This is a genomic window from Curtobacterium sp. LFS084 (genome assembly GCF_047977705.1).
GTDB lineage: Bacteria > Actinomycetota > Actinomycetes > Actinomycetales > Microbacteriaceae > Curtobacterium.
The window spans coordinates 1-55,394 of sequence record NZ_JBFPFM010000009.1 but is presented as its reverse complement, the minus strand read 5'-3'; the positions used below and the strand labels follow the sequence as shown (position 1 = coordinate 55,394).

Here is a 55,394-nt window from a genome sequence, read left to right as displayed (position 1 = left end):
CGCCGAGGGCCTCGCACTCGTCCGCCGTCACGAGCTCGCGCCGGTGCTCGGTGCCGCCGTCTGCGTGACGCTGCCGCCGTACGAACCCCCGACCGGGCGGTTCCTCGGGCTCGTGCACTTCCAGCGGATGCTCCGGTACCCGCCGAACGAGCGGCTCGGCACCCTGATCGACCAGCAGACCGACCCGGTCCGCGTGGACGCGAGTGCGGCCGAGGTCACCCGCATCATGGCGACCTACAACCTGCTGTCCGTGCCCGTGGTCGACGACGCCCACCGACTCGTCGGGGTGGTGACGATCGACGATGTCCTCGACCACGTCCTGCCGGACGACTGGCGAAGTCAGGGCGAGGGGGAACCCTCACCGCTTCCACGCCAACGCCCACGCAGGACGCCCGTGACGACGGGAAGGAGGACCACCCGTGGCCCGAACGGATGACAACCGCCGCGATCGCGAGCGGACCGATGCTCGACTCGACTCACCCAAGGGCATGCGCACCCGCGTCCTGCCGACCCGACGCCGCGGCCGTGGTGACACCTTCGGTCGCGCGACCGAGGGCATCGCGCGTGCGATGGGCACGCCGTGGTTCCTCGTCGGCCTCACCCTGTTCTGTGTCGTGTGGATGGGCTACAACACGCTCGCACCACGGGCGTGGCAGTTCGACTCCGCGGCGATCGGCTTCACGGCCCTGACCCTCGTGCTGTCCCTGCAGGCGTCCTACGCGGCGCCGCTCATCCTGCTCGCCCAGAACCGGCAGGACGACCGCGACCGGGTGCAGTTCGAGCAGGACCGGCAGCGCGCCGAGCGGAACCTCGCCGACACCGAGTACCTCGCCCGCGAGGTCGTGGCACTCCGCCTGGCGATGCGGGACATGGCGTCGAAGGACTTCATCCGCGCCGAGATCCGCTCCCTGCTCGAGGAACTCGACCGGCGCGACGCCGAGGACGCCGGTTTCGCCGACGAACCCGGCACGACGGCTCGTGGCTGACGCCGCCAGGACCGACGAGCAGCTGGGCACCGCGGTCCTCGCCGCGCTCGGCCGCGTCGTCGACCCGGAGATCCGCCGGCCCGTCACGGAGCTCGACATGATCCGTGGTGTCGACGTGCAGCCAGGAGGCGCGGTGCGCGTCGACCTGCAGCTCACGATCGTCGGGTGCCCGGCCGCCGACACCATCGAGCGCGACGTGCGTGCGGCCGCCGGTTCCGTGGACGGTGTCTCCAGCGTGGCGGTCGACGTGTCCGTGATGGCCTCGGCGACCCGCGCCGCGCTCACCGAACGCCTCCGCGCGGGGAGACCCCGGGGCGTGCAGTTCACCCCGGACTCGCTCACCCGGGTGATCGCGGTCACGAGCGGCAAGGGCGGCGTCGGCAAGTCGACGGTCACCGTGAACCTCGCGGCGGCCCTCGCGGCCCGCGGGCAGCGCGTGGGGATCGTCGACGTCGACGTGCACGGGTTCAGCGTGCCCGGGCTGATGGGCCTCACCGACGAGCACGGCGTCGCACCCCGGCCGACACGGGTGGACAGCATGATCCTCCCGCCGGTCGCCCACGACGTGAAGGTCGTCTCGATCGGCATGTTCGTCGACGACGTCTCGACCGCGGTGTCGTGGCGCGGCCCGATGCTGCACCGGACCGTCTCGCAGTTCCTCACCGACGTGTACTTCGGCGACCTCGACGTACTCCTGCTCGACCTGCCGCCCGGCACCGGGGACGTGGCGATCTCGGTCGGCCAGCTCCTCCCCCACGCCGAGGTCCTCGTCGTCACCACGCCCCAGGCGGCCGCGGCGGACGTCGCCGAGCGGAGCGGTACGGTCGCCCGGCAGACCGGGCAGCGGGTGATCGGCGTGGTCGAGAACATGGCGGGTCTCGTGCAGCCGGACGGCCAGGTGCTGCACCTCTTCGGCGAGGGTGGTGGCGAGGAGACCGCGCGACGGCTCTCCCGCGGCCAGGACGCCCCGGTGCCGGTCCTCGGCAGCGTGCCGCTGTCGGTGCCGCTCCGCGAGGGCGGGGACGCCGGGGTGCCCGTCGTGCTCGGCGTCCCAGAAGACCCGGCGGCGCTGGCGCTGGCGGAGATCGCGGACCGCATCGGCACCATGGGGCGCGGGCTGTCGGGTCGGAAGCTCGGTCTGACGCTGTCGTAGGGTCGAGTGCATGAGCACTGATCACGTCAGCGTCGACTGGGAGCAGGCCCGCGACACCAACCGCGCGAACTGGGACGACCGGGTGCCCATCCACGAGGGCGCCTACGAGATCGACGCCCTGACCGACCCGGACCACCGCTCGACCGTCGTCCGCGACGATCTGCCCGCACTGCGACCGTGGCTGCCGGACGGCTCCCTCGCCGGCCTCGACCTCTGCCACCTGCAGTGCCACATCGGCACGGACACGGTCTCGCTCGCACGCGAGGGTGCGCGGGTCACCGGCGTCGACTTCTCCCCCGCGGCGCTCGCCTCGGCCGCCGGGCTGTCGACACGGCTCGGACTCGACGTCACCTGGGTCGAGACGGACGTCCTCGACGCCCGAGCTGCGGTGGTCGGCGACTTCGACGTCGTCTACACGAGCATCGGCACGATCTGCTGGCTCGACGACCTGGACCGCTGGGCCGCCCAGGTGGCGGCGCTCCTGCGGCCGGGCGGCGTGTTCTTCATCCGCGACGGCCACCCCGCCCTGTACGCGCTCGACGAGGACGCCGACGGGCTCGTCACCCGCTACCGGTACTTCGCGGACGGCTCGGCACAGCAGTGGGACGACGCCGGCACCTACGCCGGCGAGGGCACGGTGGCGAACACCCGGACGTACGAGTGGCCGCACCCGCTGTCCGAGATCGTGAACGCCATGCTCGGTGCCGGGCTCCGACTCCGACGACTCGACGAAGGCCGCACCCTGCCGTGGCGGTTCAGCCCGCGCATGGTCGACACCGGCGACGGCTCGTGGGCGTGGCCCGGCGAGGACCGGGACCGGCTCCCCACGACGTTCACGATCGTCGCCACCAGGGACTGAGCGGGTGGACCACAGCCGAACAGTCCGGAGACCGCTCGGCTGTACGTCCTTTCATGGACAGGTCGTTCCACCGCGGAGCATTATGCAGGGGTATTCCACAATGCTCCTGCGGAATCTCGGTCTGCAGGAGCTCCACCCGTGTCCGGCAACGACGCCGGCCGAGGACAGGAGAACCGTGTGAACAGCAAGACCAGGCTCAGGATCGGACTCGTCGCGGCGATCGCGGCGGCACTCGCGGGCGGCTCCGTCGCCGCGGGTCCCGCCATGGCCGCCACCGCGGCGTGCGCGACCGCGTGGAACGCCGGCACCGCCTACACCGGCGGGGTGACGGCGAGCGAGAACGGCACGAACTACACCGCGAACTGGTGGACGCAGGGCGACGACCCGGCGACCCACTCCGGGGCGACGGGGAGCGGCCAGCCGTGGACCTCGACCGGCGCGTGCAGCGGCACGGGCACCGGCGGGGGCACGGGTGGCGGCGGGACCGGCACGGGCGGGGGTACCGGCGGGGGCACGGGCGGATCGGGCGGGACGGCGAAGGGCCTGGTCTTCAGCCCCTACAAGGACGTCACCGTGAACCTCGACTGGAACACCAACGTGATGAACACCGCGGTCACCGGATCACGGATCCCCGTCGTCGGGTCGTCGAACAGTCTCGTGTCCACCCGTGAGCCCGGGCTCGGGGCGATCACCCTCGCCTTCGCGACCGGCACCTGCGGCAGCGAGAACTGGGGCGGGGTCGCCGCGGACGCCTTCGCGAGCGCCAACATCCCGAAGCTCGACGCCGCCGGGGTGAACTACATCGTGAGCACCGGCGGCGCGGCGGGGTCGTTCAAGTGCTCCGGTACGGCGCTGCAGAGCTTCATCGCGCGGTACGCGACCCCGCACATGATCGGCGTCGACTTCGACATCGAGAGCGGGCAGTCCGCCGCCGACGTGCAGAACCTCGTGAACGCCGCGGCGCTCGCGCAGTCGAAGTACCCGGGGATGCGGTTCTCGTTCACCCTCGCGACCCTGGCTGCCAGCGACGGCAGCTTCGGCGGCCTGAACAGCACCGGTGACGCGACGGTCAAGGCCATCAAGGCGTCGAGCCTGACGAACTACACCGTCAACCTCATGACGATGGACTTCGGCCGCGCGACGACCGCGAACTGCGTCCTCTCCGGGTCGACCTGCGAGATGGGCAAGTCCTCGATCCAGGCCGTCACGAACCTCGAGCACACCTACGGCATCGCGCCGTCGAAGATCGAGGTCACCCCGATGATCGGTGTGAACGACGCCTCGGACGAGGTGTTCACCCTCGCCGACGTCGACACGCTGACCGCCTACGCGAAGGCGAACGGTCTCGCAGGCATCCACTTCTGGTCGCTCGACCGGGACACCCCGTGCTCCTCCACGACGGCGATGTCGACCTGCAGCTCGGTGCCGAGCGCACCGGCGCTCGCCTGGACGGACCGGTTCCTGGCCGACCTGCGGTAGCCGCGGCCATCTGACGGACAGGAGGCGCGGTGCCGGCTGGCCCCGCGCCTCCTGGCCGTCACACGGTCACGTGATCCGGCGTCAGGTCGCCTCGGCGTCGAACGGTGCTGCCTCGCCGACGGCGAGCGGCACCACGGGTGCCGTCGCACGAACCTTGGAGGCGGTCACCTGCGCCGTCTGCACGGCGGCCACGCTGCTGCCGGAGTCGAGCAGCGCGTCACGGATGATGCGTCGCGGGTCGTACTGCCGGGGGTCCAGCTTCTGCCAGTCGACCTCGTCGAACTCCGGGCCCATCTCCTCGCGCATCCGGTCCTTCGCGGTGTCGGCGAAGCGGCGGACGGCCTTGACGAACTCGGCGAGCTTCTGTGCGTACTGCGGCAGCCGCTGCGGACCGAGCAGGAGGACGCCGATGATCCCGATCACCAGGAACTTCTCGAAGCCGTCGAACACGGTACGAGCGTAACCCGTCCGCACCGCGCAGCACCCGTAGAGTTGTCACCCGAACGGAGTGTGCGTGTCAGAGAAAGAGTCGAACTGGAAGTTCGCCGAGGACATCGTCTCGGAGTCCGAGGTGATCGCCCGAGCGCGGGAGCACTCCCTCGAACTCGGGGTCGAGGCGATCTCCCCCGCCATCGGCGCACAGATCGGGGTCGTCGCGGCCGCCTCGCGCGCCACGAGCATGATCGAGATCGGGACCGGACTCGGGGTGTCCGGGCTGTACCTGCTCGGGGGCGCACCGTCCGCCACGCTCACCACGATCGACGTCGAGGTCGACCACCAGCAGTACGCCCGTGACGCGTTCATCGCCGCCGGCACCGCACCCGCACGCATCCGGCTCATCCCGGGTCGCGCGAACCAGGTGCTGCCGCGCATGAACGAGGCGTCCTACGACGTCGTCCTCGTCGACGCCGACCCGGAGCACGTCATCGAGTACGTCGAGCACGGCCTGCGGCTGGCGCGACTCGGCGGGACCGTCCTCGTGCCGCACGCCCTGTGGCGCGGCCGCGTCGCCGATCCCGTGAAGCGGGACCGGGCGACCACCGACTTCCGCCTGCTGCTCACCGAGGTCTCGACGTCGGGTGCGGTCATCAGCGCACTGTCGCCGGCCGGCGACGGGCTGCTGCAGATGACGAAGGTCTCCGCCTAGTCGGTGTCGTCTCGGCCGGGGTCGTCGTTCCCGAGGTGGCGCAGGTAGCGCTCCGGGGACTCGAGGAACGACCGTTGGTGCCGGACCAGGTCGAGGTCGGCCCACTCGGTCCGTCGGAGCCCCCACTCGCCGACCTCGTGGATCGTCGCACCGGGGAAGGCCGCGAGCACCGGTGAGTGCGTCGACATGAGCACCTGTCCGACACCGCTCTCGACGATGGACTGCAGCAGGCCGATCAGCGCCAGGCAGCCGGAGAACGACAGCGCGGACTCGGGCTCGTCGAGGATCCACAGGCCGGGCCACCGCGCGCGGTCGATCACGAAGTCGAGGAACGACTCGCCGTGGCTGCGCTCGTGGAAGACCGGTTCGGGTCGGGCGTGGTTCGGGTGCTCCTCGAGGTAGGTGAAGAAGCCGTGCATGGTCTCCGCCCGCAGGAAGAACCCGCCGCGCGGGGCCCCGAAGTCGCGTCGGATGGCGATGTGCTCGCACAGGTCGGACTCGGACGGACGGGTCGAGTGCCGTGCCCCCGTGCCGCCGCCCTCGGGTCCCATGCCGAACTGCAGCGCGATGGCCTCGACGATGGTGGACTTGCCGACACCGTTCTCGCCGACGAAGACCGTGACCGGGTCGAGGTCGAGCCCCTCGTCGAGGAGCTGCCGGACCGGGGCGAGCGTGGCGGGCCAGACGTCGCGTGGCATCGGGTGCGGGTCGCGGAACTCCTCGACGCGACGGATCGGCAGGTGGGTCCTCGGCACGCCGCCATCTTGCCCTGCCGCGCCGACATCCGCCCTGTGCGGGGTAGACGCGCGCGGTGCGGGGACGGACGGAGGGCCCGGAGCGTACGCGCTCCGGGCCCTCCGTTCTGGTGCGTCGACGTACTAGGCCGAGACGACCTCGGCGAGTGCGTCGTGGAGTTCCTTGGCCTCGGCATCGTTGACCGAGACGACCAGGCGGCCTCCACCTTCGAGCGGAACCCGCACGATGATGAGTCGACCCTCCTTAACAGCCTCCATCGGCCCGTCACCGGTCCTCGGCTTCATGGCTGCCATCAGATGTCCCCTTTCGTGCAGTACATGCACCCCCATTATCTCGTATCGATGGGGGAACTGCGAAACCGCCCAGGTTGGGGGCCGCGGATCGCGACGTTCTCGCGGTTCCGAGTGATCACCTTGGCGTGTGCCGTACATCCGCTCCAAGCGCCGTCAACCGCTCGACCCCGCCGTCGAGGCCGTCCCAGCGGGCATGCGCGTCGCCGGGGCCTTCTCGTGGCGACTGATCGTCGTCGTCGGGGCCCTCGCCGTCGTCGTGGCCCTGGTCATCCTGCTGCAGGACATCGTGGTGCCGTTCCTCATCGGTCTCATCGTGTGCGCCCTGCTCGCGCCGTTCTCGCGGTTCCTGCAGCGACACCGGTGGCCGAAGTGGCTGGCGGTGCTGTCCTGCTTCCTCGCGGTGGTGATCGTCATCGGCGTGCTCGCCCTCGTCGTCACCGCGCAGATCCGGTACGACCTGCCGATGCTCGAGCACCGCCTCGACCACAACGTCCAGTCGCTGCAGTCCCTGCTCGCCACCGAGCCGTTCGGGATCACCGCCTCGCAGGTGACGAAGTGGCTGTCCGACGGGACGAAGTTCCTGCAGTCGCACGCGTCGTCGATCGCCTCGGGCGCGGCGGAGGCGGGGAGCGGGCTCGTGCACGTGCTCGAGGGCCTCTTCATCGTGGTGTTCACGACGATCTTCGTGCTCGTCGACGGGCCGCGGATCTGGTCGTGGGTGGTGCGGCTCTTCCCCCGCCGGGCCCGCGGTCGGATCGACGTCGCCGGACAGGCCGGGTGGAAGACCCTGACGAGCTTCATCCGGGTCCAGCTCGTCGTCGCGGTCACGGACGCGCTCGGCATCGTGATCGGCGCCCTCGCGCTGCAGGTGCCGCTCGCGATCCCGATCGGCGTCATCGTGTTCTTCGGCGCGTTCGTCCCGGTCGTCGGCGCCATCGTCGCCGGGGTCGTGGCGGTCGTCATCGCCCTCGTGTTCAACGGCTGGGTCCCGGCGTTGATCATGCTCGGCATCGTGATCGCCGTCCAGCAGCTCGAGAGCCACGTCCTGCACCCGTTCCTCACCGGGTCGGCGGTCCGCGTGCACCCGCTCGGCGTCGTGCTCGGCGTCACCGCGGGCACGACCATCGCCGGCGTCGTCGGGGCGTTCTTCGCGGTGCCGTTCATCGCCACCGCGAACGCGATGATCCACGCTGCGGCGTCAGCGGACCCCGAGGCGGTGGAACGCGGCGCCGAGGAGCGCGAGGTCGACGTCGATCACGGCGGGGTCCAGTCGTAGCCGTCGATCCACCAGCAGAAGTACATCCACACCCACTGCAGCGCGATGCACACGACCACGACCGCCACCCGGTAGACCCGCGACCGGGGCAGCGCCACGATCCCGAGCAGCGGAGCGATCGGCAGCAGGATGCGCCAGGTGCTCGACTGCGGGAAGAACACCGCCAGCAGGTACACGAGGTAGGCCACGCCCCACAGGCGCAGCTCCAGCCCGATCCGCCTGGCAGCCGGCAGGGCGACGAACACCGCGAACCCGGCGACCACCACGGCGAGCAGGACCCCGCCGGCCGGCTGCCCGAACCACCACCCGAAGCCCTGCACCCAGGGTGCGAACGGGACGAGTTCCTTCCACCCGATGTAGGACGACCGCCAGGCCAGCTCGGTGTCGGTGTACGCCCGCGGCACCCCGGTGACCGCCCAGGCGATCGCCGGCCACGCCAGGCCGACGAGCCCGGACACCATGGCGACCACGGCGGGCGGTACGAGCTGGCGCACCGTGAGCGGTGCGGACGCCCGGACCCACGCCGGCCGGACCGCCCAGGCCACGAGGAACAGCGCGATCAGCAGCGCGAACGCGAGCCCGGTCGGCCGGGTCATGCCGAGCAGCAGCACGACCGGCAGCATCGACCACCAGCGGCGGTCCACCATGAGCAGCAGGGCGACGAGGAGCAGGAACAGGCCCATCGACTCGGCGTAGGCCACCTGGAACATCGCGGAGACGGGGGCGACGGCGAACAGCACCGTCGCGAAGGTCGCCCGCGCCGGGTCGAGGAACCGCCCCATCAGCCGTCGGAACACCAGTGCCGCGCCCCAGCCGAACAGCAGCGACACCGACACCGCGACGAACTCGAAGGACGCGCCCGTGAGGGCCATCAGACCACGGACGAGGAACGGGTAGGCGGGCATGAACGCCCACGCGTTCTCGGTCACGTGCCCGGCGGTGTCCACCGGCAGCGTCGACGGGTACCCGGACGCAGCGATCACCCGGTACCAGGCACCGTCCCAGATCGACGAGAACGACAGCAGGCCCGGGTGCTGCACGGTGAACGAGTTCGCGGCCTGCACACTCGCGAACGCAGAGAGCATCACGCCCGTCACGATCCGCGCGAGCACGTAGACGACCGTGATCCGCACCCACCACGGCACCACCCGGTAGCGGGCGTTCCACCGGGCGCGGGCAGGGCTCAGCCGGGTCGACCCGGCCGTCGTCAGGCCGTCAGCCACCGACGCAGACCGTGCTCGACCGAGGTGATCTGGTCGACGGGGACCTGCTCGTCGTCGTGGTGGGCCCAGACCGGCTCGCCGGGGCCGTAGTTGACCGCGGGGACGCCGAGCGCCGAGAACCGGGCGACGTCGGTCCAGCCGTACTTCGGCCGGGGTGCCGGACCCCCGACGGCCGCGACGAAGTCCTGCGCCAGCGGAGCGTCGAGCCCCGGCCGGGCCCCGGCCGCGAGGTCGACGATCTGCACGTCGTAGCCGTCGAACAGCTCACGGACATGGGCGACGGCCTCGTCGGCGGTGCGCGACGGAGCGAAGCGGTAGTTGACGTGCACCATGACCTCGTCCGGGATGACGTTGCCGGCGATGCCGCCCGTGATGCCGACGGCGTTGAGCCCCTCGCGGTAGTCGAGCCCGTCGACCGTGACCGTGCGCGGCTCGTACGCGGCGAGGGTGGCGAGGATCGGTGCGGCCTTGTGGATCGCGTTGTCGCCGATCCAGCTCCGGGCACTGTGCGACCGCTTGCCGAAGGCACGGACCTCGGCGCGGAGGTTGCCGTTGCAGCCGCCCTCGATCTGCGCGCCGGAGGGCTCGCCGAGGATCGCGAAGTCCCCCGCGAGGAGCTCGGGTCGGGTCCGGGCCAGGCGACCGAGCCCGTTCAGGGCGTCGCTGACCTCTTCGTGGTCGTAGAACACCCACGTGACGTCGACGTTCGGTTCGGCGAGGTCGTACGCGAGCTTGAGCTGCACCGCGCACCCGGCCTTCATGTCGACCGTGCCGCGGCCCCACAGGATCTCGGTCCCGTCGTCGGCGGTGCGGAACTCGGTCGGCAGGTTCGCGTTGAGCGGGACGGTGTCGATGTGCCCCGCGATGACGACCCGGCGATCGCGGCCGAGGTTCGTGCGCGCCACGATCGCGTCGCCGTCTCGGATCACCTCGAGGTGGGGCAGTGGCGCCAGGGCGGCCTCGATCGCGTCGGCGAGCGGTCCCTCGTTGCCGGACACCGACTCGATGTCGCAGATGGCACGGGTGATGTCGATGGACGAGGCGGTGAGGTCGAGCGGCTCCGGCATGCGGGAAGCCTACCGGCCGACCCTTGCAGGGGCCGTCGAGGTGACCACCTGTGGACGGTTCGTGCTCTGTCCACAGGTGCCGCGCCTCCAGGCCGGGAGGCGCGGTGCGCGTCCGTCGGACCCGTCCGGACGGACGGGTGGTCGCCACCGACCGCTGGGTACCCTGGTGCGGTGACCGACACGACCGCTGCCACCGACCGCCCGACCCACGCCTGGGGCCACGGCCTCGCGACGATCGCCGCCGACGGCACGACGCTCGACACCTGGTACCCCGAGACCCACCTCGGCGCACTCCCCGCCGACGCCACGTTCCCCGCCGAGCTGCGGGCGCACGTCGGCGACGACCCGCGCCGTGCCGTCACGATCGAGGCGGTCACGACCGAGGTCACGATCGACGCGGCCCCCGCCAGCACGCCCGACGCCTACCTGCGCCTGCACCTGCTCAGCCACCTGCACGTCCGTCCGAACGAGGTCAACCTCGACGGCGTCTTCGCGCACCTGCCGATCGTCGCCTGGACGAACGCCGGCCCCGTGCACCCCGACGACCTGACGCGGCTGCGCCCCGGCCTGCAGCGCGCCGGGATCGCCGTGCACGCCATCGACAAGTTCCCCCGGCTGGTCGACTACGTCGTGCCCGACCGCGTGCGCATCGGCGACGCCAACCGGGTCCGTCTGGGCGCGCACCTCGCCCCCGGCACCACGGTCATGCACGAGGGCTTCGTGAACTTCAACGCCGGCACGCTCGGCGACGCCATGATCGAGGGGCGCGTCTCCCAGGGCGTCGTCGTCGGCCACGGCACGGACATCGGCGGCGGCGCGTCCATCATGGGCACGCTGTCCGGCGGCGGCACCCACCGTGTGTCCCTCGGCGAGCGGGCGCTGCTCGGGGCGAACGCCGGGCTCGGCATCTCGCTCGGCGACGACTCCGTGATCGAGGCGGGCCTGTACGTGACGGCCGGCACGAAGGTCGTGCTCGTCGGCGCGGCACCGAACCCCGACGGGACGCCCCGGACGGTCAAGGCCGCCGAGCTCTCGGGCACGCCGAACATCCTGTTCCGCCGCAACTCGCTGACCGGCGCGGTCGAGGCCCTGCAGCGGCAGGGGCAGGGCATCCAGCTCAACACCGCGCTGCACGCCTAGCCGGTCGTCGGCCGTGGGGGTGGTCGAGGGGCCGCACGGCCCGGTGCCGGTCCGCCGGTACGCGGCTCGTACGGAGGCCGCTCGGGGCACGACGCTCGTGTGGCTGCACGGCGGCGGGTTCTTCCGCGGTGACCTCGACCTGCCGGAGGCGCACGCGGTCGCCGGTGCCCTCGCCGACCGCGGACTCGACGTCGTCACGGTCGACTACCGTCTCGCTCCCCTGCCCGGGTTCCCGTTCGTCGGACGACGCGGCGCCCGCGGTCGACGACACCACCCGGTACCGAACGACGACGTCCGCGCCGTCCTCGCCGAGGTGCGTGCGGCGGCCGACGGCCCGGTGTTCCTCGGTGGCGCGAGCGCCGGCGCGTGCCTCGCCGCGGCGGTCACCCTGGCGCTGCCGGAGGATCGGCGTCCGGACGGCCTCGTCCTCGCGTACGGGTTCTTCCACGCCAGGACGCCCCGTGACCCGGCGGTGCTGCGGTCGGTGCGCGGGCACCGCCGCATGACCCACCACCCGGTGCTGCTCGACCTGGCGAACCGGAACCACGTCGGACGCGCGGGCGACGGCGACACCGCGTTCCCCGGCGGGACGGACCCGTCGGGCATGCCGCGCACGCTCATGGTGGACGCCGAGCACGACACGATGCGGGCGTCGGGCGACCGGTTCGCCGCCGAGCTCCGGGCCGCCGGCGTCGACGTCGAATGGCGCGTGCTCGGTGCAGCACGGCACGCGTTCCTCAACCGACCGGGGTCGCCGGACTCGGACCGGGCGCTCGACCTCGTCTCGGCGTGGGCAGCGCGTCGCCGGCGCCTGAGCGGCGTGGGCGGGCACGCGGTGGAGCCAGCCGTCCCGGTGACCGTCTCGCAGAACCACGAAAGCGACATCGAACCAGCCGACGAGACTGGTTCGACGTCGCTTCCGTGGTTCGAAGCGCGCGCGGCGTCAGCGCGCCGGGAGGTCCCGCTCGGCGTGCCCCACGTAGAGCTGCTGCGGGCGCCCGATCTTGTTCAGCGGGTCGTTGTTCAGCTCGCGCCACTGCGCGATCCACCCCGGCAGACGCCCGATGGCGAACAGCACCGTGAACATCCGCGGCGGGAAGCCCATCGCCTTGTAGATGATGCCGGTGTAGAAGTCGACGTTCGGGTAGAGCTTGCGGCTGACGAAGTACTCGTCCTCGAGCGCGATGCCCTCGAGCTCCATGGCGATGTCGAGCAGGTCGTCCTGCACGCCGAGTGCCTCGAGCACCTCGTGCGCGGACTCCTTCACGAGCTTCGCGCGTGGGTCGTAGTTCTTGTAGACGCGGTGCCCGAAGCCCATGAGCTTCACACCCCGCTCCTTGTTCTTCACCCGCTCGACGAAGCGGGTCACGGGCTCGCCCGAGTCCTTGATCTGCTGGAGCATCTCGAGGACGGCCTCGTTCGCGCCGCCGTGCAGGGGGCCGTACAGGGCGTTGATGCCGGCGGAGATCGAGGCGAACATGTTCGCCTTCGTCGAGCCGACCAGCCGGACCGTGGCCGTCGAGGCGTTCTGCTCGTGGTCCTCGTGCAGGATGAGGAGCCGCTCGAGGGCCTTCGACAGGACCGGGTTCGGCTGGTAGGTCTCGGCCATGGTGCCGAAGTTGAGGCGCAGGAAGTTGTCGACGAACGACAGCGAGTTGTCCGGGTACAGGAACGCCTGCCCGATGGACTTCTTGTGCGCGTACGCGGCGATCACCGGCAGCTTCGCGAGGAGCCGGACGGTCTGGAGCTCGACCTTCTCGGGGTCGTCGACGTCCATGTCGTCCTCGTAGTACGTCGACAGGGCGCTGACGGCGCTCGAGAGGACCGACATCGGGTGCGCCGAGTGCGGCAGGGCGTCGAACAGGCGACGGAGGTCCTCGTGCAGCAGCGTGTGCCGACGGATGCGGGCGTCGAAGGACGCGAGCTCGGACTCGGTCGGGAGCTCGCCGTAGATGAGGAGCCAGGCCACCTCGAGGAAGGTCAGGTTCGACGCGACCTGGTCGATCGGGTAGCCGCGGTACCGCAGGATTCCCTGGTCGCCGTCGATGTAGGTGATGGCGCTCTTCGTCGACCCGGTGTTCACGAACCCGTAGTCGAGCGTGTTCATCCCGGTCTGCTTCTTGAACGTCGAGATGTCGATGGCGGACGCACCGTCGACGCTCGGCAGGATCGGGAACTCCGCCGTGCCACCCGGGTACGTCAGCGTCGCGGTCGCCGTGGCCTGCTCGGCGGCGGGACTCACGGGGACGGGCGTGGTGGGCGGTGTGGCCGTCTTCTGAGCGTCATTGGCAGTGTCAGTCACGATGACAGCCTAATCGCGCCCACTGTCGGTCGTGCACACATCGAGCCTCAGGACTTGGTGGGAACCACGGATTGCGCGGAGCGCGAAAGGCTCAGACGGATGCCAGACGCCGCGAGCTCGCCAGTCGCTGCGCGGCTGCGGCGATGCGTTCGTCGGTGGCGGTGAGGGCCACGCGGACGTGCTCCGCGCCCGCCGATCCGTAGAACGTGCCCGGTGCGACGAGGATCCCGCGCTCGGCCAGCCAGGCGACGGTGTCGAGTGCGGGTTCGCCCCGGGTCGCCCAGAGGTAGAGACCCGCATCGCTGTGGTCGATCCGGAAGCCGGCGCCTTCGAGTGCCCGTCGGAGCATGTTCCGTCGGGCGCGGTACAGCGCCTTCTGCGCCTGCACGTGGGTCTCGTCGGCGAGGGCGACGATCATCGCTTCCTGCACCGGGAGCGGCGGCATCATGCCGGTGTGCTTGCGGACCGCGAGCACCTCGGCGAGGACCCGCGCGTCGCCCGCGACGAAGGCCGCCCGGTACCCGGCGAGGTTCGACTGCTTCGACAGCGAGTAGACGCTGAGCACGCCGTCGACGGAGTCCCCCACCACCCGGGGGTCGAGGATCGTCGGCGTGGGGGCGGCGTCGTACGGCGGCTCCCACCCGAGTTCGGCGTAGCACTCGTCGCCGACGATGACCGCGCCGAGTTCCCGCGCCCGCTCGACCGCGGCACGCAGCTCGTCGATCGACAGGACGCGGCCGTCCGGGTTGCCCGGCGAGTTCAGCCAGACGAGCTTCGTGGTGGACGGCCACGCCGCCGGGTCGTCCGAGGCGAGGGCGTCCGCGCCGACCAGGGCCGCACCGAGCTCGTACGTCGGGTACGCCGCGGCCGGGAACACGACCGTGTCACCGCGGCCGATGCCGAGCCAGAGCGCGAGCCCGGCGATGAACTCCTTCGAGCCGATCGTCGGCAGCACCTGGTCGGGCGTCAGCGTGACGCCCTGCCGACGGCCGTACCAGTCGGCGATCGCCTCGCGCAGGGCCGGCGTGCCGGCGACCTGCGGGTAGGCGTGCGCGTCGGTCGCCTCCGCGAGCGCCGTGCGGACGACGGCGGGGGTCGGGTCGACGGGCGAGCCGACGCTGAGGTCGACGATGCCGCCCTCGACCGCCGCTGCCTGCTGCTTGAACGGGACGAGCTGGTCCCAGGGGAAGTCGGGGAGGTCGAGCGCCACGGTCCGGCTCCGGGTCAGCCGCGGGGCGGCTCGGCCATGACGACCGGGTGGTCCTTGTGGATCACGCCGACCTTCGCGGCACCGCCGGGGGAACCGACCTCTTCGAAGAACTCGACGTTGGCCTTGTAGTAGTCGGCCCACTCCTCGGGGAGGTCGTCCTCGTAGTAGATCGCCTCGACCGGGCAGACCGGCTCGCACGCACCGCAGTCGACGCACTCGTCGGGGTGGATGTACAGGGACCGGTCACCCTCGTAGATGCAGTCGACCGGGCATTCGTCGATGCAGGCGCGGTCCTTGACGTCGACACAGGGCTGGGCGATCACGTACGTCACGGTTGGGGTGCTCCCTTCGGACTGAGCAGATCGAGTCTACCCGCGCGGCCCGGCCGCACCTGACCGCCGGACCGCGAGGTCCGCACTCCGCCGGACGGCGAGGTCCGCACTCCGCCGGACGGCGAGGTCCGCACTCCGCCGGACCGCAGGACCGGTCCACACCGCGCCGGACCGTCAGGACCGCATCACCGCGCCGGGCCGTCAGGACCGGTCCGCACCGCCGGACCGTGCGGCGGCCGCCCGGATCCCGGACAGGTCCGGCCAGGCGAGCACGAGCGCGGTGACGGCCGCCGGACCGAACGTCCACACGTAGCCGGCGACGTTCGCGAGCACGAGCGGGGAGCTCTGCCCGGCCACCGACGTCAGGACCTGCGTCGCGGCGATGATCCCGATGCCGACCGCGGCGACCATCGCCCGCGACCGGTACAGCAGCCGGATGCCGACCGTCAGCCCGACCACGATGAGCGAGGTGAGCACGGTCCCGACCGGGAACCCCCCGAGGGCCTGCTGGTGCGTGACGGTGCCGAGTCCCCCGGCGACGAGTCCGAGGACGAGGGCGACCACGACCGCGGTGACCTTGCCCTGCCGCGAGAACTCGGCGAAGGTCTGCGGCGCCTCGGGGACCTGGTCGACGTCGTGCCGGAACGCCTCGGTCGCCCGGGCGTGCTGCCGTTCGCCGTGCGGCATCACCCACGACAGCGCGGTGGGGTCACGGGGATCGACGGGGTCGACGGTCACCTGGGAGCGGTACTGCTCGACGGCCGCCCGGACCTTCGCCCGCACGGGGAGGACGTCCACGGTCAGGTCGGCCTGCCCGGAGTCGGGTTCGACGATCATCGAGAACGGGAGTTCCTCGGCGCGTGCGGCGTACCGCGCCGCGTGGTGGACGCGGACGTGGTCCGGGTGGCCGTAGCCACCGTCGTCGGCGTAGCTCACCACCGCGTCGGCGCCGGTGGAGCGGATCGCGGCGCGGATGTCGTCGACGACCTCACCGAGGTCGGCCGCGGTGAGCGAGTCGGCCGGGGCGTCCCCCGCGGCGACCGCGCGACCGTCGGGGCCCCACTGCATGCCGGAGTCGGTGTAGCGGCGCTCGGGCAGGTCCGTCGGCCGTGCACCGGGGCCGCCGAGCCAGAGGTGCGCGGGACCGCCGAGTGCGGCGAGGGCACCGGCGATCTCGGTCTCGCGGTGTGCGGCGACCCGGGGGCCGTCGCCGAAGAGCGGCCCGAGCTCGGGGGTCAGCATCTCCCCGCGCTCGCCCCGGGTCGCGGTGAGCACCGTCACCTCGGCGCCGAGCTCGAGCAGGGTGGCGATCGTCCCACCGGACGAGAGCGTCTCGTCGTCCGGGTGGGCGTGCACGAACAGGACGCGCTCGGGGCGGGTTGCAGGGGCCTTCGACATCGGGTCCAAGCGTACCCAGCGGCGACTAGCGGGGCGTCACGATGTAGGTCGCGGTCACACCGTCGTTGCCGTCCGAGAACGTCAGGACCACGCGGTAGGCGTCGCTCCGGAACATCCCGAAGGCGCTCGAGGAGTCCGCGCGCTTCGCCGACTCGGTGAACCCGGCGTCGGTGAGCTGCTGCGCCGCCGCCTGGAAGTCGTCGACGGAGCCCGCGCGGACCTGCGCGACCCAGCCGGAGCCGTTCGGGCCGGAGCCGCCGCCGAGCACGGTGCCGTCGACGAGCGGGACGTCCTCGGTCGGGAAGCCGTCCGGGACCTTGCCGTCCGAGGTCACGTTCGCGCCCTTCAGCGCGGTGTCCAGGGCGCCGTCGATGCCCCCGGCGACCGAGGCCATGCCGTCCTGGACGGCCTTGCCGTCGATGCCCTGCACGCCCTCGGCGACGCTCGACGCGACCGAGGAGCCGAGGTCGGTGGCCTGCTTGACGGCGTCGGACGAGCAGCCGGCCGGTCCGGCGAGGGCGATGCCGGCTGCGACGGCGGCGATCAGGGTGCGGGTCGGGGTGCGCATGCCCAGCACCCTAGGGGGCGAGCCGGGAGGCGCGGCGTGAGTCCCCTGGGAACGTCACGTGCGTGACGCGGGTCGCGCCGCGCCTCCTGGCCGGCCCGAGCGGGCCGCTCGCGTCAGGCGACGTACGCGCGCGTCGCCGCGACGAGGGCGTCGACACCCACCGGGATCGCCGTCTCGGCCTGCGGCGCGTAGAACGGCGAGTGGTTGCTCGGGATGTCCTCGCCGCGACGGAAGAGCTCCGGGTCGGTGATGCCGGTGAACCAGTACACGAGCGGGGCCCCCGCGGCCGTGGCGAGCTGCCCGACGTCCTCGGACGCCATCGCCAACCCGATCTCGAGGTCACGCGCGCCGGGGACCTCGGCGCGGATCGCGTCGAGCACGACCTGTGCGGCCTCGACGTCGTTCACGGTGACCTCGGCGCCGGGTGCGCGCACGATGGTCGGCTCCGGCAGTCCGCCGGCCTCGCTCTCGGCGCGGACGATGCGCTCGATCGAGGCGATGATCCGCTCACGGGTCTCCTCGTTGCGGGCACGCGTGGAGATCTCGATGACGGCCTGGTCGGGGATGATGTTCGCGCGGGTGCCGGCGTGGAAGCTGCCGACGGTGACGACGCCGGCGTCGCTCGGCGAGACCTCACGCGAGACCACGGTCTGCAGGCGCACGACGGCCGACGCCGCCGTGACGACCGGGTCGAGCGAGGCCTGCGGGGCGGAACCGTGCGCACCACGGCCGTTGAACGTGACGGTCAGCCGGTCGCTCGACGCCATCACGGGGCCGCTGCCGACGGCGACGATGCCGACCGGTGCCGGCGCCGAGTGCTGCCCGAGCACGACGTCCGGCTTCGGGAAGCGGTCGACGAGCCCGTCCTCGACCATCGCCCGGGCGCCGGAGATGACCTCTTCCGCGGGCTGGAAGACGCCGACGACCGTGCCGTGCCAGTCGCCGGTGGTCGCGGCGAGGCGTTCGAGGGTGCCGAGCAGCCACGTCACGTGGATGTCGTGGCCGCACGCGTGCATCGTCGGGACGTCGTTGCCGTCCTCGTCGGTGCCGTGGTGCTCACTGGCGTACGGCAGGCCGGTGCGCTCCTGGACCGGCAGTCCGTCCATGTCGGCGCGGAGCCAGACGACCGGCCCGTCGCCGTTCGACAGGACGCCGACGACACCGGTGGCGCCGATGCCCGTGGTGACCTCGATCCCGCCGATCGCCTCGAGCCGGTCGGCGACGATGCCCGCGGTGCGGTGCTCCTGGAAGCCGAGCTCGGGGTGTGCGTGGAGGTCCTGGTACAGCGAGAGGAGGTCGAGAGTCACGCGCACCACGCTACATCCGACGACGGCCCGGCCACCTCGGACGAGGTGACCGGGCCGTCGGACGCGAGTCGCGCCTCCTGGATGGACCGCTTACGCGTCCTGACGCTTCAGGCGGGCGTGGGCGCCCGCTCTGTTGCGACGGGCCTACGCGTCCTGACGCTTCAACCGGGCGTAGGCGCGCTGGCGAGCCTGCGCGTCGAGCTCGACCTTGCGGATGCGCACGGCGTCGGGGGTGACCTCGACGCACTCGTCCTCGCGCGCGAACTCCAGGCACTCCTCGAGGGAGAGCTGGCGCGACGGCGTCATCGACTCGAAGGAGTCGGCGTTCGCCGAACGCATGTTCGTGAGCTTCTTCTCCTTCGTGATGTTGACGTCCATGTCGTCGGCGCGCGAGTTCTCGCCGATGACCATGCCCTCGTAGACCTCTTCGGTGGGGTTGACGAAGAACGTCATCCGCTCCTGCAGGTTCGTGATCGCGAACGGCGTGACCACACCGGAGCGGTCGGACACGATCGAGCCGTTGACACGGGTCTGGATCGGGCCGGCCCACTCGGCGTAGCCGTGCGAGATCGCGTTGGCGATGCCGGTGCCGCGGGTCTCGGTGAGGAACGCGGTGCGGAAGCCGATCAGGCCACGCGACGGCACGATGAACTCCATGCGGATCCAGCCGGTGCCGTGGTTCGTCATGTTCTCCATGCGACCCTTGCGCGCGGCCATGAGCTGCGTGATCGCGCCGAGGTGCTCCTCCGGCGTGTCGATCGTCATGTGCTCGTACGGCTCCTGCAGCTTGCCGTCCTCGTCACGCTTGGTGACGACCTGCGGCTTGCCGACGGTGAGCTCGAAGCCCTCGCGACGCATCTGCTCGACGAGGATGGCCAGCGCGAGCTCGCCGCGACCCTGGACCTCCCACGCGTCGGGACGACCGATGTCGAGGACCTTGAGCGAGACGTTGCCGATGAGCTCGCGGTCGAGGCGGTCCTTCACCATGCGGGCGGTGAGCTTGTGGCCCTTGACCTTGCCGACCAGCGGCGACGTGTTCGTGCCGATCGTCATCGAGATCGCCGGGTCGTCGACCGTGATGGTCGGCAGCGGACGGACGTCCTCGGGGTCGGTCAGGGTCTCACCGATGGTGATGGTGTCGAAGCCGGCGACGGCGACGATGTCACCGGGGCCCGCGGACTCGGCCGGGTAGCGCTCGAGTGCCTTGGTGACGAGCAGCTCGGTGATGCGGGCGTTCACGACGCTGCCGTCGTGCTTGACCCACGCGACCGTCTGGCCCTTCTTCATGGTGCCGTGGAAGATGCGCAGGAGCGCGAGGCGGCCGAGGAACGGCGAGGCGTCGAGGTTCGTGACGTGCGCCTGCAGGGGGTGCTCGTCGTCGTACTTCGGGGCCGGGACGTGCTGCAGGATCGCCTCGAACAGGGGCTCGAGGTCGTCGTTGTCGGGCAGCGAGCCGTCCTCCGGCTTGTTGCGCGACGCGGCACCGGCGCGACCCGAGGCGTAGACCACCGGGACGTCGAGGATCGCGTCGAGGTCGAGGTCGTCGACCTCGTCCGACAGGTCGGAGGCGAGCCCGAGCAGGAGGTCCTGCGACTCGGACACGACCTCGTCGATGCGGGAGTCCGGGCGGTCCGTCTTGTTGACGAGCAGGATCACCGGGAGCTTCGCGGCGAGCGCCTTGCGGAGCACGAAGCGGGTCTGGGGCAGCGGGCCCTCTGATGCGTCGACGAGGAGCACGACGCCGTCGACCATGGAGAGGCCGCGCTCGACCTCGCCACCGAAGTCGGCGTGACCCGGGGTGTCGATGACGTTGATGGTGATGGGGCCGTCCGCGCCGAACTCGGTCGCGTGCTTGCCGTTGTAGAGCACCGACGTGTTCTTCGCGAGGATCGTGATGCCCTTCTCGCGCTCGAGGTCGTTCGAGTCCATCATGCGGTCTTCGCCCTCGAAGTGGGCGTCGAACGAGTTGGTCTGCGTGAGCATCGCGTCGACGAGGGTGGTCTTGCCGTGGTCGACGTGTGCCACGATGGCGACGTTGCGCAGGTCGGACCGGGTGGCGAGCGCCATACAGGACATCCTTTGGTGTTCGGAAGAAGATCGGGCGGCCGACGGTGGCACGCGCGCCGCGGTGGCACTGCCCGGAGGTGGGCAGAACGCCCGACACGCCAGTCTACCGGTAGTTCGCAACCGAGAGGAGTACCACCGATGAGCCGTCGGCGAACGTGGACCGAGATCACGATCGTGCTGCTGCTCTCGCTCGGCGGCAGCGCGCTCTACTCGGTGCTGCAGATCATCGACGACCTGTCGCAGACGACGCCGCTCGGCGAGCAGTCCACGGCGCTGAACACGTCGACCACGACCGTGCAGTACGTCGACCTCGCCCGGCAGCTCGTGGGCATCGCGGTCGACCTCGCCCCGGTCGCGCTCGTCTGCTACCTGCTCTGGAGCACGACCCGTCCGCACCTCGGCCGGCTCGGCATCGACCGGTTCCGGGTGCGCCCCGACCTCGGCGGCGCGGCGCTCATCGCCCTCGGGATCGGGATCCCCGGCCTGGCGCTCTACTTCACCGGGCGGGCGCTCGGCGTCACGGTGAACGTGGACCCGGCGGCGCTCGACTCGTACTGGTGGACGATCCCGGTCCTGCTGCTCTCGGCGATCCGCTCCGGGCTGCAGGAGGAGGTCATCGTCATCGGCTACCTCTACGAGCGGCTCGGCTCCGTCGGGTGGGGGCGCTGGCAGATCATCCTGTCCACGGCCGTCCTGCGCGGCAGCTACCACCTGTACCAGGGGTTCGGCGCGTTCGTCGGCAACGCCGTGATGGGCATCGTGTTCGGGTGGATCTACACCCGGTGGGGCCGGCTCCTCCCCCTCGTCATCACGCACTGCCTGCTCGACGCGGCCGTCTTCGTCGGCTACCCGTGGGTCGCGCACGCGTTCCCGCAGCTGTTCCGCTGACGCCACCGCGCGCGTCCCCGCCCGTTCCCACAGTGAACCCACAGCGCGGCGCGGCACCGGACGGAGGTCGCGCACCTACCGTTGCGGCATGAGCATCCCCGAGGTCGGCGATCCCGCACCCGGATTCACCCTTCCCGGCATGATCGTGCGGGACGGCACCCGCACCGACGACGAGTACGCGCTGTCCGCCGAGATCGGCCGGACCCTCGTGCTCGCCTTCTACCCCGGCGATGCCACCCCCGTCTGCACGGCGCAGCTCTGCAGCTACCAGGAGGAGCTCGACGACTTCGGTGACCTCGGCGCCGTCGTGTGGGGCGTCAGTCCGCAGGCGCTCGACTCGCACGAGGCGTTCGCCCGCGGGTCCTCGCTCACCTTCCCCCTGCTGAGCGACACCGCCGGCGACGTCATCCGCGCGTACGGCGTGCAGGCGCCGGGCATCGGCCTCCGACGGTCGGTGTTCGTGATCGGACCCGACGGCGTGGTCCGCTGGCGGCACGTCGGGCTGGTCGGGCTCCGGTTCCCGAAGGCCGAGGCGATCCGGGCGCAGGTCGAGCTCCTCGTGGCCTGAGACGGCTGACACGGCGTGTCGGTCCCCAGAAGATGCGACACCCTGGGGTATTGACACCCGAACGGGGGCCGAGGACCATTGACGCCACGAGAGGTCCACACAGGGCCTGCCTCCCCGGGGAATCGGGTCGTCCGGAGATACGCGCAGGTGTGTCACACCCGCTCCCCGGACGTCTCCGGGGAGGCATCTCGTCACCTCGTCTCGTACGCTCGTCCGGGTGACCACGATCCTCGCCCCCGGCATGCGCCTGCTCGCCGTCGTCCTGTGGGTCGCGGCCGTCGCGCTCGTCCCCCTCGCACTCCTGACCGGCGGCGCCGTCTGGCTCGCCCCCGTCCCGAGCATCTGCATCGCGTTCATCGCCTGGGCCGTCCTCTGGCGTCCGCGCTTCGAGCTCACCGACGACCACCTGCGGATCGTCGACGTCCGGCGCACCAGCACCTACTCCTGGCGGCGCATCACCGAGGTCCGCACGAAGTACGGCCTCGAGGTGGTCACCAGCGAGGGCGTCCGACGCACCTGGCTCGCGACCCGCAGGTCGGCTCGGCTCGCCGCGGTGATCGACGGTCGTCCAGGAGGCGCGACCCGCCTCGACGTCGACGCTGCGGCCGAGCGGATCCGCGGCTTCGTCCCGGCGCCGCCCGAGGCGGACGGCCCGCCTCCGGCGACCGTGACGGCTGCGCCGATCACGCACCGCGTGCACGGGTGGACGATCCTCGCGATCGTGGTCCTCGCCTTCGTCGCGACCCTGGCGGCCGCGCAGCTCTGAGCGCCGCGATCCGTCGTCCGCTCCCGCAACGAAGAACGACATCCCCGACGTCGTGCGACGTCGGGGATGTCGTTTCCGGGTGGAGTGCGGCGGACTACTTCTTGTAGCCCACGTCCTGCCACTTCACGGAGGACTGCTGGAACTGCGCGGGACCGTAGTTCACGAGGTCCTTGCGCACGCCCCAGGCGTAGGGCTCCGGGAACAGCGGGATGGTGCCGGCGACCTTGACGATCTTCTTGTCGATCGCGTCCGCGTCCTCGATGCGCTTGTCGGCGTCGAGCTCCGCGTTGGCCTTGTCCCAGGCGGCACCGAGCGAGTCGTCCGTCACGCCGGTGTAGTTCTGACCGGCGTCGGCCGGGTAGTAGATCGACTTCAGCGACGACACCGGGAACGGCGTGCCCTGCCAGGCGAAGTACGTGGCGTCGAAGTCACGGCCGTCGGTGGTGACGTACTTCGTGAAGAAGTCGTCGGTCGGGACGGTGTCGATGGTCACCTTGAAGCCGGCGAGCTTGGTCTGCTGCTGCACGAGCTGCGCGACGTTCGCCGAGTTCTGGTTGTCCGACGGGATGACGAAGCGGACGTCGAGCGTCTTGCCGCCCTTGGTCGCGTAGCCGTCCGAGCCGATCGTGTAGCCGGCGTCCTCGAGCTTCTTCTTCGCCTTGTCCGTGCTGTAGCCGTAGACCGACGAGACGTTGTCCTGGTAGCCCTTCTGGCCGGGCAGGTACACGAGGTTGTTGAGCACCTGGACCGGGCTCTTCACCGGCGAGAGGATCGCCTGCGCGACGACCTGGCGGTTGATCGCCTGGGCGAAGGCCTGACGGACCTCCTGGTCCTTGAACACGTCGGACGTGCCGTTCAGGGTGATCTGACGCTGGGTCGTGCCGAGCGAACGCTCGATCTTCGAGTCCGAGCGGCTGTTCGCGGTCTTGAAGTTGTCCGCGGAACCGTTCAGGTTGAACGCGTCGAACTCCTTGTTCGCGTACGCCTGGGCGACACCGTCGCGGGACACGGTCTTGAAGACGATCGTGTCGAGCTTCGGCGCGTCACCCCACCACTTGGAGTTCTTCTCGAAGGTCACGACGCCGCCGTTGGCGTCGAAGGACTTGAGGATGTACGGGCCGGCGGAGACGTACGTCTTGCCGTCGGCGGCGTAGGGACCCTTCGCCCACGAGTTGTTGAAGTGGTCGGGGGTGTCGACGGCCCAGTAGGGGTAGATCGCGCTGAAGACGCTCGGCCAGTCGGCGTTGGTCTTCGAGAACGTGACGATGACGTCGCGCTCGTCCGACCCCTGCTTGACGGAGTCGACGTCCTCCCAGACGTTGGTGGCGAGCGGGGCGAAGGCCTTGTTCGTGCCGTTCAGCGCCTTCCAGTTCGCCTCGACGTCCTTCTCGGTGATCGGGGTGCCGTCGGACCAGACCGCCTTGGGGTTGATCTTGATCTCGACGGTCTGGGGCGAGTCCTTCGTCAGCTCGATCGAGTCGACGTAGTCCTTGTTCGCCTCCCACTCACCGTTGGCCTTGAACTGGATGAACCCCGGCAGGTAGGTGCCCGCGATCGTGTTGTCGTCGACCGTCCCGGAGTCGAGGTTCGACAGCTGCCAGTTCGCCGGAGCCGAGTCGATCGGCAGGGTGAGCGAGCCGCCGTCCTTGATCGTGTCGCGGTCGGCGACCGTCCAGCCCGTCGACTTCAGCGACGACGTGGCGACGGCCGAGCTGCTCTGTCCGGCGGATCCGCCGCCGGAGCAGCCCGCGAGCACGAGTGCCGCGGCGGCTGCTGTGGCGAGCACGGCCGTCGTCTTGATCCTCATTCGCATGGCGAGGATTCCCTTTCGTTGTGGTTCGCGCCGGAGCGCCGGGACGCGACAGCCCCCGCCGCCACGCCTGTTGGTTGAGAACCCTAGTCACATCCGAAGGTCGCACAAGGCCTGCTGTACCGAATCGAAACATGGTCGTAACGAATGTTGCATAGCGTCAACAGTGATCACCCACCCCGGCTCGGAAGCGGCTAACCTGTCGCCACCGAACAACGCCGTCCGGACGGACGGCCGCACCCCCCTGAGGTCCCAGTACATGCTTGCTTTCCTCGCGAAGCGGATCGTCAACTACGTGATCCTGACGATCGTCGCGACGACGCTCGGCTACCTGCTCGCCAGCGCGACGCTCAACCCGACGGCCAGGTACCTCGGCAAGAACCCGCCGGTGCCGCAGAGCTCGATCGACGCCGCGCTCCAGAAACTCGGCGCCGATCCGAACACCCCGCTGCTGGTCCGGACGTGGAACTGGTGGGTGAACCTCGTCACGCACGGCTCGCTCGGCATCAGCGCCCGCGGCACCGAGGTCACCGCCGACATCGTCGCCCGGTCCGGCACGAGCCTCCGGCTGCTCGTGATCGGCACGCTGCTCGGCGCGATCCTCGGCGTCCTGCTCGGCGTCTGGAACGCGGTGCGGCAGTACAAGACGTCCGACCAGGTCTCGACCTACGCGTCCTTCGCGGTGCTCGCGACCCCGCCGTTCGTCATCGCGGTGGTCCTGATGATCCTGGCGACCAACCTCAACAACGTGGTCGGCACGCAGGTGATCAGCTTCACCGGTGAGTACACCCCTGGCGTCAGCGGGTTCTTCCCGGTGCTCGGTGACCGGCTGGTCCACCTCTTGTTACCGACGATCTCGCTGACGGTGGGTGCCGTCGCGTCGTACTCCCGGTACCAGCGCTCGGCGATGCTCGACGTCCTGTCGAACGACTTCATCCGGACGGCACGCTCGAAGGGCCGGACGCGTGGATCGGCCATCATGCGGCACGGCGTCCGCGTCGCGCTCATCCCGATGTCGACGTTCTTCGCCTACTCCTTCGGCCTCATCCTGACGGGTGCGAGCATCACCGAACTCGTCTTCAGCTGGCACGGCATGGGCGAGTACTTCGTCCAGAGCATCAGCAACAACGACATCAACGCGGCAGCGGGCACGATCCTCTTCACGGCGATCCTCGTGCTCATCGCAGGCACCCTCGCGGACCTGCTCTACGCCGCGCTCGACCCGCGAGTGAGGGTGTGACCCGTGTCTGTTCTCGACCCCACGACCACGAACACCGCCGGCGACCCCGGTGACGGCGGCGCCGGCACCCCGGCGCACGTCGTCGAGGTGAAGGGTGGCCGCACCCCGCTCTGGCGCAAGGTGCTCGGCACCTGGCGCGCCCGCATCGGCGGCGGCGCGCTGCTGCTCATCCTGCTCTGGGCCTTCGTCGGTCCGTACCTGTACCACTGGAACGCCGTCGACTCCGACGGCCTGGCGTTCGGCATGCCGCCGAGCGCGTCCCACTGGTTCGGCACGAACGACATCGGGCAGGACATCTACGCGCAGACGCTCGTCGGCCTGCAGAAGTCGCTGCTCATCGGCCTCATCGCCGGTCCCGCCGCCACCCTCATCGCCGGCATCGTCGGTGCCGTGGCCGGGTACTTCGGCGGGTTCGTGGACCGGGCGCTCGTCTGGGGCATCGACCTGCTGCTGGTCATTCCGTCCTTCTACGCGCTGGTCCTCCTCAGCCCGCTGTTCAAGAACCTCAGCTGGCTCGCGCTCATCGTCGGGCTGGCGATCTTCGGCTGGATGATCATGGCGCGCGTGATCCGTGGGCAGACGATGTCGCTGCGGGAGCGCGACTACGTCAAGGCCGCGCGGTTCATGGGCGTGCCGTCGTTCACGATCATCCGGCGGCACATCCTGCCGAACGTGGCCTCGCTGCTCATCATCGACGCCACGCTCGGGGTCGGCGCGATGATCCTGTCCGAGAGCGCCCTGAGCTTCTTCGGCTTCGGCATCCAGGTGCCGGACGTGTCGCTCGGCACGCTGCTCGCCGCCGGTAGCCAGTCCGCGGTCACCCGACCGTGGCTGTTCGTCCTGCCGGCTGCGACGCTCGTCGCCACGGTCCTCTCCACCAGCCTGCTCGGCGACGCCCTGCGCGACGCCATCGACCCCACCTCGGGAGCCAACCGTGACTGAGCCCCTGCTCTCCGTCTCCGACCTGACCGTCACGTTCAACCCGGGCTCGAAGCCCGTGTACGCCGTCCGCGGTGTGGACTACTCCGTCAACCAGGGCGAGTTCCTCGGCATCGTCGGCGAGTCCGGGTCCGGCAAGTCGGTGTCCTCGATGGCCGTCATGGGCCTGCTGCCGTCGTCGGCCAAGGTCGAGGGCAGCATCCGGTTCGACGGCCGCGAGCTGCTCGGCCTGAACGACCGCGAGATGTCGAAGCTCCGCGGGCGCGACATCGCCATGGTCTTCCAGGACCCGCTCTCCGCCCTGACGCCCGTGTACACGATCGGGCAGCAGATCGTCGAGGGACTGCGGCTGCACGACCGGAGCCTCACCCCGCACGCCGCGCGGACCCGCGCCGAGGAACTGCTGCGTGTCGTGGGCATCCCGAACCCCTCCAGGCGACTCGACGCCTTCCCGCACGAGTTCTCCGGCGGCATGCGTCAGCGCGCGATGATCGCCATCGCCATCGCGAACGACCCGAAGCTGATCATCGCCGACGAGCCGACGACCGCGCTCGACGTGACGATCCAGGCGCAGATCCTCGACGTCCTGCAGACCGCGAAGGAGATGACCGGCGCCGCGGTGGTCCTCATCACGCACGACCTCGGTGTCGTCGCCGGCAACGCCGACCGCGTCGCCGTGATGTACGCGGGCCGGATCGTCGAGACCGCTCCGGTCGAACCGCTCTTCCGCGAGCCGGTCATGCCGTACACGATCGGGCTGCTCCGCTCGATGCCGAACATGACGTCGGCGCGCTCGGAGCGCCTCGTCCCGCTCGAGGGCCGCCCGCCGCTCCTCACCCAGAAGCCGACCGGGTGCCCGTTCGCCGACCGCTGCCCGGCCGTGCTCGACGCCTGCCGCGAGGGCGAGCCCGCCCTGATCGCCCCCACGGTCCCGCCGAGTGCCGACAACCCGGTGCTGACCGGCGCGACGCCCACGATCTCGAACGGCGCCTTCGACGACGAGCACACCGCCGCGTGCATCCGCCGCGACGAGATCGCCGCCGGGACGCTCGCTCGCTCCGAGATCTTCCCGCGTCCGGAGGACGTGCCCGAAGCCGAGATCGACCACGGCGACGACGTGGTGCTGCAGCTCGACGACGTCGTGAAGACGTTCCCGCTGACCAAGGGTGCGCTGTTCCGTCGGCGCATCGGCGAGGTGCACGCGGTCGACGGCATCTCCCTCACCCTGAAGCGCGGGCAGGTCCTCGGCCTCGTCGGCGAGTCCGGCTGCGGCAAGACGACCACGATCATGGAGATCCTCGAGCTCGCCGGCGCCCAGCAGGGCACCATCAGGGTGAACGGTGTCGACACCGGCTCGCTGTCGAAGGCCGACCGCCGTGCGCTCCGCAGCGACATCCAGGTCGTCTTCCAGGACCCGATGGCCTCCATCGACCCCCGGCTCGACATCGGTTCCGTGATCGGCGAACCGCTCACCGTGCAGGGTGTGCCGAAGGACGAGATCCGTCGACGGGTGCGCGATTCCCTCGAGCTGGTCGGCCTCGAGCCGAGCTACATCGACCGGTACCCGCACGAGTTCTCCGGCGGGCAGCGCCAGCGCATCGGGATCGCCCGCGCGCTCATCGTCGAGCCGAAGATCCTCGTGCTCGACGAACCGGTCTCCGCGCTGGACGTCTCGGTGCAGGCGGGCGTCATCAACCTGCTCGAGGACCTCAAGCACCGGCTCGGCCTGTCCTACCTGTTCGTCGCGCACGACCTGTCCGTGGTCCGGCACATCGCCGACGACGTGGCCGTGATGTACCTCGGCCGGATCGTCGAGTACGGCGACGGTGACCGGGTGTTCGACGACCCGCAGCACCCCTACACGCGGGCGCTCCTGTCCGCCGTCCCGGTGCCCGACCCGTTCGCCGAGGCCGCCCGCGGACGCATCCTGCTCGACGGCGACCTCCCGTCGCCGACCGAACGGATCGAGGGGTGTCGCTTCCGGACCCGCTGCCCGCTGTACCAGCTCCTCGACGAGGGCCGGCAGCAGCAGTGCCGTTCGGTCGACCCGCGGCTGCAGGACGTGCACGGCCGCGGTGTCGCGTGCATCCAGACCGACCAGAACCCGCTCCTCACCGAGCGGGTGGAGGCCGTCGCGTAGGCGGTTCCGCGAGACGGACTGGAGGGGGGGGGGGGGGGGGGGGCGCGCCCCCCCCGCCGCGGGGGGGGGGGGGCGGGGGTCCGGCGGCCGGGGGGGGGGGGGGGGGGCGCGGCCCCCCCCCGCCTCCAGTCCGTTGCGGGTCGCGTCGCGGACGCGACGTCAGACGAGCAGGGCGACGACGCAGAGGACGACGATCACCGCTCCCGCGACGAGCGCGGGCCGGTCCCATCCGCGGACCACGGGCCCGTCGGCGGCCGTACCGTGTCGTTCCGACCACCGGTCGCGCACCGCGACGAACTCGTCCGGCTGCCGCAGCACCCGGGGTTCGCCGCGGCGGGTCGGCTTCGGCCGCGGCAGCGACGGGCCGCCCCAGCAGGTCAACCGCCGGCCGTCGGCGAGGTCGAGCACGATCTGCCAGCGCATCCGGACGTCCTCGACGGCGCCCCACGGCACCGTCGTCCGGCGGAGCGGGTTCACGACCGTGACGGCGTCGTCGGCGATCCGCACGTGCGGGCGGAAGGTGAGCACCCAGAGCACCCAGACGAGGGCGGCGAGGGGACCGACCGCGTGCAGGACGACGTCCCAGCTGCCGCGGACCGCCGCGTCGCCGAGCATGAAGAGGGCCAGCACGGCGACGAGGCCGGACGCGACCGCGCCCCCGCGACCTGCGCGGAGGACGACGATGCGTCCGGCCTCGTTGGTGTCCAGCGGGATCAGCGTCCGAACTCGAACCCGGCGCCGGGGATGGCGTCGAGCAGGTCCTTCGTGTACTGCTCACGCGGGTTGGCGAAGACCTCGTCGGTCGTCGCCTTCTCGACGATCTGCCCCTTGCGCATGACGCAGACGTTGTCCGCGACGAGGCGCACCACGGCCAGGTCGTGCGTGATGAACAGGTAGGTCAGGCCCAGCTCGGACTGCAGCTCGGTGAGCAGGTCGAGGATCTGGCCCTGCACGAGCACGTCGAGTGCGGAGACCGCCTCGTCGAGCACGATGACCTCGGGCTTGAGCGCGAGCGCGCGGGCCACGGCGATGCGCTGCCGCTGCCCGCCCGAGAGCTCGTTCGGGTAGCGGTTCACCATCGACTTCGGCAGCGCGACCTGGTCGAGCAGCTCGAGCACGCGCGCACGGCGCGAGTCCTTGTCCCCGACCTTGTGCGTCTTCAGCGGCTCGGCGATCGTGTTCCCGACGTTGTACATCGGGTCCAGCGAGCCGTACGGGTCCTGGAAGACCGGCTGCACGCGGCGGCGGAAGTCGAAGAGGTCCTTGCCCTTCAGCGCGCCGATGTCGATCCCGTCGAACTGCACCGTGCCGCTCGTGATGTCCTCGAGCTGCAGGACGAGCTTCGCGACGGTCGACTTGCCCGAACCGGACTCGCCGACGAGCGCCGTGGTCGTGCCCTTCGGGATCGAGAACGACACGTCGTCGACGGCCTTCAGCTCGCGGGTGGCGAGGTTCTTGCCGCGCAGCTTGTAGACCTTCTCGAGGTTCTTCACCACGATGAGGTCCTCCGCCGGCTGGTGCTCACGCTGCTGGGCACGGGCGAGGAGCTCGGCGTCGTCGCTGCCGACGTCCGCGATGTCGACCCGCTGGTGCTGCACCTTCGACTGGATGCGGCGGCTCGCGAGCGACGGCGCGGCGGCCACGAGGCGCTGCGTGTACGGGTGCCGCGGGTTCGCCAGGATCTCCTTCGAGGGACCGGCCTCCACCACCTGGCCCTTGTACATCACGACCAGCTTCTCGGCCCGCTCGGCGGCGAGGCCGAGGTCGTGCGTGATGAACAGCACCGAGGTGCCGAAGTCGCGGGTCAGTGTCTCGAGGTGGTCGAGGATGACCCGCTGCACGGTGACGTCGAGCGCACTCGTCGGCTCGTCGGCGATGAGCAGCTTCGGGCGACTCGACAGACCGATGCCGATGAGCACGCGCTGCCGCATGCCGCCGGAGAACTCGTGCGGGAACTGCTTGAGGCGCGTCGACGCGTCGCCGAGGCCGGCCTCCTGCAGGACCTCGACCGCGCGGGCGCGGATCGCGTGCTTGCCGGTCGCGATCCCGTTCGCCTTGATGGCCTCTTCCACCTGGAAGCCGATCGACCAGAGCGGGTTGAGGTTCGACATCGGGTCCTGGGGGACGTAGCCGATCTCCTTCCCGCGGATCTCCGACATCTCCTTGTCGCTCAGCCCGACGAGCTCGCGCCCGTTGAACTTGATCGACCCGCCGGTGACCTGGCCGGTGCCGGGCAGGAGCTTGATGATCGACTGCGCGCTGGTCGACTTGCCGGACCCGGACTCGCCGACGATCGCGAGCCGTTCGCCCTGCTCGAGGGTGAAGCTCGCGCCGCGGACCGCCTGGACGAAGCCGTTCTGGGTCTTGAAGCCGACCTCGAGGTCGGTGATCTCGAGCAGGGGCGCGCCGGTGCCGCCGGTACGGCTGGCGTTCGGCTGGGTCAGAGTCTCGCTCATCGGCGGGCCCTCGCCTTCGGGTCGAGTGCGTCGCGGACCACGTCACCGAGGAGGAGGAACGAGAGCACGGTGATGGACAGTGCGGCCGACGGCCAGAAGATCGTCGAGGGCGCGGTGCGGATCGACGCCTGCGCGTTGCCGATGTCCTGGCCCCAGCTGAGCGCCGAGTCGGGCAGGCCGATGCCGAGGAAGGACAGGGTCGCCTCGGCCACGATGAACGTGCCGAGCGACACGGTCGCGACGACGATGACCGGCGCGAGCGAGTTCGGCACCACGTGCCGGACCAGCGTCGTGAAGCGGCTCACGCCGAGCGCCGCCGAGGCGGTGACGTAGTCGGACTGCTTCGCGCTGAGCACCGCGCCGCGCATGATGCGGGCGATCTGCGGCCAGGCGAACACGGCCAGGACGAGCGACACCGTCAGGGCGTTCCGCGCCGGGAGCACCGACATGATCACGATCGCGCCGAGCACGGTCGGGATCGAGAAGAAGATGTCACCGATGCGGGACACGATCGTGTCGAGCCAGCCGCCGAAGAAGCCGGCGAGTGCGCCGATCACGATGCCGACGACCGACACCAGGACCGTCGCCACGATGCCGACGATGAGCGAGTTGCGCGTGCCCCAGATGGTGCGGGCGTACACGTCGTTGCCCTGGCGGTTGAAGCCGAGGATGTGGCCGGGCTCGGACCCCTCGTTGCTCTTCGCCAGGTTCGCCGCGCGCGGGTCGACATGGGCGAAGAGGCCCGGGAAGAGCGCCACGAGGATGATCAGCAGGATGAGGACGGACGACACCCAGAACATCGGGCGGACCCGCATCGCGTCCCACGCGTCACTCCAGGTCGAACGGGTCTTCTCGTCCTCGTTGACCTGGTCGACCGCCTGGAGCGGGGTCTCCTCGATCGGGGCGACGTAGTGGGTCGCCGAGCGGGGTTCGGTGTTACTTGGCATAGCGGATCCTCGGGTCCAGGACGGCGTAGAGCAGGTCGACCAGGAGGTTGGCGAGCATGAAGATGATGACCATCACGGCGACGAACGACACGACGGTCGGGCCCTCACCGAGCTTGACGGCCTGGAACACCGTGCCACCCACACCGTGGATGTTGAAGATGCCCTCGGTGACGACCGCGCCGACCATCAGGTTGCCGATGTCGACACCCAGGTAGGTCACCACGGGGATGAGCGAGTTGCGGAAGATGTGCACGCCCACGACCCGGCGTCGCGCCAGACCCTTGGCCGTCGCGGTCCGCACGAAGTCGGCCGACATGTTCTCGGCGACGCTCGCGCGGGTGAGCCGGACGATGTACGCGAACGACACCGTCGCCAGCACGATCGCCGGCAGCACGAGCTCGGACCACGGCGCCTGGCTCGACACCGTCACCCGGAACAGCCCGAGGTTGATGCCGAAGACGTACTGCAGCAGGAAGCCGACGACGAACGTCGGGACCGAGATGAGCAGGAGGCTGACGACCAGGGCGGTCGCGTCGAAGAGCTTGCCCTTGCGGAGGCCGGCGATGACACCGACGACGATGCCGGCGATCGACTCGAACAGCAGGGACAGGATCGCCAGACGTGCCGTGATCGGGAACGCCTGCGCGAGCTGCGAGCTGACCGGCAGACCCGAGTAGGTCAGACCGAGGTCGCCGCGGAACACGCCGCCGATCCAGAGGAGGTACTGGATGATGAACGGCTTGTCGAGGTTGTACTGCTGACGCAGCTGCTCGATGACCTGCGGGGACGGCTGACGATCGCCGAACAGGGCGGCGATCGGGTCACCCGGCAGGGAGAACACCATGAAGTAGATGAGGAACGTGGCCCCGAAGAACACGGGGATGAGTTGCAGGAGGCGCTTGCCGAGGTACCAGGCCATCAGATCCCTGCCTGGTTCGGGACGCGCATGTCGTTCAGGTTCATGTCGTGAGGGGTGGACGGTCCGCGGGTCGGCACGGGTGTCCGGTGCGGGCGGCGGCGCCCGCGGTGGTGGGGGAAGGTGTTGCCGCCGTGGTACGGGGGTTCGGGAGCCTGGTGGGCCCCCGAACCCCCGTCCGGTGGTCGCGGAGCAGGATACCCGTCCGCGATGTGTCTCACGAGGAGACTGGTGTTACTTCTTGACCTCGACGTCGTAGTACAGCGGCACCGAGTTCCAGCCGAACTTCACGTTCGACACGTTGTCCGCGTTCCAGACGCCGGTGACGTTGGAGTACCACAGCGGGATCTCCGGGAGGTCCTTGAACAGGAGCTCCTGCGCCTGGTCGAAGTACTTGTTGCCCTCTTCGACGGTCGCGGCCGAGCGGCCCTTCGCAAGAAGGTCGTTGTACTCGGTCGAGTCGTAGCGCGAGTAGTTGCTCGACGAACCGTCACCCATGGTCGGGCCGAGGAAGTTGTACAGCGACGGGTAGTCCGCCTGCCAACCGGTCCGGCTGCCGCCCGTGAGCTTGTTGTCCGTCTGGACCGCGAGCGCCTCGGCGAAGGTCGGGTACGCCTTGCCCTCGGCCTTGATGCCGAGCGTGCTCGAGATCGAGTTGGTCACCGCGGTGACCCAGGCCTGGTGGCCGCCGTCGGCGTTGTACGCGATGGTGAGGGTGTCGTTGTACTTCGAGATCTTGTCGGCCTCGGCCCACAGCTCCTTGGCCTTCGACTTGTCGTAGGTCAGGACGTCCGAACCGTCGAGGTCGTCGTTCCAGCCGGCGATCACCGGGGAGGTGAAGTCCTTGGCCGGGGTGCGCGTGCCTTCGAAGATCTTGTCGGTGATCTGCTTGCGGTTGATCGACAGCGAGATCGCTTCGCGACGGAGCTTGCCCTCTTCACCCTTCCAGTGGTCGAGGTAGTAGGGCAGGTAGATCGCCTGGAAGATCGCGGCGGCCTGGTTCACGTTCGAGTCCGGGAAGTCGGACTTGTAGGTCGCGAAGGCGCTGTCCGGCACGGCGTCGAGGACGTCGAGGTTGCCGCCCTGGGCGTCGGAGTACGCGGTGTCCTGCGAGGTGTAGAACGTGACCGTCAGACCGCCGTTCTTCGGCTTGCGCTTGCCGACGTAGTCCTTGTTGGTGACCAGCTTGATCGACTGGTTGTGCGTCCACGCACCCTTGCCGTCGAGCTTGTACGGGCCGTTGCCGATCGGGTCCTCACCGAAGGCCTTGGTGTCCTTGTAGAACGCCGAGGGCAGCGGCACGAACGCCGAGTAGCCGAGCGACAGCGGGAAGTCCGACTGCGCCGACTTGAGGGTGACGGTGAACTCGTCGTCGCTCTTGACCTTGAGGCCGGTGAGCTCCGAGTCCTTCGTCGCGTCGTAGCCCTCGATGTTCTCGAAGAAGTAGCTCGCGCCCTGCTTGTTCGAGAACTGGGCGGCCCAGTTCCACGCCTTCGTGAACGACTCGGCCGTGACCTTCTCGCCGTTCGTGAAGGTGTAGTTCGTGTTCAGCTTGATGTCGAACGTCTTCGAGTCATCGGTGTCGATGCTCTTCGCGACCTCGTTGACCGGCTTGCCCTTGGCGTCGTACGACACCAGGCCTTCGAAGACCGAGTCGATGATCTTGCCGCCGCCGACCTCGGTGGTGTTCGAGGGGATGAGCGGGTTCTGGGGCTCGTTGCCGTTGGTGGTGACGATGCCCGACGCGTTCGTCGAGCTCGACTTGTCACCGCCGCTGCTGCTGTTGCTGGAGCAGCCGGCCAGGGCGATTGCTGTGGCCCCGAGCACGGCGAGGGCTGCGAGCCCAGCGCGCTTCTTGATCAAGATTCCTCCTGGTGCATGGGACGCGGCGAGGCGCACGGGTGCCCCCTCGCCACGTTTGACCTTTGCACTGTAGGCAGTGCGGGGAGCGCTCACCAAGCCCAGAGGAGATCGGTTACAAATCGGAAACCAAGTTGCACGATCCTTGCGAGAGGATGCAAGATTCGGGCGGATCGCGGACGCCCGGGCGAGTTTGTTGCAACCGCATCGAGATGCTTGCATCGACGCACAACTCTGTGCAAGTCGGCATGCAGCGGGGCGCCACGGCGACGCGCCCGGACGGCGGGCGTGCCACCCCGGCACGGCGGTCTGCGCGACCACGGGACGGCGGCGTGCACGCTCCCGGGACGGCAGTGTGCCCCGCCCGGCAGGCCGGACGGGGCACACGGTACTCGGACTCGCGGTCAGGCGAACGCCTCGACCGGCGGGCAGGCGCACACGAGGTTGCGGTCGCCGTACGCCTGGTCGATGCGGCGCACCGGCGGCCAGTACTTCCGTGCGCTGATGCCGGGCAGCGGGTACACCGCCTGCTCCCGCGTGTACGCGTGCGTCCACTCCCCCGAGATCACCGAGGACGCCGTGTGCGGCGCGTGCACGAGCGGGTTGTCGTCGGCCGGCCACTCGCCGCGTTCGACGGCCGAGGCCTCGGCACGGATGGCGAGCATCGCGTCGACGAAGCGGTCGAGCTCGGCGAGGTCCTCGCTCTCGGTCGGCTCGACCATGAGCGTGCCCGCGACCGGGAACGACATCGTCGGGGCGTGGAAACCGTAGTCGACCAGACGCTTCGCGACGTCGTCGACCGTGATGCCGGTCGTGTCGCGCAGCGGGCGGAGGTCGAGGATGCACTCGTGCGCGACGAGCCCGGACTCGCCCGTGTAGAGCACCGGGAAGGCGTCGCGCAGACGGGCGGCGACGTAGTTCGCGCCGAGCACGGCGGCCTCGGTCGCACGCGTGAGTCCCTCGAGCCCCATCATCCGGACGTAGGTCCACGTGATGGGCAGGATGCTCGGGCTGCCGTACGGCGCCGCGCTGACCGGTCCGCCGGCGTGCGCGTCCCGCCCGGACCCCGGCTCCGCCACCGAGCCCGTGCGGCGGTCGGCGTCCTGCGCGAACGGGTGCCCGGGCAGGAACGGCGCGAGGTGCGACTTCGCCGCGACCGGTCCGACACCGGGACCGCCACCGCCGTGCGGGATGCAGAACGTCTTGTGCAGGTTGAGGTGCGAGACGTCCCCGCCGAAGTCGCCGAAGCGGGCGTGACCGAGCAGCGCGTTGAGGTTCGCGCCGTCGACGTAGACCTGGCCGCCGGCGTCGTGCACGGCGGCGCAGATCTCGCGGATGTCGTGCTCGTAGACGCCGTGCGTGGACGGGTACGTGATCATCAGCGCGGCGAGCCGGTCGCCGTGCTGCGCGGTCTTCGCGCGGAGGTCGTCGAGGTCGACGTTGCCGTTCTCGTCGCACGCGACCACGACGACCTGCATGCCGGCGAGGACCGCCGACGCGGCGTTCGTGCCGTGGGCGCTCGACGGGATGAGGCAGACGGTGCGGGCGTCGTCGCCGCGGGACCGGTGGTACCCGCGGATCGCCAGCAGCCCCGCGAGCTCCCCCTGGCTGCCGGCGTTCGGCTGCAGGGAGACGGTGTCGTACCCCGTGACCTCGGCCAGCCAGGACTCGAGGTCGCCGATCATGTCGAGGTAGCCCACGACGTCCTCGCGCGGGGCGAACGGGTGCACGTTCGCGAACTCCGGCCAGGTGACCGCGGCCATCTCGGTGGCGGCGTTGAGCTTCATCGTGCAGCTGCCGAGCGGGATCATGCCGCGGTCGAGCGCGTAGTCCTTGTCGGCGAGGTGCTTCAGGTACCGCATCATCCGCGTCTCGCTCCGGTGCGCGCTGAACACCGGGTGCGTCAGGTACTCGCTGGTGCGCCGGAGGGCGTCCGGGAGGCCCGTGGCCGCGTCCCGCACGGCCGTCTCGGTCGCCGGGACGGTCTGGTCCACGGCCCCGAACACGACGGCGAGCGCCGTCACGTCGTCCGGCGTCGTCGTCTCGTCGACGGACAGCTGGAAGGTGTCGGCGTCGACGAGGTGCAGCAGGCGGTCCGCGTCGCGGGCCGCGGCGACGAGCGCCTCGGCGCGTCCGGGGGCGCGGAGCGTGAGCGTGTCGAAGAACGCGTCGTGCACGACCTCGAGCCCGGCGTCACGGGCGACCGCGGCGAGCGCCGAGGTCGTCCGGGCGACGCGGTCGGCGATGAAGCGGAGGCCCTCCGGCCCGTGGTACACGGCGTACATCGAGGCCATGACGGCGAGCAGGACCTGCGCGGTGCAGATGTTGCTCGTCGCCTTCTCGCGGCGGATGTGCTGCTCGCGGGTCTGCAGGCTGAGGCGGTACGCCATCTGCCCGTCGGCGTCGAAGGACACCCCGACGAGTCGGCCGGGGAGCTGGCGCTCGAGCCCGGCCCGGACGGCGAGGTAGCCGGCGTGCGGGCCACCGAAGCCGAGCGGGACGCCGAAGCGCTGGCTCGTGCCGACGGCGACGTCGGCACCGAGGTCACCGGGGCTGGCGAGGAGGGTCATGGCGAGGAGGTCGGCCGCGACGACCGCGATGCCGCCGCCGGCGTGCACGCGCTCGATCGTGGTGGACGGGTCGACGATCCGACCGGACGCGCCGGGGTACTGGACGATCACGCCGAAGGCGCCGTCGAGCTGTTCGTCGCTCGGTCCGGCGACGGGGTCGAACCCGCGCAGCGTGATGCCGACGGCGTCCGCGCGGTGGTCGAGGAGTGCACGGGTCTGCGGGAGCAGGTCGTCGTCGACGAGGAACGCGTCGCCCTTCACCTTCGATGCACGGCGGGCGAGGAGCATGCCCTCGACCACGGCGGTGCCCTCGTCGAGCATCGAGGCGCCGGCGGTGGCCATGCCCGTCAGGTCCGAGACCATCGTCTGGAAGTTGATCAGCGCCTCGAGCCGGCCCTGCGAGATCTCGGGCTGGTACGGCGTGTAGGCCGTGTACCAGCTCGGGTTCTCGAGGACGTTCCGCTGGATGACCGCGGGGGTGTGGGTGCCGTGGTAGCCGAGGCCGATCATCGCGCGGCGGACCGTGTTGCGGGCGGCCTTGGCGCGGAGCTCGGCGAGCGCTTCGGTCTCACCGACGGCGGCGGGGATGGTCGAGTCGACGGTCGGCGCCGCGTGGATCGACTCCGGGATCGCGGCGCGGACGAGGGCGTCGAGCGAGGGCTGCCCGACGGTGTCGAGCATCGTCCGCTGGTCGGCCGGGGTCGTCCCGATGTGCCGGTCGGCGAAGGACGTCTGCAGGTTCTGGAGGTCGCCGGTCATGCGAGGGACGCCCGGTACGCGTCGTGGTCCATGAGGTCCTCGGGGAAGGAGGTGCCCTCCACCTTGATCTTGACGAGCCAGCCGGCGCCGAACGGGTCCTGGTTGACGGTGTCGGGGGCGTCGACGACGGCGTCGTTGATCGCCACGACCTCGCCCTCGATCGGGGCGAAGAGCTCGCCGACGCTCTTGGTGGACTCGATCTCGCCGATCTGCTCGCCCGCGGTGGTTGCGGTGCCGACGGCCGGGAGCTCGACGAAGACGACGTCACCCAGCTGTTCGGCTGCGTGGTCGGTGATGCCGACGGTGACGGTGTCGCCCTCGACGAGCAGCCACTCGTGGTCGGCCGTGTACTGGAGTGCGGTCTGGTCGGTCATTGCATCAGCCTTTCGAGGCGCGGCGGTAGAAGGGGAACGCGGTGACGGTGCTGGGGATGGCCGTGCCCCGCACGTCGATGTGGAGGACCTGTCCCTCGGTGGCGAGGGCCGGGTCGACGAAGGCCATGGCGACGGGGTGGCCGAGCGTCGGTGACAGCGCACCGGACGTCACGGTGCCGACGACCTCGCCCTCGTGGACGATGTCGTAGCCGGCACGCGGGGCTCGGCGGCCCTCGGTGACCAGGCCGACGAGCACGCGGGCGTCGTCCGACGGGGTGACGCCGGTGGCACCGACGAAGTCGCCGTCCTTGGCCACGACCCGGCCGAGGCCGGCCTGGGCGGGACGGACGTCGGTGCCGAGCTCGTGCCCGTAGAGCGGCATGCCCGCCTCGAGCCGGAGGGTGTCGCGGGCGGCGAGCCCTGCGGGGACGACCCCGCGGTCGGCGCCGGCCTCGAGCAGGGCGTCCCAGAGCGCTCCGGCGACGGACGGGTCGCTGTAGACCTCGAAGCCGTCCTCGCCGGTGTAGCCGGTGCGGGCGACGAGGACCTCGGCACCGTCGAACACCGCGTGCAGCGCCCGGTAGTACCCGAGCTCGTCGAGGGGGCTCTCCGGCTGGAGCCGGTCGGCGACGACGAGCGCGTCGAGCGTCCCCGCAGCTGCCGGGCCCTGGATCGCGACGAGCGCGGTGGTGTCCGAGTCGTCCGACACCTCGACGTCGAAGCCGTCGGCACGTGCGGTCAGGGCGTCCACCGCGACCTGCCGGTTCGACGCGTTCGCGACGACCAGGAAGACGTCCTCGTCGGTGCGGTAGACGACGAGGTCGTCGAGGATCCCGCCGTCCTCGGCGAGCAGGAGCGAGTACTTCGCCCGCCCGACCGGCATCGCGCCGAAGGACCCGGCGAGGGCGTGGTCGAGGAAGGCGACGGCCGCGTCACCGGTCACCCCGATCTCGGCCATGTGCGAGAGGTCGAAGACGCCGGCGGCCTCACGCACGGCATGGTGCTCGGCGAGGTCGGACGAGTACCGGACGGGCATCCGGTACCCGGCGAAGTCGGTGAAGGTGGCACCGGCCGCCTCGTGGGCGGGTTCCAGCGGCGACGAGCGCAGTGGGGACGTTGGCATGAACGGAGTTCTCCTGGCATCGGCAGGACCCGACGACCGTCGTCGGGCGGAACTCCCCCTCTGTCATGGGCCTGAGAGTTTCACCGCGGCCCGTGAGGTCCGGCGGCTTTCACCGTGGGCGAGCCACGGACCGACCCGGTGGGGGCTTCGTGGCTGCTTTTCAGAGTGGCCTGTCCGCTGCGGTGTGGGACCTGAGAGATTGTCGGGGGGATTGCTCCTTCGGTGCCGTGCAGGGTGCCCAGGGCACCGCACGACGTCTCCCGCGACGGATGAACGGCCGGTCTTCAGTTGTCCGGGCCGATCATACCGACCCCGCGTTTCGGGCATGTGTCGGATCCAGGGGTTCGACATCTCGTAGAATGCGCGGATGGCAGGTCAGCGATCACGCCCCAGGGGGCAGCTCGAGCAGGCGGTGCTCGACGCACTGTGGTCGGCGGACGGCGGGCTCAGCGCACGCCAGGTCCTCGACGCCTTCCCGGAGCCCCGGCCCGCGTTGACGACCGTGCTCACCGTGCTCGACCGGCTCGGTCGCAAGGGGCAGGTGGAACGGCAGCAGCACGACGACGCCCCGCTCACCTTCCGTGCGACGAACAGCAGGGAGGAGCAGACCGCCTCGCTCATGTCGAACGCCCTCGCCGCCGCGACCGACCGCGAAGCCGCCCTGCTGCAGTTCACCGGCTCGCTCGCCTCCGACGACCTCGACGTCATCCGCCGCGCCCTCGACGCCCGAGCCCGTTCCTGACGGTCCCGCTGTCGTGGTCGTCTCCGGAGTCGTCCTCATCGCGCTCGCCCTCGCGGTGGTGGTCCTCGCGCCCCGGGTGCTGACCCGCTCCGCGTGGACGATCGACCGGCCGCGCACCGCGCTGGTGTGCTGGTCGCTCGCCGTGCTGCTCGGGGTGGTGGGCTTCGTCGCCGGCATCACCCTCCTCGTCGTGGCGAACCGTCCGATCACCGACCCGCTCGGTCTCGGTGACTCCCCCACGCACGGCCTCAACGTCGGGGTCGCCCTGCTCGCCGTGCTCGCGTTCGTCGTCGCCGTGCGCGTCCGGCCGGGGCCCGAGCACGAGGCCGTGCGCGAGGCGATGCGCTCCGGTGCCGCGCCGCACCGCGAGATCGACGGCACGCCCGTGTCCGTCGTCGAGGCGGACCACGCGCTCGCCTGCGCCGTGCCGGGCCGGGCCGGTGGCGTGCTCGTGAGCACCGGGCTCGCGGACCGCCTGCGCACCGACGAGCTCGAAGCGGTGGTCGCCCACGAACGCGCCCACCTCACCCAGCACCACGCGGTCGCGGTCGCCATCGCGGAGTCGATCGAGCGTGCGGTGCCGTGGGTACCCGGCGCGCGCGCCATGGCGCGGTCGACGCGCGTCCTCGTGGAGTTCGCCGCCGACGACGCCGCGGCCCGACGCGTCGGACGCGACGCGCTGCGTCGAGCGGTGCTGGTGGCGGACGCGACGAGCGCGCTCGGGGCGATCCGCGCCTCCCGTCTGGGGTCCTGACGCGTGTCGGTGGCGAGGCATATGGTGGTCGCACCGTGAAGCCACTGACCGAAGCAGACATCCGTTCGTCGTTCGTCAACGCCACCCCGGACGAACTCGCCCAGCTGCCCATCCCGGGTCTCCACGAGATGCTGTGGGACGAGCGCGAGTTCCTCGGGTGGCGCGACCCGCAGGCCGCTCGTCGCGGCTACATCGTGTCGTGGATCGACGACCGACCCGTCGGGATCGTCGTGCGGTCGGCCGGCGGATCACTGCGCGCGGGCATCGCAGCGATGTGCTCGTTCTGCCACTCCCCGCAGCCGGCGACGCAGGTGCGCCTGTTCTCCGCCGCCCGCGCAGGCGAGTCCGGACGGAACGGCAACACCATCGGCTCCTACATCTGCGAGGACCTCGGCTGCTCCATGCTGATCCGGACGGCACCGCCGCACCTCAACCCTCCGGCGACGATCGCGATGCGCGGCGAAGCGCTCCTGCAGCGGGTGCGGAACTTCACCGAGGACGTCGCGAAGACCGCGTGAGCCGGTTCAGCACCGCCCGGTGGGCCGTCGTCGAGGAACTCGGTGACGGCCGGTGGCGGCTGACCCTGCACGACGAGGCCGACGACGAACTCGGTGCGATCGGACTCGGTGTCGAGGGTCCGTGGGACCCGGACGTCGAACCGCACGTGGGCTTCGTGCTCGCCCAGCTCGGGCTGACCCTGCGCGGCGCGCGGCCCTGGCGGGTGGACGAGCTCGGGGACCAGCGGGCGCCGGTGCTACCGCTGGCGTGACCGGCGCCGCAGCAGTCACTCCGCCGCGGCGACGAAGTTCCGCAGGATCTCGCGGTCGTCGTCGGCGCGGGCGGCCCAGACGAGCTCACTCCGGTGCTCGTCCGCCTCGAGCGGCAGCAGCACGACCGTGTCCGGAGCGGCGAGGGTCGCGCTCTCCGGTGCGACCGTGACCCCGAGGCCCGCTCCCACGAGGTGCAGCACGGTGGCCCAGGTGGTGGCCTCCTGCACGACCACGGGTCGCCTGGCGCCCGACACCACCGGCGCGAGGTTCCGTTCGGTGGCGACCGAGCCGGCCTCGGCCGGGAAGAACACGAACGGGTCGTCGAGCAGCTCCGGGCCCCGGATCGACGACCGCGCGGCGAGGCGGTGCCCGCTCGGGACCGCCGCCACGAACCGCTCGCTGCGGAACGGCAGGAAACGCACCCCCGGGTCGGGATCGGGGTCGCGCAGGACGGCGAGGTCGAGTTCCCCGCGGACGATCCGGGCGAGCAGCGTCGACGAGTAGCCCTCGGTGAGTTCCACGCGGACGAGGGGGTAGCGCTCCCGGAACACCTGGACACGCTCGATGGGGCCGAGCGGCAGGGCGGAGACGACGAACCCGACGTCGAGGCGACCGGCCTCGCCGCGACCGACCCGGACGGTCTCGTCGAGGTCCCGGCGCGCCTGGGCCAGGAGCGATCGCGCGCGACCCTGCAGCGACCGGCCCGCCGCGGTGAGGGCCACGCTGCGACTCGTCCGGGCGAAGAGGTCGACGCCGAGCGCCTGCTCCGTCCGCCGGATCTGCTGCGACAGCGCGGGCTGGGCGATCCGGAGCGCTCGGGCGGCCCGGCCGAAGTGCAGCTCGTCGGCCACGGCGAGGAAGGCGCGCAGCTGGCGGAGGTCGACCTCGGGTTCCCCATCCATGCACTGAGCGTATCGATCGACACGAACGAGTATTGGACGGCACTCGGCCCGAGTCCGAGGATGGGTCCATGCCCGATGCGACCACCGACGCCGTCCTCATCACCGACATCGCCTCCGCCGCCGACGCCGAGGCGTTCCGTGTCCTCAACGAGGCGTGGATCAGCCGGTTCTTCACGCTCGAGGACGAGGACCGGAAGCTCCTGGGCGACCCGCTCGGGCAGATCGTCGAGCCCGGTGGCGCGGCCTTCGTCGCACGGCTCGGATCGGACGGGCCGGTCATCGGCTGCGTCGGCATCGCGCCCGTCGGGCCCGGGGTGTTCGAGCTGGTCAAGATGGCCGTCTCGCCCGAACACCAGGGGCACGGCACCGGCCGGAAGCTCATCGCCGCGGCGCTCGAACGTGCCCGGGCGATCGGTGCGCACCGGGTGGTGCTGGAGAGCAACGCGCAGCTGGCCAGCGCGGTGCACCTGTACGAGGCGTTCGGGTTCCGGCACCTCGGCCACGACGAGGTCGCGACGAGCCCCTACGCGCGCGCCGACGTCCACATGGCGCTCGACCTCTGACCCGCCGACCGGCGCGACCGAGCCGGCCGGCGCGACCGTCGCGTCCGGGCCGAGCGCCGCGTCCGGGCCGGCCGGCGCGTCCGGGCAGCCGGTACGCTCGCGGCATGGCGACACACGAGGTGCAGGCCGTCCGCGAGGGCGGCGCGTGGCAGGTGTTCATCGACGGGTTCCTGGTGACCGAGGTCACCCGGTGGCCGTCCGTCGGGTTCGTCGCCCGCGAGTGGATCGCGCTCACCGAAGAGGTGCCCGCGCGCGAGGTCGACATCACGATCCGCGTGGTCGGCCGCAACCAGTACGTGGCCTGACGTCCCCCGTCAGCGAGCAGCTGCGACGAGCTGCTGCGCCCGTTGGTGCGACACGTGGAGCAGCGGGCCGATCTCCCGCACGGTGAGCCCGGACTCGTGGAGGACCAACGCCGCAGCTGCGGTCTCCCTCGCCGCCTCGACGCGCGCACGCTCGGATTCCTCCCGAAGCGCCCGGGCACGGTCCAGGTGTGCCTGCGCCGCTTCGGGCATCGCCACCTCGACGACGAGCTCGAACGACTCCGGATCACGGTCGTCGTTCATCAGCGAGAGCCAATCGCGAGCCATGAGCTCGATCTCGCGTTCGCGCTTTGCCTGCGTCCGGACGACCCCGTCGATCGAGATCACCCAGTACTTCGTGCCTCGTTCGGCTCGTACCGTGTGTCGGCTCATCGTCGGCCATCTCCTTGTCGTTCGCATTCGCGGAGGATGCTGCGCGCCGTCAGCTCCTCCACCTCTCGGTGTCTCGGGACGGCGATCGTGTTCGGACCGAACCGGAACAGGTCGTGACGCCCGCCGTGGCGCTGGAACACGAACCCGACACCCTGCTCGTCGGCTTTCCGAGCAAGCCGGCGGAGCAACTCCGTGCGCCTCACGGTAGTTGCCCAACTGTCGGTAGGCAACTCTGTCTAGTTCCGTTGGACAAGCGAGATCCGTGTGGTCGCATGCACCGACCGTGACGGGCCACGGACCGCTGCGCCGGAGCAGCGACACCACCGGTGGACAGTTGTGGCCAGCGGGGCGCTGTGGAGGAATGTCTGGGCACGGGCCGACGCCGCGCGCTGCGACCGTCTGCGCGACCTGCACGGACCGTTCGTGGCGTCCTCGGCTCGCCGCCTCATCGAGGTGCGCCGGACCGAGCAGCCGACCCGCGCCTCCAGGGCGACGGCAACAGCCGACAGCCGACAGCCGACAGCCGACAGCCGACAGCCGACGGCTCACACCCGCCCGCCGCTCACGCGACGTGCCAGACCAACCCCTCCTGCGCACTCGACGGGTAGGCCGCGGCGATCCGCAGCACCGCCTCGCGCAGCGTGTCCGGCGAGCACGCGAGGTTCAGCCGCGCGAAGCCGCGCCCCTGCGACCCGAAGCCGAGTCCGGAGTTGAGCGCGACGTAGGCGTGCTCCCGGAGTGGCACCGCCGGGTCGTCGCCCAGCCCGATGCCGCGGAAGTCGAGCCATGCCAGGTAGCCCGCTCGCGGTCGGGTGTACACGACGCCGGGCAGGTGTTCGGCGAGCAGGGAGCCGAGCAGTCGCTCGTTCGCGACGATCCGGGCGACCACGTCGTCGAGCCAGTCCGTCGCCAGGCTGAACGCCGCGAGGTTCGCGTGCAGCCCGAGGATGCTCGTGCGGCAGGCGACCTCCTCCCACAGCGTGTCGAGGAGCGCTGCCGTCCGCGCGTCCCCGGCGACGATGATCGAGCACTTCACGCCGGCGAGGTTCCAGCCCTTGCTCGCACTCGTGACGCAGATGCTCCGCGCACCGGCGGGTTCGGCGACCGCTGCGAACGGGGTGAACCGGACGCCGGGGTGCGTCAGCGGTGCGTGGATCTCGTCGCTGATGACGAGGACGTCGTACCGTGCGGCCAGTTCGGCGAGCGCCACCAGGTCGTCGTGGTCGTGCACGAGGCCGACGGGGTTGTGCGGGTTGCAGAGCAGGAAGACGCGGACACCGTCGGCGAAGGAGCGCTCGAGCGCCTCGAGGTCGAGCCGGTACACGCCCCACTGTTCGAGCAGGGGGACCTCGGCGACCTGACATCGGGCCTCTTCGACGAGCTCGAAGAACGGCGGGTACACCGGCGGGGTGATCGCCACGCGGCCACCGTCGGGCAGGGCGAGCCGCAGCGACTCGACGATCCCGACGCTGACGTCCGTGGCGAGGTAGACCCGGGCCGGGTCGACGTCCCAGTCCCACCGGTCCTTCGCGAACGCGGCGAACGCCGGTGCGAGCGGGCCGGGGCCGTCGAGGTAGCCCAGGTCGGACTGCTGCACCCGCTCGATGAGCGCCTGCCGGATCGCCGGCGCGACCTCGTGGTCCATCTCGGCGACGAACAGGGGCAGCACGTCGGGCGCGTACCGCGTCCACTTGATGCTCGTGCGGACCCCTCGGAGCGTGCCGACCGGGTCCTCCTCGTCGTACGCCATGCGTCCCAGCATGCATCGGACTGGAGGCGCGGCGCGAGTCCGGCCGTCATCCTGCGTCGCGCGGGCGCCGCGCTGCGGCCGGGGGCCGGCGCTGCGGCCGGGGGTCGGCGTGGCGGCCGGGGGCCGGATCGCATCGTGAGCAGAAGTGGTCGGGTTGCCTGCGCCGACCCGACCACTTCTGCTCACCAGATGCGCGTCACGCCCTCGGCTCGGGCTCGACCGCCAGCCAGAGCTCGGCATCCGCGCTACGACCGTCGGGGGCGAGCCGGACACGAGCGATCTCCGGCGCCGCCACGAGACGGTAGGGGTTGGCGGGCAGCCACTCCCCGAACGCCTGCGGCCACAGCGCCTGGATCGCTCCGGGCACCGATCCCGAGCCGGAGAACACCACCCACGTCGCTGCCGGCACCTCGATGACGTCGAGGCCCGGTGCGCTCTCGACCGAGGTGGCGGCGACGACGGAGTAGCGGAGTCGACTGCCGTCCGCGCGACCCTCGGTGAACGCATCGGACACCGAGAGCACGCCCGACGGCTCCTGGTCGGACAGCCCGGCGATGCGCGCTCGGTCCTCCGGCGTGATGCTGCGTTCGAACGCCTGGATCGCGTCGTTCGGCCCCTCGTACACGAGCGGGACACGGGTCGAGCGTCCGATGAGACGGAAGGCGGGTTTCTGGACGAGGCGGTACTGCACGGGAGTGCTCCCTTCGACGGTGAGACGGAAGGACAGCCGACCCTGCGACCGGAGGACGGCGCCGGGCTCGCGCGCCTCCTGTGGCCCGATGCCGTGCACGGCTCGGAACGCCCGCCCGAACGCATCGGCCGAGCCGTACCCGAAGCGCGCGGCGACGTCCGAGACGGTCGTCGTCCCCGAGGCGATGACGGCGGCAGCGAGCGTCATCCGGCGACGCCGGACGTAGTCGGAGAGCGGCATGCCGGCGAGCGCGGAGAACACCCGCCGGAAGTGGTACTCGCTCGTCCCGGTGATGCGCGCGAGCTCGTCCACGGCGAGCACCGTGTCGTCCGGGCCGCCGTCGAGGTGTTCCTCGACCGCGGCGATCGCCTCGTTCCAACGCTCCATGTCGGTGTCCTTCCTGGTGGTGTCCTCGACGCTACGGTGACGTCGCGCGACGGACACGATGATCCCTGCCCGGGTTGGTCGGCCTACTGTCTGGGTCATGAGCACGAGCACCGCCGACAAGGCGACCACCCTCAAGCAGCTGCACGAAGCCCCGGAGATCCTCCGGGTCGTCAACGTCTGGGACGCGATCAGCGCGAAGGTCGTCAGCGACCTGCCGGAGACGAAGGCGATCGCCACCGCCGGGCACTCCATCGCCGCCTCGCACGGGTACGAGGACGGCGGGATGCCGCTCGACGTCGCCCTCGCCGGGGCGGCGACCGTCGCCGCCGCCACGGACCTGCCCGTCACGGCGGACCTCGACGACGGCTACGCGGACCCGGCCGAGACGATCCGGCGCGCGATCGCTGCGGGGATCGTCGGCGCGAACGTCGAGGACCGCCTGCGTCCCTTCGACGAGGCCGTCGCCCGCGTCGCCGCCATCACCGCCGCCGCCCAGGCCGAGGGCATCGACTTCCAGCTCAACGCCCGTACCGACGCCATCGCCCGCGGTGGGGACCGTCCGATCGAGGAGAGCATCGCGGACGCCATCGCCCGCGGCAAGGCGTTCCTCGACAACGGTGCCGCGCTCGTGTTCGTGCCGGGAGCCGTCCAGCGGGACGTCGTCGAGCAGCTCGTCGCCGGCCTCGGCCGCGGCAAGCTGTCCGTGATCGGCCTGCCCGGCGCCCTGCCCGCCGCCGAGTACGAAGCCCTCGGGGTGGCCCGCATCTCCTACGGGCCGCTCACCCAGCGCGTCGCGCTGCGCGCGCTCCGCGACCTGGCGACCGACCTGTACGGCGGTGGCGTCGTGCCGGAGGACACCCCGACCCTGAACTGAAGCAACAGGCGGACGGGAGGCGCGGTGCCGGCTGGCACCGCGCCTCCCGTCCGTCGGCCGGTCGCCTCCGCTAGCGTCGTGCCATGACCCTGGACGTCGACGCACTGCTCGCACCGCCCTCCCCCGTGGCCGCGCGGGCGCTCGACGTCGTGCGGGCGTGGTCCTCACCGGCGCTGGTGAACCACTGCCTGCGCTCGTGGGCCTGGGCCGTGCTCCTCGCGGAGTCCGACGGGTACGAGCCGGACCGTGAGCTCCTCTTCGTCGCGACGATGCTGCACGACCTCGGTGTGACGCCCTCGTTCGACGCCCACTCCGTCCCGTTCGAGGAGGCGGGCGGTGCCGTCGGCAGCGTCTTCGCACGCGGTGCCGGATGGGACGCGCTCCGTGCCCGTCGCGTCGGCGAGGTGATCGAGCGGCACATGTGGACGTCGGTCGACCCCTTGCTCGACGTCGAGGGGCACCTGCTCGAGGTCGCGACCTCGCTCGACGTCTCCGGGGCCGGGTTCTCCCGCTGGAAGGCATCGGACCTCCGCGCCGTCACCGCGGCCGTCCCCCGCCTCGACTTCTCCGAGGCGTTCGACGGGCTGGTCCACGAGCAGGCCGGTCGAGAGCCGTCCTCGTCCGCCGCCCGCCTGGACGGCTCGGGCAACGTGGCGGCCGGCGGCACCCGCTGGCGATCGTTCCTGGACAATCCGTCCGCCATCCACTAGTCTGTTCACTTGGTGCACTGCAGCGAACCCATCTGACTCGCGCACACCGACCCGTCTCGAAGCCGACTCACCCGAGTCGCATTCCCGCGAGACCCCGCTCGATCCGAACGGACGAGCTGCACGTCGAAGCTCGACGTGCGCGCCCCGCACTCGATGCGTCGCGCCGGACTCAGCCGTCCGCCGACACCGAGTCGCCCTGGCGCCGAACGACCAGGAAGTACCGCAACACCATGACCAGCAACGAACGCATCACCATCATCGGCACCGCCCTCGCGGCGCCGACCGTCTCCCCCGACCGCATCGCCGAGTTCGGGGTCCGCGACGAGCACTCGCAGCGCGAGTACCTCGTCCGCATCCCGGCCGACGACCTCGGTCTCTTCATCACCCGTGGCGCCCGCGTCGACATCGACGGCGAGGCCGGCTGGACCGTGCCCGGTCGCTCATGGCGCGGCGAGGCGAGCCGCACGCTCGTGCAGGCACAGTCCGTCCGCGGCGGCGAGCTCGCACTCGCAGCCTGACACCAGCGCCCCACCACACGAAGGCCGCCGAGCACTGCTCGGCGGCCTTCGTCGTACGCCCGGTCAGTCGGTGTCGTCCGCACCGGCGAACCGGTGCCCGCCATCGACGTCGACCGGGCGTTCGGTCCCCGCCCGCGTGGCAGCGTCACGCAACCGTCGGATGAAGTCGTGGTCCTCGGGTTCGAGCTCGTCGTCCGGTGCCGCACTCACGGTCAGCTCGCTCGCCGGCCCGACCAGCACCGTCGTCCGGGTCACCGAGCCGTCGTCGGCCACCGCCGGGATCGCAACGGTGTCCGTCCGAGCATTGGCACCGAGGACCGCCGCGTAGTCCGCGACCGCATCGGCGATCGCGTCGCCCGTGAGGATCCGGCTGCCGTCGTAGTGGATGTACTTCACGTTGCCTCCTAGCGTCCCGACGGTAGGAGGGCGTGATGCACGCGGGCCGGGCGAGCGCGTTCCGTGGCCAAACGAGGGGCGTTATAGTCGGGGGCTATAGGGAGGCGGCCATGCGGATCGAACGAGCGGCAGAACTCATCCGAGCAGCACGTGAGGATGTCGGACTGTCGCAGACCGACCTCGCGGCCGCTGCGCGGATGCAGCAGCCGACGATCTCCGCGTACGAGAGCGGTCGCAAGCGGCCGCGACCAGAGTCGCTGCAACGGATCTTGGCAGCCGCTCACACTCGGCCGAGCATCCCCCTCGCGATCTACGCCGACGACATCCTCGACGAAGCACAGCGATTCCACCTCGAGAACGTTCGGGTGTTCGGATCAGCCGTTCGTGGCGAGGACACCGAGTCCAGCGACATCGACCTGCTCGTGTCACTCACACCTGAGGCCTCGCTGTTCGACCTCGGTGGCTTCGCGCACGAGGTGGAGAGCATCACCGGCTTCTCGGTCGACATCTTGACCGATGATCTCGACGACGATGAGCACTTCCGTCATGTGCTCGCCGAGGCTGTTCCGCTGTGACGTCAGGTGAGCGCTTCTCCCCACAGCCGCGGCGGGGCCGGGCCTCGACGCCCGATGGTGAGCGATGGGCTTCGGTCGAGGCAGCCCTCCTCGATCTCCTCGCCGAGTGCTCGATGATCGTCGAACACGGACGCGAGGAGTTCGAGACGAAGCGGAGCCTCACCTACCGAGCAGCCGAGGCAGTGATCATCCACTTCGACGATCTCCTCAGACGGCTGCCGGCGGCCCGCGTCGAGAGGCTGCCCGCCGGATTGTCGCTCGCGGCGGTCCGCCGGACGCGGAACATCCTCTCGCACGACTACCGAAAGGCGCGAAAGGACATCGTGTGGGACGTCATCGAGCAACGGATCCCATCCGTCATCATCGCGCTCGTCGACTGATCGAGCGACTGCGGGTCAGTACTCGCCCTTGACGACGAAGTACGACCCGCGGATCGTCCCGGCGAGCTTCGACTTCTGCCGGGCGAACTTGAACCCGGACAGCTCGTCGGGCACCTCCATGCCGTCCGAGAGCTTGAAGCCGACCGCGCGCTTGCCGCCCGGCTCCAGCGTGTAGAGGACGTTCACGGCGAGCCCTGACTCGTAGAAGACGTGGGTCCAGCGGATCCCGTCGACGAAGGCCTCGGTGGCCTCGAGCGGCTTCGACGCGATGACCAGCCCGCGTTCGTCCTGCAGGACCTTCGTGACGTAGTCGACCAGGTCGGGGACGTCCTCGGCAGGGTGGGTCGTGAGGACGTGGTCGTACTTGTTCTTGAAGTAGCGGGCCTCGTTCGCCCGCAACCCGGCGAGTGCCTCCGCGACCGGCGAGGACTCCAACCCGACGGTGGACACGTGCTCGAAGTCGACGACGTACGACATGGGGCCTCCTGGTGCTGGACTCGAGGCCAAACTAGCGCGGCGACGTGGACGGAGTACGCGTCAGACGAGCTTCTCGAACACCATCGTCGCCTGGATCCGGTCGCCGCCCCCGAACCCCGTGCTGCCCGACGACGACGTGGTGATCGTGTGCAGCCGGTAGCCGAGCGCCGCCTGCGCGTTGATCGCACGCTCGAGTTCCGTGAGGTTCCCCGACCCAGTCCCGAAGAACTTCTCCTTGAGCACGACCTGCAGCACGACGTAGCTCATTCCCGCCGGAGCCGGTCGGGGCTGGCCGCCGGCCGAGGCCTCGGCCTGGATGCGGTCGATCAACCCGCCCACGCCGGGCGCGGGCGCTGCGGCGGGCTGCACCTGCTCCGTCCATGCGGCGCCGTCCCACCACCGCATCGTGCCGGAACCGTCGTCGTACCAACCCGCCTGTGCGTTCGTCATGATCCCGTCGATCAGTTGTTGAAGCGGAACTCCACCACGTCGCCGTCCTGCATGACGTAGTCCTTGCCCTCGATCCGGGCCTTGCCGTGCGCACGGGCCTCGGCGATGGAACCGGCGGTCATGAGGTCATCGAACGAGATGACCTCGGCCTTGATGAAGCCCTTCTCGAAGTCGGTGTGGATGACGCCGGCAGCCTGGGGAGCCTTCCACCCCTTGCCGATCGTCCACGCCCGGGCTTCCTTCGGACCGGCCGTCAGGTAGGTCTGCAGCCCGAGGGTGTCGAAGCCGATGCGGGCCAGCTGGTCGAGGCCGGACTCGGTCTGCCCGGTCGACTCGAGGAGTTCCGCGGCGTCGGCCGGGTCGAGCTCGATCAGCTCGGACTCCACCTGCGCGTCGAGGAAGACGGCCTGGGCGGGAGCGACGAGCGCGGCCAGCTCGGCCTTGCGCGACTCGTCGGTGAGGATCGCCTCGTCCACGTTGAAGACGAAGATGAACGGCTTGGCCGACAGCAGCCCGAGCTCGGCGATCGGTGCGAGGTCGATCGAGGTGGCGGACAGGAGCGTGCCCTGCTCGAGCGCTGCCTTGGCCTCGCGAGCGGTCTCGAGCACGATCGGCTCGGCCTGCTTGAGCTTCACGGTCTTCTCGTACCGCGGCAGCGCCTTCTCGATCGTCTCGAGGTCGGCGAGGATCAGCTCGGTGTTGATGACCTCGAGGTCGTCCTTCGGGGACACCTTGTTCGCCACGTGCACGACGTCGTCGTCGGTGAAGCCGCGGACGACCTGCGCGATGGCGTCGGCCTCGCGGATGTTGGCGAGGAACTTGTTGCCGAGCCCCTCGCCCTCGCTCGCGCCCTTGACGATGCCGGCGATGTCGACGAACGACACGGGGGCCGGCACGGTCTTCTCGGAGTTGAAGAGCGTCGCGAGCTGGTCCAGCCGCGGGTCCGGCAGGTTCACCACGCCGACGTTCGGCTCGATCGTCGCGAACGGGTAGTTCGCGGCGAGGACCTGGTTCTTGGTCAGGGCGTTGAACAGGGTCGACTTGCCGACGTTCGGGAGACCGACGATTCCGATGGTGAGTGCCACGGGAGGACAGCCTACCGGCGGCCGCCCGCCGGGGCCGACCCGCGCCTCCAGTCCCGCAACGCCGGGGCGGCTTCCAGCGATGTCGGCGCCGCGTGCGACCATCGGAGCCGTGCCGTTGAACTTCACCGCGATCGACTTCGAGACCGCGAACAGCTCGCCCGCCAGCGCCTGCTCGGTCGGACTCGTCAAGGTCCGAGCCGGCAGGGTCGTCGAGCGGGCGTCCTGGTTCATCCGGCCGCCGGTGGGGCACGACGCCTTCCTCGAGTGGAACACCCGGATCCACGGCATCGTCGCGTCGGACGTCGTCGGGGCGAAGTCGTGGGAGCAGCAGTACCCCGACATCGTCGCGTTCGCCGAGGGGGACGTGCTCGTGGCGCACAACGCCCGGTTCGACATGGGCGTGATCGCGGGCGGGTGCTCGGCGACGGGGATCGACCTCGCGGAACACCACTCGCTGTGCTCGCTGCAGGTCGCCCGCAAGACCTACACCCTCGACTCGTACCGGCTGCCGATGGCGGCACGGGCCGCCGGGTACGAGGGGTTCCAGCACCACGATGCCGCCGCCGATGCCGAGGCCTGCGCGGCGATCGTCGTGCACGCGGCCGGGCACCACGGCACGGACACGGTCGAGGCGCTGGGTGCCGCGGTCCGGGTCGCCATCGCGCCGGTGCGGGCACGAGCCGAGCAGCCGCGCACGGCTCCGCAGCCGCGGCTGTCGAACCGCCCGATGATCTTCGCCGACTGACCCTCCCCGCCGCGCCGTTCCGCCGCTACGCTCAGCGCATGGCCGCGACCACCACCATCGAGCGTGACGTCGTCATCGCCGCGCCGGCGTCGACGATCCTGCCGCACCTGGTCGACCTCCACCGGTGGGTGGACTGGTCGCCGTGGGAAGGCCGCGACCCTGAGCTGCACCGCGAGTACGGCGGGACACTCGGCGCGGTCGGCTCGACGTACGCGTGGAAGGGCAACCGCAAGGCCGGCAGCGGCGACATGGTCGTGCGGCGGGTCACCGCGGACGAGGTGGAGATCGGCCTGCGGTTCACGGCACCGTTCGCGTCGTCGAGCACCACCGCGTTCCGGCTCGACGAGGTCCCCGGCGGCACCCGTGTGGTGTGGACGATGACGAGCCCGGTGACGGTGATGTCGAGGATCGTCAACCTGGTGATGAACATGGAGCGGTTCATCGGCGGCGACTTCGAGAAGGGCCTCGCGCAGCTCAAGGTCGTCGTCGAGCGCTGACGACGACCGCACGGCACCGCGGCCGGGACGGCACGAGCCCCGGTGGTGCGGCCGGGACCGCACGAGGCCCGGTGGTGCGGCCGGGACCGCATGAGCCCCGGTGGTATTGTCATGACAATCCCTCGGTGCCGCCGCCGAACCGTACTGCTGAAGGACCGCGATGACCAACGATGGCCAGCTGCCGTCCGACCTGTTCCTGGACCTGGACCGGTCGGGGCCGATGCCCCTGTACTTCCAGGTGGCCTCGCGCATCGAGGAGTCGATCCGCTCCGGCGCCATGCCGCCCGGTGCCCGTCTCGAGAACGAGATCGCCCTCGGCGAGCGGCTCGGACTGTCGCGTCCGACCATCCGCCGCGCGATCCAGGACCTCGTCGACAAGGGCCTGCTGGTGCGTCGCCGCGGGATCGGCACGCAGGTCGTGCACGGCCCGGTGACCCGCAAGGTCGAGCTCACGAGTCTGTACGACGACCTCGCGCAGGGGTCGCAGGCGCCCGCAACGAAGCTGCTCGAACGGAACGACGTCCCCGCGCCGGAGGTCGTCGCCGAGGCCCTCGGCATCGCACCCGGGACGACGGTCGCGCACATCCGTCGCGTGCGCTTCGCCGAGGACGTGCCGATGGCGATCCTCGAGAACTACCTGCCGCCCGACTTCCTCGAGATCACCGACGACGACCTGCAGTCCCACGGCCTCTACCAGCTGCTGCGCGGCCGCGGCGTGACGATGCGGGTCGCGAAGCAGCGGATCGGTGCCCGGGCGGTCACCGACGAGGAGGCCACGCTGCTCGAGATCGAGGACGGCGACCCGGTGCTGACGATGAGCCGCACGGCCTACGACGCCTCGGGCCGAGCGGTCGAGTACGGCGTGCACTGCTACCGACCGGACCGCTACTCGTTCGAGGTCACGCTCGTCGACAAGTAGGACTCAGGCCGACGGCACGCCGAGCTCGCCGGTCACGTACTGCGCTCGACCGAAGCCGAACGACCAGTCCTCCGGACCGTTCTCGACGTACCCGATGAAGACGTCCTCGGACGCCACCCCGACCGCGGCGAGCCCGTCGTGGATCGCCCGGTAGAGCTCCTGCTTCGCCGCCTGGTCCCGCCCGCGCTGGGTGAAGACCTGGATCATGACGACGCCGTCGGTGCGCTCGAACCCGAGCCCGGCGTCCTCGGCGATGATCTGCTGGGCGGGGTGCTCGGTGATGACCTGGAAGCGGTCGCGGGCCGGGATCCCGTACACGTCGACGATGGCGGTGTGGATCGCGTCGGCGATGGCGCGCACGGCCTCGGGGGCGCGGCCGATGGTGAGGTCGATACGGACGAGCGGCATGGCGCCTCCTGCAGTTCGGGACTTTGTCCTGTCAAAGTACCACGTCGGTGGATCGCGACACCCAGACGGACGGGAGGCGCGGGGCCCGCGGGGCCCCCCCCCACCCCCCCGCCCGGGGGGGCCGCCCGTCCCCCCGGGGGGCCCCCCCCGCCGGGGGGCGGCCCGGCACGCGCCCGAGCCCGAGCCC

Annotated in this window: 58 protein-coding genes, 1 pseudogene and 1 riboswitch (1 of these 60 running past the window's edge); of the genes and pseudogenes, 29 read left to right on the top strand and 30 right to left on the bottom strand. The window is 70.8% G+C overall.

Going from position 1 to position 55,394, the window contains the following annotated elements:
• The 5 genes from ACNQOV_RS07630 to ACNQOV_RS07610 form a co-directional block, all read left to right on the top strand.
• Positions 1 to 436: the 3' portion of a magnesium transporter MgtE N-terminal domain-containing protein gene (locus ACNQOV_RS07630; protein WP_402264478.1), read on the top strand. It extends 884 nt beyond the left edge of the window; only the last 436 of its 1,320 coding nucleotides appear in the window; its start codon lies beyond the left edge, outside the window; the stop codon is at positions 434 to 436.
• Between the two features lie 52 nt (positions 437 to 488).
• Complete coding sequence (locus tag ACNQOV_RS07625) at positions 489 to 986, top strand: DUF1003 domain-containing protein (RefSeq protein ID WP_042723632.1); 498 nt, start codon at positions 489 to 491, stop codon at positions 984 to 986.
• A complete protein-coding gene (locus ACNQOV_RS07620) occupies positions 979 to 2,139 on the top strand; it encodes an Mrp/NBP35 family ATP-binding protein (RefSeq protein WP_416394019.1) in 1,161 nt (386 codons plus the stop codon). Before ACNQOV_RS07625 ends, ACNQOV_RS07620 begins: the two co-directional genes overlap by 8 nt.
• Positions 2,140 to 2,149: 10 nt before the next feature.
• On the top strand, positions 2,150 to 2,998 hold the full coding sequence (locus ACNQOV_RS07615) for a class I SAM-dependent methyltransferase (protein ID WP_402264484.1): 849 nt from the start codon (positions 2,150 to 2,152) through the stop codon (positions 2,996 to 2,998).
• A gap of 138 nt (positions 2,999 to 3,136) precedes the next feature.
• Entirely contained in the window at positions 3,137 to 4,477 is a 1,341-nt protein-coding gene (locus ACNQOV_RS07610) for a carbohydrate-binding protein (protein ID WP_416394018.1), read from the top strand.
• A gap of 81 nt (positions 4,478 to 4,558) precedes the next feature.
• Here the strand turns inward: ACNQOV_RS07610 and ACNQOV_RS07605 are convergent, their stop codons facing one another.
• The gene (locus ACNQOV_RS07605; RefSeq protein WP_022906173.1) at positions 4,559 to 4,927 is read right to left on the bottom strand and encodes a twin-arginine translocase TatA/TatE family subunit; all 369 of its coding nucleotides are present in this window, start codon (positions 4,925 to 4,927) and stop codon (positions 4,559 to 4,561) included.
• 64 nt (positions 4,928 to 4,991) lie between these two features.
• On the opposite strand from ACNQOV_RS07605, the gene ACNQOV_RS07600 reads away from it, so the two are divergent.
• On the top strand, positions 4,992 to 5,624 hold the full coding sequence (locus ACNQOV_RS07600; protein WP_022906172.1) for an O-methyltransferase: 633 nt from the start codon (positions 4,992 to 4,994) through the stop codon (positions 5,622 to 5,624).
• On the opposite strand, the gene ACNQOV_RS07595 is transcribed toward ACNQOV_RS07600, so the two are convergent.
• Positions 5,621 to 6,379 (bottom strand): AAA family ATPase, encoded by a 759-nt coding sequence (locus ACNQOV_RS07595; RefSeq protein WP_416394017.1) that lies wholly within the window; start codon positions 6,377 to 6,379, stop codon positions 5,621 to 5,623. The genes ACNQOV_RS07600 and ACNQOV_RS07595 overlap by 4 nt on opposite strands.
• A gap of 123 nt (positions 6,380 to 6,502) precedes the next feature.
• Positions 6,503 to 6,673 (bottom strand): DUF3117 domain-containing protein, encoded by a 171-nt coding sequence (locus tag ACNQOV_RS07590; protein ID WP_017887054.1) that lies wholly within the window; start codon positions 6,671 to 6,673, stop codon positions 6,503 to 6,505.
• A gap of 127 nt (positions 6,674 to 6,800) precedes the next feature.
• On the opposite strand from ACNQOV_RS07590, the gene ACNQOV_RS07585 reads away from it, so the two are divergent.
• Positions 6,801 to 7,949, top strand: a complete 1,149-nt coding sequence (locus tag ACNQOV_RS07585) for an AI-2E family transporter (protein WP_416394016.1) — start codon at positions 6,801 to 6,803, stop codon at positions 7,947 to 7,949.
• On the opposite strand, the gene ACNQOV_RS07580 is transcribed toward ACNQOV_RS07585, so the two are convergent.
• The gene (locus ACNQOV_RS07580; RefSeq protein WP_416394015.1) at positions 7,928 to 9,172 is read right to left on the bottom strand and encodes a hypothetical protein; all 1,245 of its coding nucleotides are present in this window, start codon (positions 9,170 to 9,172) and stop codon (positions 7,928 to 7,930) included. The two genes, ACNQOV_RS07585 and ACNQOV_RS07580, sit on opposite strands and share 22 nt — an antisense overlap.
• Positions 9,157 to 10,239, bottom strand: a complete 1,083-nt coding sequence (gene dapE, locus ACNQOV_RS07575; RefSeq protein WP_022908297.1) for a succinyl-diaminopimelate desuccinylase — start codon at positions 10,237 to 10,239, stop codon at positions 9,157 to 9,159. Before dapE ends, ACNQOV_RS07580 begins: the two co-directional genes overlap by 16 nt.
• Before the next feature lie 171 nt (positions 10,240 to 10,410).
• Between dapE and dapD the strand changes: the two genes are divergently transcribed.
• Complete coding sequence (dapD, locus tag ACNQOV_RS07570; protein ID WP_416394014.1) at positions 10,411 to 11,379, top strand: 2,3,4,5-tetrahydropyridine-2,6-dicarboxylate N-succinyltransferase; 969 nt, start codon at positions 10,411 to 10,413, stop codon at positions 11,377 to 11,379.
• Positions 11,380 to 11,392: 13 nt separating this feature from the next.
• Positions 11,393 to 12,058 (top strand): annotated as a pseudogene (locus ACNQOV_RS07565) (alpha/beta hydrolase); the annotation flags it as partial.
• 264 nt (positions 12,059 to 12,322) lie between these two features.
• Here the strand turns inward: ACNQOV_RS07565 and ACNQOV_RS07560 are convergent.
• From ACNQOV_RS07560 to typA, 7 genes are all read right to left on the bottom strand, one after another.
• Entirely contained in the window at positions 12,323 to 13,621 is a 1,299-nt protein-coding gene (locus ACNQOV_RS07560) for a citrate synthase (RefSeq protein ID WP_402265684.1), read from the bottom strand.
• Positions 13,622 to 13,772: 151 nt separating this feature from the next.
• A complete protein-coding gene (dapC, locus tag ACNQOV_RS07555) occupies positions 13,773 to 14,891 on the bottom strand; it encodes a succinyldiaminopimelate transaminase (protein ID WP_416394013.1) in 1,119 nt (372 codons plus the stop codon).
• A gap of 14 nt (positions 14,892 to 14,905) precedes the next feature.
• Complete coding sequence (gene fdxA / locus ACNQOV_RS07550; RefSeq protein ID WP_022908292.1) at positions 14,906 to 15,223, bottom strand: ferredoxin; 318 nt, start codon at positions 15,221 to 15,223, stop codon at positions 14,906 to 14,908.
• Positions 15,224 to 15,424: 201 nt separating this feature from the next.
• Positions 15,425 to 16,621 carry a PIG-L family deacetylase gene (locus tag ACNQOV_RS07545; RefSeq protein WP_416394012.1) on the bottom strand — a complete coding sequence of 399 codons (1,197 nt, stop codon included), beginning with the start codon at positions 16,619 to 16,621 and terminating at the stop codon, positions 15,425 to 15,427.
• Between the two features lie 25 nt (positions 16,622 to 16,646).
• Entirely contained in the window at positions 16,647 to 17,189 is a 543-nt protein-coding gene (locus ACNQOV_RS07540; protein WP_416394011.1) for a hypothetical protein, read from the bottom strand.
• A 113-nt stretch (positions 17,190 to 17,302) separates the two neighbouring features.
• On the bottom strand, positions 17,303 to 18,496 hold the full coding sequence (locus ACNQOV_RS07535) for an amidohydrolase (RefSeq protein ID WP_416394009.1): 1,194 nt from the start codon (positions 18,494 to 18,496) through the stop codon (positions 17,303 to 17,305).
• A 144-nt stretch (positions 18,497 to 18,640) separates the two neighbouring features.
• Entirely contained in the window at positions 18,641 to 20,563 is a 1,923-nt protein-coding gene (gene typA, locus ACNQOV_RS07530; protein WP_402264515.1) for a translational GTPase TypA, read from the bottom strand.
• A 138-nt stretch (positions 20,564 to 20,701) separates the two neighbouring features.
• On the opposite strand from typA, the gene ACNQOV_RS07525 reads away from it, so the two are divergent.
• The 3 genes from ACNQOV_RS07525 to ACNQOV_RS07515 all read left to right on the top strand — a co-directional run bounded on the left by ACNQOV_RS07525 (position 20,702) and on the right by ACNQOV_RS07515 (position 22,785).
• A complete protein-coding gene (locus ACNQOV_RS07525; RefSeq protein ID WP_402264518.1) occupies positions 20,702 to 21,451 on the top strand; it encodes a CPBP family intramembrane glutamic endopeptidase in 750 nt (249 codons plus the stop codon).
• Between the two features lie 88 nt (positions 21,452 to 21,539).
• A complete protein-coding gene (locus ACNQOV_RS07520) occupies positions 21,540 to 22,019 on the top strand; it encodes a peroxiredoxin (RefSeq protein ID WP_416394008.1) in 480 nt (159 codons plus the stop codon).
• 217 nt (positions 22,020 to 22,236) lie between these two features.
• Positions 22,237 to 22,785: a hypothetical protein gene (locus ACNQOV_RS07515; RefSeq protein ID WP_416394006.1), complete on the top strand. Its 549-nt coding sequence runs from the start codon at positions 22,237 to 22,239 to the stop codon at positions 22,783 to 22,785.
• Positions 22,786 to 22,879: 94 nt separating this feature from the next.
• Here ACNQOV_RS07515 and ACNQOV_RS07510 read toward each other — a convergent pair whose 3' ends face one another.
• Positions 22,880 to 24,592, bottom strand: coding sequence for an ABC transporter family substrate-binding protein (locus tag ACNQOV_RS07510; RefSeq protein WP_022906080.1), 1,713 nt, complete (start codon positions 24,590 to 24,592; stop codon positions 22,880 to 22,882).
• A gap of 262 nt (positions 24,593 to 24,854) precedes the next feature.
• On the opposite strand from ACNQOV_RS07510, the gene ACNQOV_RS07505 reads away from it, so the two are divergent.
• The 3 genes from ACNQOV_RS07505 to ACNQOV_RS07495 are packed head-to-tail and all read left to right on the top strand — an operon-like array spanning position 24,855 to position 28,914.
• Positions 24,855 to 25,835: an ABC transporter permease gene (locus tag ACNQOV_RS07505; RefSeq protein ID WP_402264527.1), complete on the top strand. Its 981-nt coding sequence runs from the start codon at positions 24,855 to 24,857 to the stop codon at positions 25,833 to 25,835.
• A 3-nt stretch (positions 25,836 to 25,838) separates the two neighbouring features.
• Entirely contained in the window at positions 25,839 to 26,777 is a 939-nt protein-coding gene (locus tag ACNQOV_RS07500; RefSeq protein ID WP_022906078.1) for an ABC transporter permease, read from the top strand.
• Complete coding sequence (locus ACNQOV_RS07495) at positions 26,770 to 28,914, top strand: dipeptide ABC transporter ATP-binding protein (RefSeq protein WP_402264530.1); 2,145 nt, start codon at positions 26,770 to 26,772, stop codon at positions 28,912 to 28,914. The genes ACNQOV_RS07500 and ACNQOV_RS07495 overlap by 8 nt, the downstream gene beginning before the upstream one ends.
• A gap of 159 nt (positions 28,915 to 29,073) precedes the next feature.
• Here ACNQOV_RS07495 and ACNQOV_RS07490 read toward each other — a convergent pair whose 3' ends face one another.
• From ACNQOV_RS07490 to gcvT, 8 genes are all read right to left on the bottom strand, one after another.
• Positions 29,074 to 29,544, bottom strand: a complete 471-nt coding sequence (locus ACNQOV_RS07490; protein WP_022906076.1) for a PH domain-containing protein — start codon at positions 29,542 to 29,544, stop codon at positions 29,074 to 29,076.
• 83 nt (positions 29,545 to 29,627) lie between these two features.
• Positions 29,628 to 31,370 (bottom strand): dipeptide ABC transporter ATP-binding protein, encoded by a 1,743-nt coding sequence (locus tag ACNQOV_RS07485; protein ID WP_416394002.1) that lies wholly within the window; start codon positions 31,368 to 31,370, stop codon positions 29,628 to 29,630.
• Positions 31,367 to 32,317, bottom strand: a complete 951-nt coding sequence (locus ACNQOV_RS07480) for an ABC transporter permease (RefSeq protein ID WP_022906074.1) — start codon at positions 32,315 to 32,317, stop codon at positions 31,367 to 31,369. The genes ACNQOV_RS07485 and ACNQOV_RS07480 overlap by 4 nt, the downstream gene beginning before the upstream one ends.
• The gene (locus ACNQOV_RS07475; RefSeq protein ID WP_022906073.1) at positions 32,307 to 33,236 is read right to left on the bottom strand and encodes an ABC transporter permease; all 930 of its coding nucleotides are present in this window, start codon (positions 33,234 to 33,236) and stop codon (positions 32,307 to 32,309) included. The genes ACNQOV_RS07480 and ACNQOV_RS07475 overlap by 11 nt, the downstream gene beginning before the upstream one ends.
• 231 nt (positions 33,237 to 33,467) lie before the next feature.
• Complete coding sequence (locus ACNQOV_RS07470; RefSeq protein ID WP_416394000.1) at positions 33,468 to 35,096, bottom strand: peptide ABC transporter substrate-binding protein; 1,629 nt, start codon at positions 35,094 to 35,096, stop codon at positions 33,468 to 33,470.
• A 401-nt stretch (positions 35,097 to 35,497) separates the two neighbouring features.
• Positions 35,498 to 38,422 carry an aminomethyl-transferring glycine dehydrogenase gene (gcvP, locus tag ACNQOV_RS07465; protein WP_416393998.1) on the bottom strand — a complete coding sequence of 975 codons (2,925 nt, stop codon included), beginning with the start codon at positions 38,420 to 38,422 and terminating at the stop codon, positions 35,498 to 35,500.
• Entirely contained in the window at positions 38,419 to 38,796 is a 378-nt protein-coding gene (gene gcvH / locus ACNQOV_RS07460; RefSeq protein WP_022906070.1) for a glycine cleavage system protein GcvH, read from the bottom strand. The genes gcvP and gcvH overlap by 4 nt, the downstream gene beginning before the upstream one ends.
• A gap of 4 nt (positions 38,797 to 38,800) precedes the next feature.
• Entirely contained in the window at positions 38,801 to 39,919 is a 1,119-nt protein-coding gene (gene gcvT / locus ACNQOV_RS07455; protein WP_416393996.1) for a glycine cleavage system aminomethyltransferase GcvT, read from the bottom strand.
• A gap of 170 nt (positions 39,920 to 40,089) precedes the next feature.
• A riboswitch (glycine riboswitch) is annotated at positions 40,090 to 40,192 on the bottom strand.
• 94 nt (positions 40,193 to 40,286) lie between these two features.
• On the opposite strand from gcvT, the gene ACNQOV_RS07450 reads away from it, so the two are divergent.
• From ACNQOV_RS07450 to ACNQOV_RS07435, 4 genes are read left to right on the top strand one after another with little or no spacing between them, the layout of a single operon-like run.
• Positions 40,287 to 40,661: a BlaI/MecI/CopY family transcriptional regulator gene (locus ACNQOV_RS07450; RefSeq protein WP_402264546.1), complete on the top strand. Its 375-nt coding sequence runs from the start codon at positions 40,287 to 40,289 to the stop codon at positions 40,659 to 40,661.
• Between the two features lie 13 nt (positions 40,662 to 40,674).
• Complete coding sequence (locus tag ACNQOV_RS07445) at positions 40,675 to 41,415, top strand: M56 family metallopeptidase (RefSeq protein WP_022906067.1); 741 nt, start codon at positions 40,675 to 40,677, stop codon at positions 41,413 to 41,415.
• Between the two features lie 35 nt (positions 41,416 to 41,450).
• On the top strand, positions 41,451 to 41,933 hold the full coding sequence (locus ACNQOV_RS07440) for an FBP domain-containing protein (RefSeq protein WP_402264549.1): 483 nt from the start codon (positions 41,451 to 41,453) through the stop codon (positions 41,931 to 41,933).
• Positions 41,930 to 42,184 carry a hypothetical protein gene (locus ACNQOV_RS07435; RefSeq protein WP_022906065.1) on the top strand — a complete coding sequence of 85 codons (255 nt, stop codon included), beginning with the start codon at positions 41,930 to 41,932 and terminating at the stop codon, positions 42,182 to 42,184. The genes ACNQOV_RS07440 and ACNQOV_RS07435 overlap by 4 nt, the downstream gene beginning before the upstream one ends.
• Positions 42,185 to 42,199: 15 nt before the next feature.
• On the opposite strand, the gene ACNQOV_RS07430 is transcribed toward ACNQOV_RS07435, so the two are convergent.
• Positions 42,200 to 43,087, bottom strand: coding sequence for a LysR substrate-binding domain-containing protein (locus tag ACNQOV_RS07430; protein ID WP_416393995.1), 888 nt, complete (start codon positions 43,085 to 43,087; stop codon positions 42,200 to 42,202).
• Positions 43,088 to 43,155: 68 nt separating this feature from the next.
• Between ACNQOV_RS07430 and ACNQOV_RS07425 the strand changes: the two genes are divergently transcribed.
• On the top strand, positions 43,156 to 43,650 hold the full coding sequence (locus ACNQOV_RS07425; RefSeq protein WP_416393993.1) for a GNAT family N-acetyltransferase: 495 nt from the start codon (positions 43,156 to 43,158) through the stop codon (positions 43,648 to 43,650).
• 104 nt (positions 43,651 to 43,754) lie between these two features.
• Positions 43,755 to 43,955 (top strand): hypothetical protein, encoded by a 201-nt coding sequence (locus ACNQOV_RS07420; protein WP_416393991.1) that lies wholly within the window; start codon positions 43,755 to 43,757, stop codon positions 43,953 to 43,955.
• A gap of 9 nt (positions 43,956 to 43,964) precedes the next feature.
• Here the strand turns inward: ACNQOV_RS07420 and ACNQOV_RS07415 are convergent, their stop codons facing one another.
• The 3 genes from ACNQOV_RS07415 to ACNQOV_RS07405 form a co-directional block, all read right to left on the bottom strand.
• On the bottom strand, positions 43,965 to 44,345 hold the full coding sequence (locus tag ACNQOV_RS07415; protein WP_402264560.1) for a hypothetical protein: 381 nt from the start codon (positions 44,343 to 44,345) through the stop codon (positions 43,965 to 43,967).
• 562 nt (positions 44,346 to 44,907) lie between these two features.
• Positions 44,908 to 46,095 (bottom strand): MalY/PatB family protein, encoded by a 1,188-nt coding sequence (locus tag ACNQOV_RS07410; protein WP_416393990.1) that lies wholly within the window; start codon positions 46,093 to 46,095, stop codon positions 44,908 to 44,910.
• 196 nt (positions 46,096 to 46,291) lie between these two features.
• A complete protein-coding gene (locus ACNQOV_RS07405; protein ID WP_416393989.1) occupies positions 46,292 to 47,173 on the bottom strand; it encodes an AraC family transcriptional regulator in 882 nt (293 codons plus the stop codon).
• 97 nt (positions 47,174 to 47,270) lie between these two features.
• Between ACNQOV_RS07405 and ACNQOV_RS07400 the strand changes: the two genes are divergently transcribed.
• The 3 genes from ACNQOV_RS07400 to ACNQOV_RS07390 all read left to right on the top strand — a co-directional run bounded on the left by ACNQOV_RS07400 (position 47,271) and on the right by ACNQOV_RS07390 (position 49,275).
• The gene (locus tag ACNQOV_RS07400; protein WP_402264568.1) at positions 47,271 to 48,047 is read left to right on the top strand and encodes an isocitrate lyase/PEP mutase family protein; all 777 of its coding nucleotides are present in this window, start codon (positions 47,271 to 47,273) and stop codon (positions 48,045 to 48,047) included.
• An 83-nt stretch (positions 48,048 to 48,130) separates the two neighbouring features.
• Positions 48,131 to 48,757, top strand: coding sequence for an HD domain-containing protein (locus ACNQOV_RS07395; RefSeq protein ID WP_416393988.1), 627 nt, complete (start codon positions 48,131 to 48,133; stop codon positions 48,755 to 48,757).
• A 230-nt stretch (positions 48,758 to 48,987) separates the two neighbouring features.
• Entirely contained in the window at positions 48,988 to 49,275 is a 288-nt protein-coding gene (locus ACNQOV_RS07390; RefSeq protein ID WP_148286865.1) for a hypothetical protein, read from the top strand.
• A 63-nt stretch (positions 49,276 to 49,338) separates the two neighbouring features.
• Here the strand turns inward: ACNQOV_RS07390 and ACNQOV_RS07385 are convergent, their stop codons facing one another.
• A complete protein-coding gene (locus ACNQOV_RS07385; RefSeq protein ID WP_416393987.1) occupies positions 49,339 to 49,671 on the bottom strand; it encodes a hypothetical protein in 333 nt (110 codons plus the stop codon).
• 110 nt (positions 49,672 to 49,781) lie between these two features.
• Here ACNQOV_RS07385 and ACNQOV_RS07380 point away from each other — a divergent pair, with 110 nt between their 5' ends.
• Together ACNQOV_RS07380 and ACNQOV_RS07375 are read left to right on the top strand one after the other, a co-directional pair.
• Positions 49,782 to 50,246 carry a helix-turn-helix domain-containing protein gene (locus ACNQOV_RS07380; RefSeq protein ID WP_416393986.1) on the top strand — a complete coding sequence of 155 codons (465 nt, stop codon included), beginning with the start codon at positions 49,782 to 49,784 and terminating at the stop codon, positions 50,244 to 50,246.
• 113 nt (positions 50,247 to 50,359) lie between these two features.
• The gene (locus tag ACNQOV_RS07375; protein ID WP_416393985.1) at positions 50,360 to 50,626 is read left to right on the top strand and encodes a HepT-like ribonuclease domain-containing protein; all 267 of its coding nucleotides are present in this window, start codon (positions 50,360 to 50,362) and stop codon (positions 50,624 to 50,626) included.
• A 15-nt stretch (positions 50,627 to 50,641) separates the two neighbouring features.
• On the opposite strand, the gene ACNQOV_RS07370 is transcribed toward ACNQOV_RS07375, so the two are convergent.
• Genes ACNQOV_RS07370 through ychF form a run of 3 tightly spaced genes read right to left on the bottom strand, consistent with a single transcriptional unit; the run spans position 50,642 to position 52,638 of the window.
• Entirely contained in the window at positions 50,642 to 51,103 is a 462-nt protein-coding gene (locus ACNQOV_RS07370) for a phage tail protein (RefSeq protein ID WP_402264578.1), read from the bottom strand.
• Between the two features lie 60 nt (positions 51,104 to 51,163).
• Complete coding sequence (locus ACNQOV_RS07365; protein WP_402264579.1) at positions 51,164 to 51,553, bottom strand: DUF2510 domain-containing protein; 390 nt, start codon at positions 51,551 to 51,553, stop codon at positions 51,164 to 51,166.
• An 11-nt stretch (positions 51,554 to 51,564) separates the two neighbouring features.
• Positions 51,565 to 52,638, bottom strand: a complete 1,074-nt coding sequence (gene ychF / locus ACNQOV_RS07360; RefSeq protein WP_416393984.1) for a redox-regulated ATPase YchF — start codon at positions 52,636 to 52,638, stop codon at positions 51,565 to 51,567.
• 109 nt (positions 52,639 to 52,747) lie between these two features.
• On the opposite strand from ychF, the gene ACNQOV_RS07355 reads away from it, so the two are divergent.
• The 3 genes from ACNQOV_RS07355 to ACNQOV_RS07345 all read left to right on the top strand — a co-directional run bounded on the left by ACNQOV_RS07355 (position 52,748) and on the right by ACNQOV_RS07345 (position 54,799).
• Entirely contained in the window at positions 52,748 to 53,383 is a 636-nt protein-coding gene (locus ACNQOV_RS07355; RefSeq protein ID WP_022905989.1) for an exonuclease domain-containing protein, read from the top strand.
• Between the two features lie 38 nt (positions 53,384 to 53,421).
• Positions 53,422 to 53,880 carry an SRPBCC family protein gene (locus ACNQOV_RS07350; protein ID WP_022905990.1) on the top strand — a complete coding sequence of 153 codons (459 nt, stop codon included), beginning with the start codon at positions 53,422 to 53,424 and terminating at the stop codon, positions 53,878 to 53,880.
• Positions 53,881 to 54,040: 160 nt separating this feature from the next.
• On the top strand, positions 54,041 to 54,799 hold the full coding sequence (locus ACNQOV_RS07345) for a GntR family transcriptional regulator (RefSeq protein WP_416393983.1): 759 nt from the start codon (positions 54,041 to 54,043) through the stop codon (positions 54,797 to 54,799).
• Positions 54,800 to 54,802: 3 nt separating this feature from the next.
• Here the strand turns inward: ACNQOV_RS07345 and ACNQOV_RS07340 are convergent, their stop codons facing one another.
• On the bottom strand, positions 54,803 to 55,207 hold the full coding sequence (locus ACNQOV_RS07340) for a tautomerase family protein (RefSeq protein WP_416393982.1): 405 nt from the start codon (positions 55,205 to 55,207) through the stop codon (positions 54,803 to 54,805).
• Between the last annotated feature and the right edge of the window lie 187 nt (positions 55,208 to 55,394).

Coding starts and splice junctions, on each gene's coding strand:
- ACNQOV_RS07625 (WP_042723632.1), top strand. CDS start 489: ATGCGCACCCGCGTCCTGCCGACCCGACGCCGCGGCCGTGGTGACACC.
- ACNQOV_RS07615 (WP_402264484.1), top strand. CDS start 2,150: ATGAGCACTGATCACGTCAGCGTCGACTGGGAGCAGGCCCGCGACACC.
- ACNQOV_RS07590 (WP_017887054.1), bottom strand. CDS start 6,673: ATGGCAGCCATGAAGCCGAGGACCGGTGACGGGCCGATGGAGGCTGTT.
- dapE (WP_022908297.1), bottom strand. CDS start 10,239: ATGCCGGAGCCGCTCGACCTCACCGCCTCGTCCATCGACATCACCCGT.
- ACNQOV_RS07545 (WP_416394012.1), bottom strand. CDS start 16,621: ATGTCGAAGGCCCCTGCAACCCGCCCCGAGCGCGTCCTGTTCGTGCAC.
- ACNQOV_RS07540 (WP_416394011.1), bottom strand. CDS start 17,189: ATGCGCACCCCGACCCGCACCCTGATCGCCGCCGTCGCAGCCGGCATC.
- typA (WP_402264515.1), bottom strand. CDS start 20,563: ATGGCGCTCGCCACCCGGTCCGACCTGCGCAACGTCGCCATCGTGGCA.
- ACNQOV_RS07525 (WP_402264518.1), top strand. CDS start 20,702: ATGAGCCGTCGGCGAACGTGGACCGAGATCACGATCGTGCTGCTGCTC.
- ACNQOV_RS07520 (WP_416394008.1), top strand. CDS start 21,540: ATGAGCATCCCCGAGGTCGGCGATCCCGCACCCGGATTCACCCTTCCC.
- ACNQOV_RS07510 (WP_022906080.1), bottom strand. CDS start 24,592: ATGAGGATCAAGACGACGGCCGTGCTCGCCACAGCAGCCGCCGCGGCA.
- ACNQOV_RS07505 (WP_402264527.1), top strand. CDS start 24,855: ATGCTTGCTTTCCTCGCGAAGCGGATCGTCAACTACGTGATCCTGACG.
- ACNQOV_RS07485 (WP_416394002.1), bottom strand. CDS start 31,370: ATGAGCGAGACTCTGACCCAGCCGAACGCCAGCCGTACCGGCGGCACC.
- ACNQOV_RS07480 (WP_022906074.1), bottom strand. CDS start 32,317: ATGCCAAGTAACACCGAACCCCGCTCGGCGACCCACTACGTCGCCCCG.
- ACNQOV_RS07475 (WP_022906073.1), bottom strand. CDS start 33,236: ATGGCCTGGTACCTCGGCAAGCGCCTCCTGCAACTCATCCCCGTGTTC.
- gcvP (WP_416393998.1), bottom strand. CDS start 38,422: ATGACCGGCGACCTCCAGAACCTGCAGACGTCCTTCGCCGACCGGCAC.
- gcvH (WP_022906070.1), bottom strand. CDS start 38,796: ATGACCGACCAGACCGCACTCCAGTACACGGCCGACCACGAGTGGCTG.
- gcvT (WP_416393996.1), bottom strand. CDS start 39,919: ATGCCAACGTCCCCACTGCGCTCGTCGCCGCTGGAACCCGCCCACGAG.
- ACNQOV_RS07450 (WP_402264546.1), top strand. CDS start 40,287: ATGGCAGGTCAGCGATCACGCCCCAGGGGGCAGCTCGAGCAGGCGGTG.
- ACNQOV_RS07430 (WP_416393995.1), bottom strand. CDS start 43,087: ATGGATGGGGAACCCGAGGTCGACCTCCGCCAGCTGCGCGCCTTCCTC.
- ACNQOV_RS07425 (WP_416393993.1), top strand. CDS start 43,156: ATGCCCGATGCGACCACCGACGCCGTCCTCATCACCGACATCGCCTCC.
- ACNQOV_RS07420 (WP_416393991.1), top strand. CDS start 43,755: ATGGCGACACACGAGGTGCAGGCCGTCCGCGAGGGCGGCGCGTGGCAG.
- ACNQOV_RS07415 (WP_402264560.1), bottom strand. CDS start 44,345: ATGAGCCGACACACGGTACGAGCCGAACGAGGCACGAAGTACTGGGTG.
- ACNQOV_RS07410 (WP_416393990.1), bottom strand. CDS start 46,095: ATGGCGTACGACGAGGAGGACCCGGTCGGCACGCTCCGAGGGGTCCGC.
- ACNQOV_RS07405 (WP_416393989.1), bottom strand. CDS start 47,173: ATGGAGCGTTGGAACGAGGCGATCGCCGCGGTCGAGGAACACCTCGAC.
- ACNQOV_RS07400 (WP_402264568.1), top strand. CDS start 47,271: ATGAGCACGAGCACCGCCGACAAGGCGACCACCCTCAAGCAGCTGCAC.
- ACNQOV_RS07395 (WP_416393988.1), top strand. CDS start 48,131: ATGACCCTGGACGTCGACGCACTGCTCGCACCGCCCTCCCCCGTGGCC.
- ACNQOV_RS07390 (WP_148286865.1), top strand. CDS start 48,988: ATGACCAGCAACGAACGCATCACCATCATCGGCACCGCCCTCGCGGCG.
- ACNQOV_RS07380 (WP_416393986.1), top strand. CDS start 49,782: ATGCGGATCGAACGAGCGGCAGAACTCATCCGAGCAGCACGTGAGGAT.
- ACNQOV_RS07375 (WP_416393985.1), top strand. CDS start 50,360: ATGATCGTCGAACACGGACGCGAGGAGTTCGAGACGAAGCGGAGCCTC.
- ACNQOV_RS07370 (WP_402264578.1), bottom strand. CDS start 51,103: ATGTCGTACGTCGTCGACTTCGAGCACGTGTCCACCGTCGGGTTGGAG.
- ACNQOV_RS07365 (WP_402264579.1), bottom strand. CDS start 51,553: ATGACGAACGCACAGGCGGGTTGGTACGACGACGGTTCCGGCACGATG.
- ACNQOV_RS07350 (WP_022905990.1), top strand. CDS start 53,422: ATGGCCGCGACCACCACCATCGAGCGTGACGTCGTCATCGCCGCGCCG.
- ACNQOV_RS07345 (WP_416393983.1), top strand. CDS start 54,041: ATGACCAACGATGGCCAGCTGCCGTCCGACCTGTTCCTGGACCTGGAC.
- ACNQOV_RS07340 (WP_416393982.1), bottom strand. CDS start 55,207: ATGCCGCTCGTCCGTATCGACCTCACCATCGGCCGCGCCCCCGAGGCC.